Source organism: Agrobacterium leguminum (assembly GCF_015704895.1).
Classification (GTDB): domain Bacteria; phylum Pseudomonadota; class Alphaproteobacteria; order Rhizobiales; family Rhizobiaceae; genus Agrobacterium; species Agrobacterium leguminum.
This window is the reverse complement of sequence record NZ_JADQWB010000002.1, coordinates 169,929-227,599: the sequence shown is the minus strand read 5'-3', so window position 1 is coordinate 227,599 and position 57,671 is coordinate 169,929. Positions and strand designations below refer to the sequence as shown.

At 59.4% G+C, this 57,671-nt stretch carries 46 protein-coding genes, 1 tRNA gene and 1 riboswitch (1 of these 48 only partly in view); of the genes, 32 read left to right on the top strand and 15 right to left on the bottom strand.

Annotated features, from left to right (window positions below; translation table 11 throughout):
- The 6 genes from I3J13_RS04020 to phoB form a co-directional block, all read left to right on the top strand.
- Nucleotides 1-143, top strand: partial view of a substrate-binding domain-containing protein gene (locus tag I3J13_RS04020; protein WP_035265067.1) — the end only. 892 nt of this gene lie to the left of the window's left edge; the window shows 143 of its 1,035 coding nt (coding positions 893-1,035); its start codon lies beyond the left edge, outside the window; it ends in the stop codon at nt 141-143.
- Between the two features lie 263 nt (nt 144-406).
- A complete protein-coding gene (gene pstC, locus I3J13_RS04015; RefSeq protein WP_142778633.1) occupies nt 407-1,891 on the top strand; it encodes a phosphate ABC transporter permease subunit PstC in 1,485 nt (494 codons plus the stop codon).
- Nucleotides 1,888-3,210: a phosphate ABC transporter permease PstA gene (pstA, locus tag I3J13_RS04010; protein WP_035265072.1), complete on the top strand. Its 1,323-nt coding sequence runs from the start codon at nt 1,888-1,890 to the stop codon at nt 3,208-3,210. Before pstC ends, pstA begins: the two co-directional genes overlap by 4 nt.
- 14 nt (nt 3,211-3,224) lie before the next feature.
- Complete coding sequence (gene pstB, locus I3J13_RS04005) at nt 3,225-4,040, top strand: phosphate ABC transporter ATP-binding protein PstB (RefSeq protein ID WP_003519986.1); 816 nt, start codon at nt 3,225-3,227, stop codon at nt 4,038-4,040.
- 96 nt (nt 4,041-4,136) lie between these two features.
- Entirely contained in the window at nt 4,137-4,862 is a 726-nt protein-coding gene (gene phoU, locus I3J13_RS04000) for a phosphate signaling complex protein PhoU (protein WP_003519985.1), read from the top strand.
- 30 nt (nt 4,863-4,892) lie between these two features.
- Nucleotides 4,893-5,576, top strand: coding sequence for a phosphate regulon transcriptional regulator PhoB (phoB, locus tag I3J13_RS03995; RefSeq protein ID WP_003493692.1), 684 nt, complete (start codon nt 4,893-4,895; stop codon nt 5,574-5,576).
- Between the two features lie 381 nt (nt 5,577-5,957).
- On the opposite strand, the gene I3J13_RS03990 is transcribed toward phoB, so the two are convergent.
- Nucleotides 5,958-6,491, bottom strand: a complete 534-nt coding sequence (locus tag I3J13_RS03990) for a GcrA family cell cycle regulator (protein ID WP_196378063.1) — start codon at nt 6,489-6,491, stop codon at nt 5,958-5,960.
- Between the two features lie 431 nt (nt 6,492-6,922).
- On the opposite strand from I3J13_RS03990, the gene I3J13_RS03985 reads away from it, so the two are divergent.
- The 3 genes from I3J13_RS03985 to I3J13_RS03975 all read left to right on the top strand — a co-directional run bounded on the left by I3J13_RS03985 (nt 6,923) and on the right by I3J13_RS03975 (nt 10,329).
- Nucleotides 6,923-8,122, top strand: a complete 1,200-nt coding sequence (locus I3J13_RS03985; RefSeq protein WP_080852715.1) for an aspartate aminotransferase family protein — start codon at nt 6,923-6,925, stop codon at nt 8,120-8,122.
- 57 nt (nt 8,123-8,179) lie between these two features.
- The gene (argF, locus tag I3J13_RS03980) at nt 8,180-9,097 is read left to right on the top strand and encodes an ornithine carbamoyltransferase (RefSeq protein WP_035265076.1); all 918 of its coding nucleotides are present in this window, start codon (nt 8,180-8,182) and stop codon (nt 9,095-9,097) included.
- A 242-nt stretch (nt 9,098-9,339) separates the two neighbouring features.
- Nucleotides 9,340-10,329 carry an Hsp33 family molecular chaperone gene (locus tag I3J13_RS03975; RefSeq protein WP_065654528.1) on the top strand — a complete coding sequence of 330 codons (990 nt, stop codon included), beginning with the start codon at nt 9,340-9,342 and terminating at the stop codon, nt 10,327-10,329.
- 49 nt (nt 10,330-10,378) lie between these two features.
- Here the strand turns inward: I3J13_RS03975 and apaG are convergent, their stop codons facing one another.
- Nucleotides 10,379-10,771, bottom strand: coding sequence for a Co2+/Mg2+ efflux protein ApaG (gene apaG, locus I3J13_RS03970; protein ID WP_003503545.1), 393 nt, complete (start codon nt 10,769-10,771; stop codon nt 10,379-10,381).
- 233 nt (nt 10,772-11,004) lie between these two features.
- Entirely contained in the window at nt 11,005-12,189 is a 1,185-nt protein-coding gene (locus tag I3J13_RS03965; protein WP_035265079.1) for an O-succinylhomoserine sulfhydrylase, read from the bottom strand.
- 43 nt (nt 12,190-12,232) lie between these two features.
- Nucleotides 12,233-12,311: riboswitch (SAM riboswitch) on the bottom strand.
- Nucleotides 12,312-12,384: 73 nt separating this feature from the next.
- On the opposite strand from I3J13_RS03965, the gene I3J13_RS03960 reads away from it, so the two are divergent.
- The 10 genes from I3J13_RS03960 to I3J13_RS03920 all read left to right on the top strand — a co-directional run bounded on the left by I3J13_RS03960 (nt 12,385) and on the right by I3J13_RS03920 (nt 27,437).
- Complete coding sequence (locus I3J13_RS03960) at nt 12,385-13,482, top strand: 2'-deoxycytidine 5'-triphosphate deaminase (protein ID WP_196378062.1); 1,098 nt, start codon at nt 12,385-12,387, stop codon at nt 13,480-13,482.
- A 55-nt stretch (nt 13,483-13,537) separates the two neighbouring features.
- Nucleotides 13,538-13,611 (top strand) — tRNA-Gly (locus I3J13_RS03955).
- 476 nt (nt 13,612-14,087) lie between these two features.
- Nucleotides 14,088-16,007 carry a ShlB/FhaC/HecB family hemolysin secretion/activation protein gene (locus I3J13_RS03950; protein ID WP_196378061.1) on the top strand — a complete coding sequence of 640 codons (1,920 nt, stop codon included), beginning with the start codon at nt 14,088-14,090 and terminating at the stop codon, nt 16,005-16,007.
- 18 nt (nt 16,008-16,025) lie between these two features.
- The gene (locus tag I3J13_RS03945; protein ID WP_196378060.1) at nt 16,026-16,478 is read left to right on the top strand and encodes a hypothetical protein; all 453 of its coding nucleotides are present in this window, start codon (nt 16,026-16,028) and stop codon (nt 16,476-16,478) included.
- Nucleotides 16,479-16,513: 35 nt separating this feature from the next.
- Complete coding sequence (locus I3J13_RS03940) at nt 16,514-23,836, top strand: hemagglutinin repeat-containing protein (RefSeq protein WP_196378059.1); 7,323 nt, start codon at nt 16,514-16,516, stop codon at nt 23,834-23,836.
- Nucleotides 23,837-23,839: 3 nt separating this feature from the next.
- The gene (locus tag I3J13_RS03935) at nt 23,840-24,271 is read left to right on the top strand and encodes an SMI1/KNR4 family protein (RefSeq protein WP_196378058.1); all 432 of its coding nucleotides are present in this window, start codon (nt 23,840-23,842) and stop codon (nt 24,269-24,271) included.
- Between the two features lie 675 nt (nt 24,272-24,946).
- On the top strand, nt 24,947-25,093 hold the full coding sequence (locus tag I3J13_RS25710) for a hypothetical protein (RefSeq protein WP_236000811.1): 147 nt from the start codon (nt 24,947-24,949) through the stop codon (nt 25,091-25,093).
- Complete coding sequence (locus I3J13_RS03930; RefSeq protein ID WP_236000810.1) at nt 25,090-25,323, top strand: hypothetical protein; 234 nt, start codon at nt 25,090-25,092, stop codon at nt 25,321-25,323. Before I3J13_RS25710 ends, I3J13_RS03930 begins: the two co-directional genes overlap by 4 nt.
- A 1,042-nt stretch (nt 25,324-26,365) precedes the next feature.
- A complete protein-coding gene (gene aqpZ / locus I3J13_RS03925) occupies nt 26,366-27,091 on the top strand; it encodes an aquaporin Z (protein WP_035265115.1) in 726 nt (241 codons plus the stop codon).
- A 52-nt stretch (nt 27,092-27,143) separates the two neighbouring features.
- Nucleotides 27,144-27,437, top strand: a complete 294-nt coding sequence (locus I3J13_RS03920; RefSeq protein ID WP_003519942.1) for a hypothetical protein — start codon at nt 27,144-27,146, stop codon at nt 27,435-27,437.
- A 212-nt stretch (nt 27,438-27,649) separates the two neighbouring features.
- On the opposite strand, the gene I3J13_RS03915 is transcribed toward I3J13_RS03920, so the two are convergent.
- On the bottom strand, nt 27,650-29,581 hold the full coding sequence (locus tag I3J13_RS03915; protein WP_196378057.1) for a glycosyltransferase family 2 protein: 1,932 nt from the start codon (nt 29,579-29,581) through the stop codon (nt 27,650-27,652).
- A 170-nt stretch (nt 29,582-29,751) separates the two neighbouring features.
- Between I3J13_RS03915 and I3J13_RS03910 the strand changes: the two genes are divergently transcribed.
- The gene (locus I3J13_RS03910; protein ID WP_137002849.1) at nt 29,752-30,513 is read left to right on the top strand and encodes a transporter substrate-binding domain-containing protein; all 762 of its coding nucleotides are present in this window, start codon (nt 29,752-29,754) and stop codon (nt 30,511-30,513) included.
- 37 nt (nt 30,514-30,550) lie between these two features.
- Here the strand turns inward: I3J13_RS03910 and uppX are convergent, their stop codons facing one another.
- Entirely contained in the window at nt 30,551-31,843 is a 1,293-nt protein-coding gene (gene uppX, locus I3J13_RS03905; protein WP_196378056.1) for a Wzx-type polysaccharide biosynthesis protein UppX, read from the bottom strand.
- 287 nt (nt 31,844-32,130) lie between these two features.
- On the opposite strand from uppX, the gene uppY reads away from it, so the two are divergent.
- Together uppY and I3J13_RS03895 are read left to right on the top strand one after the other, a co-directional pair.
- A complete protein-coding gene (gene uppY, locus I3J13_RS03900) occupies nt 32,131-33,426 on the top strand; it encodes a Wzy-type polysaccharide biosynthesis protein UppY (RefSeq protein ID WP_196378055.1) in 1,296 nt (431 codons plus the stop codon).
- Nucleotides 33,427-33,452: 26 nt separating this feature from the next.
- Complete coding sequence (locus tag I3J13_RS03895; RefSeq protein ID WP_196378054.1) at nt 33,453-34,205, top strand: polysaccharide deacetylase family protein; 753 nt, start codon at nt 33,453-33,455, stop codon at nt 34,203-34,205.
- Nucleotides 34,206-34,259: 54 nt separating this feature from the next.
- Here I3J13_RS03895 and I3J13_RS03890 read toward each other — a convergent pair whose 3' ends face one another.
- Both I3J13_RS03890 and I3J13_RS03885 read right to left on the bottom strand, forming a co-directional pair.
- A complete protein-coding gene (locus tag I3J13_RS03890; protein WP_003519935.1) occupies nt 34,260-34,910 on the bottom strand; it encodes a S24 family peptidase in 651 nt (216 codons plus the stop codon).
- Between the two features lie 112 nt (nt 34,911-35,022).
- Nucleotides 35,023-35,673, bottom strand: a complete 651-nt coding sequence (locus I3J13_RS03885) for a response regulator (protein WP_035265127.1) — start codon at nt 35,671-35,673, stop codon at nt 35,023-35,025.
- A 243-nt stretch (nt 35,674-35,916) separates the two neighbouring features.
- Here I3J13_RS03885 and I3J13_RS03880 point away from each other — a divergent pair, with 243 nt between their 5' ends.
- Together I3J13_RS03880 and I3J13_RS03875 are read left to right on the top strand one after the other, a co-directional pair.
- Entirely contained in the window at nt 35,917-36,270 is a 354-nt protein-coding gene (locus I3J13_RS03880) for a DUF952 domain-containing protein (protein ID WP_059759483.1), read from the top strand.
- Nucleotides 36,270-37,361, top strand: coding sequence for a quinone-dependent dihydroorotate dehydrogenase (locus tag I3J13_RS03875; RefSeq protein WP_196378053.1), 1,092 nt, complete (start codon nt 36,270-36,272; stop codon nt 37,359-37,361). The genes I3J13_RS03880 and I3J13_RS03875 overlap by 1 nt, the downstream gene beginning before the upstream one ends.
- A 190-nt stretch (nt 37,362-37,551) precedes the next feature.
- Here I3J13_RS03875 and I3J13_RS03870 read toward each other — a convergent pair whose 3' ends face one another.
- Nucleotides 37,552-38,049, bottom strand: a complete 498-nt coding sequence (locus I3J13_RS03870; protein WP_003519931.1) for a CAP domain-containing protein — start codon at nt 38,047-38,049, stop codon at nt 37,552-37,554.
- A gap of 1 nt (nt 38,050) precedes the next feature.
- Nucleotides 38,051-38,317 (bottom strand): DUF6460 domain-containing protein, encoded by a 267-nt coding sequence (locus I3J13_RS03865; RefSeq protein WP_003493739.1) that lies wholly within the window; start codon nt 38,315-38,317, stop codon nt 38,051-38,053.
- A 168-nt stretch (nt 38,318-38,485) separates the two neighbouring features.
- On the opposite strand from I3J13_RS03865, the gene I3J13_RS03860 reads away from it, so the two are divergent.
- The 3 genes from I3J13_RS03860 (at nt 38,486) to I3J13_RS03850 (ending at nt 40,888) form a co-directional block, all read left to right on the top strand.
- A complete protein-coding gene (locus tag I3J13_RS03860) occupies nt 38,486-39,427 on the top strand; it encodes a class I SAM-dependent methyltransferase (protein ID WP_196378052.1) in 942 nt (313 codons plus the stop codon).
- 134 nt (nt 39,428-39,561) lie between these two features.
- A complete protein-coding gene (locus I3J13_RS03855) occupies nt 39,562-40,173 on the top strand; it encodes a YitT family protein (RefSeq protein WP_035236585.1) in 612 nt (203 codons plus the stop codon).
- Nucleotides 40,174-40,246: 73 nt separating this feature from the next.
- Nucleotides 40,247-40,888 carry a YitT family protein gene (locus I3J13_RS03850; protein WP_142778644.1) on the top strand — a complete coding sequence of 214 codons (642 nt, stop codon included), beginning with the start codon at nt 40,247-40,249 and terminating at the stop codon, nt 40,886-40,888.
- 26 nt (nt 40,889-40,914) lie between these two features.
- Here I3J13_RS03850 and I3J13_RS03845 read toward each other — a convergent pair whose 3' ends face one another.
- Nucleotides 40,915-41,376, bottom strand: a complete 462-nt coding sequence (locus I3J13_RS03845; protein WP_006698962.1) for a carboxymuconolactone decarboxylase family protein — start codon at nt 41,374-41,376, stop codon at nt 40,915-40,917.
- Nucleotides 41,377-41,472: 96 nt separating this feature from the next.
- Entirely contained in the window at nt 41,473-41,976 is a 504-nt protein-coding gene (locus tag I3J13_RS03840) for an RrF2 family transcriptional regulator (protein ID WP_142778645.1), read from the bottom strand.
- Nucleotides 41,977-42,097: 121 nt separating this feature from the next.
- Between I3J13_RS03840 and I3J13_RS03835 the strand changes: the two genes are divergently transcribed.
- Together I3J13_RS03835 and pdeM are read left to right on the top strand one after the other, a co-directional pair.
- Entirely contained in the window at nt 42,098-44,617 is a 2,520-nt protein-coding gene (locus I3J13_RS03835) for a ligase-associated DNA damage response DEXH box helicase (protein ID WP_196378051.1), read from the top strand.
- Between the two features lie 70 nt (nt 44,618-44,687).
- Complete coding sequence (gene pdeM / locus I3J13_RS03830) at nt 44,688-45,416, top strand: ligase-associated DNA damage response endonuclease PdeM (RefSeq protein ID WP_035227575.1); 729 nt, start codon at nt 44,688-44,690, stop codon at nt 45,414-45,416.
- A gap of 18 nt (nt 45,417-45,434) precedes the next feature.
- Here pdeM and I3J13_RS03825 read toward each other — a convergent pair whose 3' ends face one another.
- The 4 genes from I3J13_RS03825 to podJ all read right to left on the bottom strand — a co-directional run bounded on the left by I3J13_RS03825 (nt 45,435) and on the right by podJ (nt 51,798).
- Nucleotides 45,435-45,872 carry a universal stress protein gene (locus tag I3J13_RS03825; protein WP_196378050.1) on the bottom strand — a complete coding sequence of 146 codons (438 nt, stop codon included), beginning with the start codon at nt 45,870-45,872 and terminating at the stop codon, nt 45,435-45,437.
- A gap of 159 nt (nt 45,873-46,031) precedes the next feature.
- Nucleotides 46,032-46,859: a TIGR02186 family protein gene (locus tag I3J13_RS03820; RefSeq protein ID WP_196378049.1), complete on the bottom strand. Its 828-nt coding sequence runs from the start codon at nt 46,857-46,859 to the stop codon at nt 46,032-46,034.
- Nucleotides 46,856-47,782, bottom strand: a complete 927-nt coding sequence (locus I3J13_RS03815; protein ID WP_003522786.1) for a sulfite exporter TauE/SafE family protein — start codon at nt 47,780-47,782, stop codon at nt 46,856-46,858. Before I3J13_RS03815 ends, I3J13_RS03820 begins: the two co-directional genes overlap by 4 nt.
- 263 nt (nt 47,783-48,045) lie before the next feature.
- Entirely contained in the window at nt 48,046-51,798 is a 3,753-nt protein-coding gene (gene podJ / locus I3J13_RS03810) for a cell division protein PodJ (protein WP_196378048.1), read from the bottom strand.
- Nucleotides 51,799-52,175: 377 nt separating this feature from the next.
- On the opposite strand from podJ, the gene I3J13_RS03805 reads away from it, so the two are divergent.
- From I3J13_RS03805 to I3J13_RS03795, 3 genes are all read left to right on the top strand, one after another.
- A complete protein-coding gene (locus I3J13_RS03805) occupies nt 52,176-53,972 on the top strand; it encodes an acyl-CoA dehydrogenase C-terminal domain-containing protein (RefSeq protein ID WP_059760512.1) in 1,797 nt (598 codons plus the stop codon).
- A 37-nt stretch (nt 53,973-54,009) separates the two neighbouring features.
- A complete protein-coding gene (locus tag I3J13_RS03800) occupies nt 54,010-55,218 on the top strand; it encodes an acetyl-CoA C-acetyltransferase (protein WP_174056039.1) in 1,209 nt (402 codons plus the stop codon).
- 147 nt (nt 55,219-55,365) lie between these two features.
- On the top strand, nt 55,366-57,582 hold the full coding sequence (locus I3J13_RS03795; RefSeq protein ID WP_196378047.1) for a 3-hydroxyacyl-CoA dehydrogenase NAD-binding domain-containing protein: 2,217 nt from the start codon (nt 55,366-55,368) through the stop codon (nt 57,580-57,582).
- Nucleotides 57,583-57,671 lie beyond the last annotated feature (89 nt).

Below are 57,671 nucleotides of genomic sequence, written 5' to 3'. Positions count from 1 at the left end.
GCCTCAAGGAATATGTCGAGTTCTTCGTTTCCGACGAAATGATCGGCCCGGATTCCCCGCTCGCCAACTACGGCCTGGTTGCCGCTCCGGACGCAGAGCGCGAAGAAATCCGCTCGAAGTTCTCGGCCGGCTCCACGATGTAATGAAGAAAGAGGGGTGCGGCTTTGCCGTGCCCCTCATTCGGCTTCGCTTGGGCCGTCGTCCGCGGTTGACAGTTCCTACTCATCGCCATCCACATGATTGTCGATGGATTACAGATGGATAGGATGTATCAACCTTGACGCTTGCCAGACTATGATACAGTCAGGCGGCAGGCATCATGGGATGGTCCAGCGGTCTCGTTTTGATGACTTTTTGATTTGCCCGATATCGCACCGTGCTCTTGAGGCACGCCGAGGGAACTCTAATGAACACATCGATCCTTTTGCTGATACTGGCGCTCATCGGCATCGGCAGCTATCTGCTCGGCAGCCGCCGTGCCGTTGCCCTGTCTGGCGGTCGCCCCTCCAGCATGCATTCCCGTGCCGGTTATCACGGTTCCTACGCGGTCGTCTGGGCGGTTCTGCCCGCGGCGTTCATTCTCTGTGCCTGGCTCATTGTCAGCCCATTGCTAGTCACCTCGGCGGTGCGCGGTAGTTTCCCCGAGGATGTCCGGGCACAATCCGAAGCGCAGCAGAGCCTGACCTACGGTATGGTGACCTCCATCGCCCGTGGCCTCCAGCGGCTGACGCCGGAGGAAACCGCGCAGGTCGAGGCGGACACGGCTACGGTCCGGCCGCTTCTGGCATCGAAGGGTGTTGCAATCGCCGGCGATCCCGAGCGGTTCATGGTCGATGCCGCCCACACGCTCAACAGCATGACCTCCACCAGCCGTATCGCGATGATCGCCGTCGTGCTGCTGGCCGCGCTCGGCGGCGGCGCCTATGCGCTGCGTGCAATCGCGCCGCGTTTCCGGGCGCGCAACCAGGTCGAGAAAGTCATTCTCGCGGCCCTGCTCGTCGCCTCGTCCATCGCCATCCTCACGACCATCGGCATCGTCCTGTCGATGCTGACGGAGGCGATCCAGTTCTTCACCATGGTTCCGGCGCACCAGTTCTTCTTCGGAACGGTCTGGGATCCGCGTTTTGCGGCCGCAGGTGCCACCGACTCCTCCGGCCAGTTCGGCCTGATCCCGCTGCTCGCCGGCACGCTTTATATCGGCCTGGTCGCCATGCTGGTTGCGGTTCCGGTCGGTCTCTTCTCGGCGATCTACATGGCGGAATATGCCTCGCCGCGCTTCCGCTCCATGGCAAAGCCGCTGCTTGAAGTGCTCGCCGGTATTCCCACCATCGTCTACGGCTTCTTCGCGCTCACGACGGTCGGCCCTTTCCTCAGAGACATTTCCACGCAGATCAACGGTCTGGCAACGGGCAACTACGCCAACTTCATCCAGGCGCAGAGCGTCATCACCGCCGGCTTCGTCATGGGCATCATGCTGATCCCCTATGTGTCGTCGCTGTCGGATGACATCATCACCGCCGTGCCGCGCTCGCTGCGTGACGGTTCGCTCGGCCTTGGCGCCACGCGCTCCGAGACGATCAAGAGGGTCATTATTCCGGCCGCTCTCCCCGGTATTGTCGGCGCCGTGCTGATGACGGCTTCGCGCGCCATCGGCGAAACCATGATCGTGGTTCTTGCGGCCGGTGTTGCTGCCCGCCTGCAGCTCAATCCCTTCGAGCCCATGACCACGGTGACGGTCAAGATCGTCAGCCAGCTCACCGGCGACCTTGAATTCACCTCGCCGCAGACGCTGGTTGCCTTTGCACTCGGCATCACGCTTTTCGCCATCACGCTTTGCCTGAATATCTACGCGCTTTACATCGTGCGCAAATACCGGGAGCAATATGAATGACCGACATCGTTTCTCCCGCAGCCGGCGCGAGCGCCGTCAACAAGGCCACGCGCCGTGATATCGGCATCAAGCGCCGCTATGCCGCCGAACGCCGCTTCCGTGCCTACGGCATGGCAGCGATTTCCTTCGGCCTCATCTTCCTCTTTCTGCTGCTTTTCTCGGTGGTTTCCAAGGGTTACACCGCTTTCCAGCAGACGATGATCACCGTTCCGGTCGAGTTCTCCGAACAGATCATCGATCCGAAAAATGAGCGCGCCACCAATCCCACAAAGCTGATGACGGCCAATTATCCCGTCATCGCCCGCGATGCGGTCGCCAAGGTCCTTGGTGTTGCGCCGACGGACCGCGCCGGCCTTCGCGCCGTCAATCTCCTGATTTCCGACAGCGTGCGCACGCAGCTTCGCGACATCGTCGTCGCCGATCCCGCCGTCATCGGTACCACGCGCACCGTCACGCTACTGGCGTCGGGCGATGTCGACAGCGCCTTCAAGGGCCAGGTCGACCTGAAGGCGGATGAAGCCAATCGCCGTATCTCGAACCAGCAGCTCGGTTGGATGAACCAGCTTGCCGAAAGCGGCCAGCTCGGCAAACATTTCAATACCGGCATCTTCGTCAACGGCGCGTCGAGCCGTCCGGAAGCGGCGGGTGTCGGTGTGGCGCTGATCGGCTCCTTCTATATGATGCTGATCGTGCTGGTGCTGTCATTGCCGATCGGCGTCGCGGCCTCCATCTATCTCGAGGAATTCGCCCCGAAGAACCGTCTGACGGATCTTATCGAGGTGAATATCAACAATCTCGCGGCCGTTCCTTCGATTGTCTACGGTCTGCTCGGCCTCTCGGTCTTCATCAACTTCATGGGCTTTCCGCGCTCGGCCTCGCTGGTCGGCGGCCTCGTCCTGACGCTGATGACCCTGCCGACGATCATCATCGCGACGCGCGCTGCCCTGAAAGCCGTGCCGCCGTCTATCCGCGCCGCCGCCCTCGGCCTCGGCGCTTCCAAGATGCAGACGATCTTCCACCATGTGCTGCCGCTCGCCATGCCCGGCATTCTGACCGGCACCATCATCGGTCTCGCCCACGCGCTGGGCGAAACGGCGCCGCTGCTTTTGATCGGCATGGTGGCATTCGTTGCGAATTATCCGACAACGCCGATGGATCCGTCCACGGCCCTGCCGGTGCAGATTTACATGTGGGCGAACGAAGCCGAGCGCGCCTTTGTCGAAAGGACATCCGGCGCTATCATCATCCTGCTTCTGTTCCTCATCGTCATGAATGTTGGCGCAATCCTGTTGCGTCGCCGCTTCGAACGGCGCTGGTAGAGGGAGCTTGAGCAATGAACATGTTGTCGGAAGCAGCAGTTGAAAAGGCGCTGGACAAGAAAATGAATGAAGTCTCATACAAGATGATCGGCAAGGACGTTTCGGTTTATTACGGCGAAAAGCGCGCGCTTTACGACGTGAACCTCAACGTTCGGGAAAATACGGTGACCGCGCTTATCGGTCCGTCCGGCTGCGGCAAATCCACCTTCCTGCGTACCCTGAACCGTATGAACGACACGATCGACGGTTGCCGGGTCACCGGCAAGATCACGCTCGACACCGACGATATCTACGATCAGGCGATTGACGTCGTGGAATTGCGCGCCCGCGTGGGCATGGTGTTCCAGAAGCCGAACCCCTTCCCGAAGTCGATCTACGAAAACATTTCCTATGGCCCGCGCATCCATGGTCTCGCCCGCAACAAGGCGGATATGGACCAGATCGTCGAGCAGAGCCTGCAGAAGGCGGGTCTCTGGAACGAGGTTAAGGATCGTCTGCACGAATCCGGCACCGGTCTTTCCGGCGGTCAGCAGCAGCGTCTGTGCATCGCACGCGCAGTTGCCGTCAGCCCGGAAGTGATCCTGATGGACGAGCCCTGCTCGGCTCTCGACCCTATCGCGACCGCAAAGGTCGAGGAACTGATCCACGAGCTGCGCACCAATTACACCATCGTCATCGTCACGCACTCCATGCAGCAGGCGGCGCGTGTTTCCCAGCGCACGGCCATGTTCCATCTTGGTCATCTTGTCGAGGAAAACGAAACCGACAAGATGTTCACCAATCCGGACGACCAGCGCACGCAGGATTACATCATGGGCCGCTTCGGCTGATCCCGGCCGGCGCTTTATCGAAACCGAACAAGACTGGTGCTTCTGCCGTGCCCGCTTCCGGGTACGCGCATGCAGGCCAAGCCGGAGGACTAGACCATGACACAGACAACGACCCATTCGCACATCGTTTCCGTTTATGACGATGAATTGAAGTTTCTGACTCGCCGCATCGCTGAAATGGGCGGTCTTGCGGAGCAGATGTGCGCCGACGCCGTGCGTGCGCTCGTCAATTCCGATGCCGCGCTCGCCCAGAAGGTCATTTCCGACGATGCGATCCTCGACCACGCCGAGCGCGAGATCGGCGACAAGGCCATCGTCACCATCGCCAAACGCCAGCCGATGGCGGCCGACCTTCGCGAGATCATCGGCACCCTGCGTATCGCCGCTGACCTCGAGCGCGTCGGCGACCTTGGCAAGAACACCGCCAAGCGTGTGATTGCGGTTGCCGGCACCGGCGTGCCGCGCAAGCTTGCCCGTGGCATCGAGCACCTGTCGGAACTGGCGCTGGTGCAGCTCAAGGAAGTGCTGGACGTCTATTCCACGCGTTCCGCCGAGAAGGCCAATGCCATTCGCGAGCGCGACGAAGAAATCGACGCCATGTACACGTCGCTCTTCCGCGAGCTTTTGACCTACATGATGGAAGATCCGCGCAACATCACCACCTGCACGCATCTTCTGTTCTGCGCCAAGAACATCGAGCGTATCGGCGACCACGCCACCAATATCGCCGAGACGATCTATTACATGACCACCGGCAGCCAGCCGGAAGGCGAGCGTCCGAAGGACGACAGTTCCAACACCCTCGGTTCGGTGACCGAGTAACAGACAGGCAGCGGCTTGCGGAGTTAGTATATGGTGCCCAAGATTGCAGTTGTGGAAGACGAGGAAGCGCTGAGCGTCCTGCTTCGTTACAATCTCGAGGCTGAGGGATATGACGTCGACACGATACCCCGTGGAGACGAGGCAGAAATCAGGCTGCAGGAACGTATTCCGGACCTTCTTATCCTGGATTGGATGCTTCCCGGCGTTTCCGGTATCGAACTGTGCCGTCGGCTCAGGATGCGGCCGGAAACCGAGCGCCTGCCCATCATCATGCTGACGGCGCGCGGCGAGGAAAGCGAAAGGGTTCGCGGTCTTGCCACCGGCGCCGACGATTATGTCGTCAAGCCGTTCTCGACACCGGAACTCATGGCCCGCGTCAAGGCGATGCTGCGCCGCGCCCGCCCCGAGGTTTTGTCTTCGGTGCTGAAATGCGGGGATATCGAACTGGATCGCGAGACCCATCGCGTTCACCGCAAGAGCCGCGAAGTGCGCCTCGGCCCGACGGAGTTCCGCCTGCTGGAATTCCTGATGACCTCTCCCGGCCGGGTGTTTTCCCGCTCGCAATTGCTGGATGGCGTCTGGGGTCACGATATCTATGTGGATGAGCGCACCGTCGACGTGCATGTCGGACGTCTGCGCAAGGCGCTCAATTTTTCGCATATGCAGGATGTCATCCGCACCGTGCGCGGCGCCGGATATTCAATGGAAGCCTGAGAAAACCGAAACCTATGGTTTCACCTGGGATAAATTCCCCAAAATCAGAAGGCCCGATACCGGAACGGTGTCGGGCCTTTCGATTTTGAACCTTCCGCAAACGCGTATCCTTGTTCTTTTGAAGGTGACAGACGGTCTGCTGAAAGCCTGATTGCGCGGTGAAACCCTGACAGGAGAAAGGGCGCGGCACGTCGCCGACAAATTCAGAGCATTTGCCGCAAGGGCGCATCGCGGTTTTACATCCGGAGAATGCGCAAGAACAGGGATGGGGAGCGCCTCTTAAACAACGCGGGCTCCGCGTCTGAACCACTTTGGATTCCCCCATAAAAAAACGGGCCCGAAGGCCCGTAGTTTTTGAGTGTCGAATGCGTGCCGCAACACTCAAGCTTTACGACGCTCGCTTACCGGCTGGTAGGCGAGCTTTGCATGGAACTTGCAATAGGGCGAAGATTCCAGCGCTTCACAACCGCAGAAATGGAAATCATCCTTCAGCGGATCGCCGACCGGCCACTTGCAGGTGCGCTCCGTCAGTTCCGTCAGCGTCAGGCGGCGGGAAATCGGTGTAACGACATTTTTGGAGGGAACGTAATCGAGAACTTCGGCGGTCTCGATATCGATCTCCTCGTGCAGCGCGGTTGCCGCGCTCGAACGGTTCAAGGCGCGTGCAGGTGCTGCGCTGACGCGGGTCGCGAAACTCGTCGCGCGCGGGGCAGGGGCAGCGGTGCGCTTGGGCGCGGAACGCGCCGAAGTAACCGGGCCGCCGGCCTTCACGCGTCCCGGCAGGTTGAGGCGATGGACCTTGCCGATGACGGCATTGCGGCTCACGCCGCCCAGCTGTGCTGCTATCTGGCTGGCGCTAAGCCCCTCGGACCACAATTTCTTGAGTTTTTCGACCCGTTCGTCTGTCCAGTTCATGCCGCTTCTCCGCTCGTCGCGTATAATGTCGGCAGAATCCCTCTCCGCCTCGCGGGCGTGCCGCGAGCGTGGTTTCTGCCTGATTTTTGGTGACTAGTTCCGCCGCAATGCAGTCTAGTAATTAGCGATTAACCTAGTGCCACGCAGACTCCGTGGCAAGAGTCGCAGGAATCATCTCGAATCGATTTTCCGGTTTTCCCCAACTTGCTGGCGAGTTGAGTCTGAAAGGCAACACCTTGGGCCTCGTCCGCCGCTACCTACTAGGGCTTGAGAAGCCCGAGAAACGCGGACTTTTGTTGACATCGGCAGGCGAAGTGACAATAGTGCCCCTGCCGCCGCGAGGCGGCATTTTTGATTTTCAGGCAAGGGATAACCCCGAAAGCCTATTGACAACCGTCTGACAGCGCATCCGCGCAAGGAGTGATACAGCCATGGCCGAAGCCGCCGCGCCATTGTTCGATACGTTTGCAAGAGCCCCCCTGCGCTTCGAGCGAGGCGAGGGCGTCTGGCTGTTCACGGAAAGCGGCGAACGATATCTGGATTTTGCGGCCGGCGTCGCGGTCAACTCGCTGGGCCATGCCCATCCGCACCTCGTGGAGGCGATCAAGACCCAGGCCGAGAAGGTCTGGCACGTCTCGAACCTTTATGAAGTGCCGGGCCAGGAAAAGCTTGCAAAGCGCCTGACGGAAGCGACATTCGCAGACAAGGTCTTCTTCACCAATTCCGGCGCGGAAGCGCTGGAATGCGCGATCAAGACCGCGCGCCGTTATCATTATTCCAAGGGGCATCCGGAAAAGTTCCGGATTATCACTTTCGAAGGCGCCTTCCATGGCCGCACGCTGGCGACGATTGCCGCCGGCGGCCAGCAGAAATATCTCGAAGGTTTCGGTCCCAAGGTCGAAGGTTTCGACCAGGTGCCCTTCGGTGACGTCGATGCGCTGAAAGCCGCCATCACGGCCGAGACGGCCGCGCTTCTGATCGAGCCCATTCAGGGTGAGGGCGGCATTCGCGCGCCAGCCAAGGAATTCCTGCAGCTGCTGCGGTCGCTCTGCGACGAGCATGGCATGCTGCTGATTTTCGACGAGGTCCAGACCGGCGTTGGCCGTACGGGCAAGCTCTTTGCCTATGAGCAGACGGGCGTTGCGCCGGATATCATGGCGGTTGCCAAGGGGATCGGCGGCGGTTTCCCGCTCGGTGCCTGCCTTGCGACGGCGGATGCCGCTTCCGGCATGACGGCGGGCGTGCATGGCACCACCTATGGCGGCAACCCGCTGGCCATGGCTGTCGGCAATGCCGTGCTCGATGTCGTCCTCTCCGAGGGCTTTCTGGAAAAGGTGCGTGATGTCGCGCTGGTCTTCCGCCAGGGCCTTGCTTCGCTGAAGGATCGTTATCCTGACGTTATCGAGGAAATCCGTGGCGAAGGCCTGCTTCTCGGCATCAAGGCCAAGGTTCCATCGGGCGAGCTGTTGCAGGCCATGCGCGCCGAGCATCTGCTGGGCGTGCCGGCGGGCGACAACGTCATCCGTCTTCTGCCGCCGCTCGTCACCACGGCGGAAGAGGCCCGCGAGGGTCTGTCACGCGTGGAAGCGGCCGCCGCTTCCCTGACAGCGAAACAGGCAAAAATCGCCTGAGGAAACAATAAAGGGCGGGCCTCTTCCCCGAGGCTCGCGAGCATGGGACAGTTTGAAATGGCTTCACCTAAACATTTTCTCGACCTGTCGGCCGTCAGCTCGCAGGACCTGCGGGCAATTCTCGACGATGCCCGCGCACGCAAGGCCGCCACCAAGGCCGGAACGGCGGAAAAGCCGCTTGCCGGCAAGATGCTGGCAATGATCTTCGAAAAGCCTTCCACCCGCACCCGCGTCTCCTTCGATGTCGGCATGCGCCAGCTCGGCGGCGAGACGCTTTTCCTCTCCGGTACGGAAATGCAGCTCGGTCGTGCCGAAACGATCGGCGATACGGCCAAGGTGCTGTCGCGTTATGTCGACGCCATCATGATCCGCACGACGGATCATTCGCGCCTGCTGGAGCTTGCTGAACACGCGACCGTGCCGGTCATCAACGCCCTGACGGATGACACGCATCCCTGCCAGATCATGGCGGATATCATGACCTTCGAGGAACATCGCGGCCCGGTCAAAGGCAAGACCATTGCCTGGACGGGTGACGGCAATAACGTCCTGCATTCCTTCGTGGAGGGCTCGGCGCGTTTCGGTTACCGCATGACGATGGCCGTGCCGATGGGCTCCGAACCGCATGACAAGTTCCTGAACTGGGCGCGCAACAATGGCGGCGAGATCATGCTGTGCCACGACGCCGACAAGGCCGTTGCGGGTGCTGATTGCGTCGTCACCGATACCTGGGTGTCCATGAACCAGGAACACAAGGCGCGCGGCCACAATATCTTCCAGCCCTATCAGGTGAATGACGCCCTGATGGCCAAGGCGGAAAAAGACGCGCTGTTCATGCATTGCCTGCCGGCCCATCGCGGTGAGGAAGTGACGGATGCCGTGATCGACGGTCCGCAATCCGTCGTCTTCGACGAGGCGGAAAACCGCCTCCACGCGCAGAAGTCCATCATCGCATGGTGCATGGGCGTCATCTGATGAGCAATCGCCCGGCCTGACACGCGTCACGCCGGGTGCTTGAACTTGACCGCATAGATTACCATCTGTGGGACTTCGAAGAGGCTCGTCGGTTTTGCTGGCGGGCCATCATCACGATTTGCACGTTTTTCCCCGGAAGCGGTTTCTCTTCCAGGGTCTCTGTGCGACAAGCGAAAAAAGCACATTTTAAAAGCCGGACTTTTGGACGGTAGCGGCGCCACGGCTGCGCCAGGGAGTATGACATGGCAGATGTAACGGTTGAACTGGACGATCTCGATTTTGCTGGCGACGACAAGGTTGTGCCCTTTCAGGTCGAAGGTCTGGATGTGCGCGGTCGCGCCGTGCAGGTGGGTCCGCTGCTGAATGCCATTCTCGAACGGCACGACTATCCCCCGGCGGTCGCCCGCCTGCTGGCGGAAGCGACCGTTCTGACGGCGCTGATCGGCACGTCGCTCAAGTTTTCCGGCAAGCTGACCGTCCAGACCAAGGGTGACGGCCCGGTCGACCTGCTGGTTGCGGATTTCACCGCGCCGGAAAGCATGCGCGCTTATGCCCGTTTCGATGAGGAGCGGCTGGCGGAGGCGATTGCGGCCGGGGCGACGTCGCCGGAGCAATTGCTCGGCAACGGCATTCTGGCCTTTACAATCGATCAGGGTGCGGGCATGCAGCCTTATCAGGGTATAGTGCCGCTCGATGGCTCCTCGCTGGAAGACATTGCCGGGGTTTATTTCCGCCAGTCGGAACAGCTGCCCACCCGCGTGCGGCTGGGCGTTGCCGAGTTCTTCGACCGTGATGGCGAAGGCAAGCCGCGCCATGGCTGGCGTGCGGGCGGCGTTATAGCGCAGTTCCTGCCGCAGGCGCCTGAGCGGCTGCGTATGCGCGACCTGCATGGCGGCGATGGCGATGAGGGCGGTCACGAGGTGCAGGAAGACGATGCCTGGACCGAAGCGGTAACGCTGCTGAACACCGTGGATACCGACGAGTTGACCGATCCGCAGGTGCCGGTGGAACGCCTTCTCTTCCGGCTTTTCCATGAGAGCGGTGTGCGCATCTATGATCCGCAGGCGGTTTTCGACCGTTGCAGCTGCTCGCGGGACAAGATCAAGGGCGTGCTGTCCGGCTTCACCGCCGAGGAGATCGAGGCGAGCGAGGAAGACGGCGCCATTGCCGTGACCTGCGAGTTCTGCTCCACGACCTATCGCTACGATGTCAGCGAATTTGAGAATGCCTGAATGAAAGCCGCGTCCTGAAGGGCGCGGCTTTTTCATTGCCGGGTGAATGTCAGTTCAGGACCCGCATCAGGCCGGGTGAATCCAGCGAAAAGGCGGGTATGGTGACGTTGAACACCTCGCCATTTTCCGTTTCCATTTCATAATGGCCGAACATCAGGCCGGAAGGTGTGTCCAGCGGGCAGCCGGAGGAATATTCGTAGCTGTCGCCCGGTTTCAGATGCGGCTTCTCACCCACGACGCCCGGCCCATAGACCTCATCCACCTGCCCGTTCTGATCGGTGATGTGCCAATAGCGATTGACGAGGGTAACCGGGATATCGGAATTGTTCGCGATCACGACTTTGTAGCCCCAGACGTAACGATCGTCATCCGGGTCGGATTGTTCCTCGAGATAATACGGATCGACCGTTACCTCGATATCCCTTGTCAGAGCACGATACATACGCGCCACACCTCGATATTATGCCTGCCGCCGCATCCTACACTATAGGCTCTGGCTATCGTCAAGAAAATGAATGACTTGACGGGCAGGAGGCGTCTCCTGTTGCGCTGTTTTCCACCGTTAGGGATAACGGTAAAGGTAAATATTGGTTGCCTGATGCGGTCTTTTCGGACCGGACAGGCGAACCATGGCCCGACACGCGGTCAGGCCATGGCGATTTGCGGATTGAATTTTCAGGCCGAAACGGCCGCCAGACCCTTCGCCAGATCCTCCAGCAGATCGTCGGTATCCTCGATGCCGCAGGAAAGGCGCAGGGTGCCGCCGGAAATGCCGAGTTCGGCACGCGCCTCGTCGGTGAGGTTCTTGTGCGTCGTCGTGCCGGGGTGGGTGATGAGGCTCTTGGCGTCGCCGAGATTGTTGGAAATCTTCACGATCTCAAGCGCGTTCTGCAGCTTGAAGGCCGCTTCCTTGCCGCCCTTCAGTTCGAAAGCCACAAGCGTCGAGCCGCCGGACATCTGCCGCGCGATGATATCGGCCTGCGGGTGATCGGCGCGGCCGGGATAAATGACCTTGGCGACCTTGCCGCTATCGGCGAGAAAATCGGCGATTTTGCCGGCATTGGCCGTCTGCTGTTTGACGCGCAGCGGCAGGGTCTCGATGCCTTTCAGAAGCGTCCAGGCATTGAAAGGCGACATGGCCGGGCCGGTATGGCGGAAATAATCCTGCAGCTCTTCCTCGATCCACTTCTTGTCGGAAAGGATCACGCCGCCAAGGCAGCGGCCCTGGCCGTCAATATGCTTGGTGGCCGAATAGACGACGATATGCGCGCCGAGTTCGAGCGGCTTCTGGAAAAGCGGTGTGGCAAAGACGTTGTCGACAACCACCTTCGCACCGATCTGGTTGGCGAGCTTTGCCACGCCGGCAATATCGATGATTTCAAGCGTCGGATTGGTCGGGCTTTCGAGGAAGAACAGCTTGGTGTTCGGTTGGATCGCCTTTTCCCAGTTGCCGAGATCGCGTCCGTCGATCAGCGTGCATTCGATGCCGTATTTCGGCGCAAGCGTTTCGACCACCCAGCGGCAGGAGCCGAAGAGGGCGCGGGCCGCAACGATATGGTCGCCGGCGCGCAGCTGGCACATGATGGCGGCGGTGACGGCGGCCATGCCGGAGGCAAGTGCGCGGGCGTCTTCGGCGCCTTCCAGCAGGCACATGCGTTTTTCGAACATGTCATTGGTCGGGCTCGCATAGCGGGCGTAGATGAACCCATCCGTTTCACCCTTGAAGCGCGCTTCGGCGGCTTCGGAGTTTTCATAGACGAAACCCTGGGTCAGATAGATCGCTTCCGACGTTTCACCGTAAGGGGAGCGTAGCGTACCGCCGTGAACGAGCTGGGTTGCCGGGCGCCATTTATTGCTCATGTGATCACCTTCAAAACAAAAAAACCGGCCGCAAAAGCAGACCGGTTCCTAGCACCCGGTCTTTTTAGCCACTTGTTTAACGTGGCTGCAAGCCGACCGGCCAAATCACCACGGGATAAGCTTGCCATACTGCCGTTACCGGCTTGCGTCAATGCTTTCCTTTTGGTTTTGTCGCCGTAAAAAGGAATGATGACCATGACGAGAACCACGGGCATTTTGGCGGATGGCGCAATCAAGGCGCTGTTTGCCGGCGGCAAGCTGAAGAGCGAGGCCGATCTAGATGCTGATCAGGTGCAGCCCGCCAGCCTCGATCTCAGGCTCGGCTCGAAGGCCTATCGCGTGCGCGCCAGTTTCATGCCCGGCCCCGGAAACCGCGTCATCGACAAGCTCAATCGTCTCAGCCTGCACGAGATCGACCTTACCCAGGGCGCGGTGCTGGAAACCGGTTGTGTCTATATCGTTCCCTTGATGGAAAGCCTTGCGCTGCCGGCGGACATGTCGGCCTCGGCCAATCCGAAAAGCTCGACCGGCCGTCTCGATATCTTCACCCGCGTCATGACTGACAGCGCGCAGGAATTCGACAAGATACCGGCCGGTTATGCCGGCCCGCTCTATCTGGAAATCAGCCCGCGCACCTTCCCGATCGTGGTGCGACGCGGCTCGCGCCTGTCGCAGATCCGCTTCCGCATCGGCCATTCGCTGCTCAACGAAAGCGAGCTTGTGAAGCTGCACGAGACGGAAACGCTGGTTGCCAGCGACACGCCCAACGTGACCGGTGGCGGCATCGCGCTCTCGATCGACCTCAAGGGTTTCGGCGAAAACGGACTGATCGGTTATCGCGGTAAACATCACACGGCGGTGGTGGATGTCGACAAGAAAGCCCAGCACGACGTTCTCGATTTCTGGGAGCCGCTCTACGCGCGCGGCCGCGCCGAACTGATCCTCGACCCGGATGAATTCTATATTCTCGTCTCGCGCGAAGCCGTCCACGTTCCGCCGCTCTATGCGGCCGAAATGACACCCTTCGATCCATTGGTGGGCGAATTCCGCGTGCATTACGCCGGCTTCTTCGATCCCGGCTTCGGCCATGCGCAGGCGGGTGGCACCGGCAGCCGCGCCGTGCTCGAAGTGCGCAGCCACGAGGTTCCCTTCATCCTCGAACACGGCCAGATCGTCGGCCGGCTGGTTTACGAGCACATGTTGCAGAAACCGGAAGGCCTCTATGGCACCGGCCTCGGCTCCAATTATCAGGCGCAGGGGCTGAAGCTCTCCAAGCATTTTCGAGCCGAATAACGACCCCGGCGGGTGCTTGACACCCGCTGCGAACTATCCGATGTCTTATGCGCGCGCGGGTGTAGCTCAATGGTAGAGCAGCAGCTTCCCAAGCTGAATACGAGGGTTCGATTCCCTTCACCCGCTCCAGCGACTTTTCCAACGAGATTTGGCGTCAACGGGCGTTGGCAACCTGGAAACTCCAGTAGTTTCGTATCCGATCACCGACGAATTTGGAAATCCGCGAGACAAGATTGGATGATCTTGGTCGCCTGACTATGGCTAATCCGAGAAACAATTTTAGTTTGTTCTTAACTTTGGTCCTCATCAAGGTCTTGCGGGGAGATGCGCATTGCGGTAACTTCTAGTTGTTGTTTTACTCGAAGGGCCCAATGGCTAGAAATTGGCGGACCGCGCTTAAAATTCACGGATGAAAAATGATAATCTCACCATCATGTTGGTAAGATTGGGTGTTACGTGATTTTTTAGCTACCACGTTCTTTTGAGTAAATGACTTGTGACTATCGTTTCACAATAAAATATACCACTTTAACGCTTCTTGGATCAGATGATCTGATCTATTAGCCCGGTAGGGATCGACAGCAAGGACAGCTGCAGAATGAAGCATGAGCGGCATTGCCGCGACCAACTTCATTTCAAATGCAGGCCTCCTAAACATGCCCCTCGCTGCTTTCATTACTGGTTTCCGATCGCCACTTCCTCCTGATTTTTGTCTCGCAATTGTGACGGCGGTTCGAGTTTCCGCTTATTCCCCGATCGCTATTCAGGCAGAGCGGGATACCTTGGGTAATTCGAGGGCCGCGCCCAACAGTTCCAAATGGGCCATCACCACCCTGCTTTTGGCGGGACTGCTCGCGGCAGAACCGGCAAGTGCCCAGTCGCCCGCCGATGATTTTTCCCGCCAACAGGATCAGCAACAGCAGTTGCAGCGGCTTGAAAACCTGAAACAGATAACCCCTGATAGCGTCATTGGCCGTGAGGGCGAGGCACCGCGAGGCGACGCGAAGCCCGATGATTTATGCTTCGATATCTCCCGTGTGGAGATCGAAGGTGCGGCGAACCTTTCTGCCGCTACGCTTGGAACACTGACGCGGCCTTTCAACGATCGTTGCGTCGGCGTTGCCGACATCACCTCCCTCCTCAAGGCGATCACCGACATCTATCTAGACAAGGGATTTGTGACGTCACGCGCCTATGTTCCGCCGCAGGATATTGCCGGAACAGGATTGCTGAGATTGGTCGTTGTCGAAGGCACGATCGCGGATATCTACCTCAATGGTCAACCGGCCGAGCAGAACGGTTCATTCGCCACGGCCTTTCCCGGCATGAAAGGAAAGGTTGCCAACATTCGTGATGTTGAGCAGGGGCTGGACCAGATCAACCGTCTGTCGTCCAATAACGCCAAGACTTCGATGTTGCCGGGAAAAACGGATGGTACATCCATTCTCAACGTCGAGAACAAGCCGGGCAAACCCTGGTACGTGAGCATTTCCAATAATAGTCTCGGCCAGCAAAGCACCGGCTACTCACAAAGCAATATTTCCCTGGGTTTCGATGACCTCTTGGGTCTCAATGATCAGTTGGGGCTATCTTATGGGCGTAGCGGCCCGGACTACCCCTGGGATGATGACGGTCGCGGGCGCAGTAACAGTTATTCGGTCAATACAAGTATACCCTATGGCTACTGGACATTTTCGGCGAACGGTTCCTGGTACGAATATGACAGCACTATTCCCGGTAATTTCGGGCCGATCGAAACTTCGGGTGATTCCGGTCAGATTGGATTTGGCATCGATCGCGTTATCCGGCGAGACAAGGACTCGATCACGACGCTCAGGGGCGGCCTCACCTACAAGCAGACCAACAATTTTCTTCTCGGCAACCGGATTGAGGTTGGAAGCCGCCGATACACGATAGGCACTCTGGGCTTGTCGCGTTCACAAAGAATACTGGGTGGCGTCATCGCCCTCGATTTTGCCCTTGATAAGGGTCTCGATCTCTTTGACGCTGCGGAGGCCGGGGAGCCCGGGGCCGGCACGGCCGATCCCCGGTTCCTGAAACTCAACACGACCGTCAGCGCGACGCGGCCGTTCGAGGCAGCTGGCCAGCGGTTCGAGTTAACCACACTCGTCAATGCGCAATATTCGCCAGATAACATGTTTGGCGCAGAGCAGATCGGGCTTGGTGGCTTCAGCAATGTACGTGGTCTGAGAGAAAGCGTCATATTCGGCAATAACGGGTTTTTCAGCCACAACGAATTGGCATGGCGGACAATGCCATGGGAGGGCACAGGTCTGGCGCCCGTTCTGGGCGAGCTACGCCCCTACCTCGGTCTCGATTACGGCCGCGTGTTCTCGCAGGATCGCTTCGACATTCTCGGCGGCTATCTCGCGAGTTGGACCGTTGGTGCAAAACTCGTGGGGGGAAACATCAGCGCCGATTTCGGCTACTCCCAGGCATTTTCCAGCAGCGTCAATAACGGACGCGGAAATCTCATTTTCGCCAGCGTGACGGCACGCTGGTAGGCTTCAAAAGAGAATATTATGATCAACTCTTCTTTTCATACCCCTAAATTATCTCTCGTCTCCGCCCTGGTGGCGACAGCCATTGTCGTTTCCGGTTGCGGCGGCCGGGCGGCACATCCGGTGTCTTCGACCAACCCGGCCGACAGTGCTTTCGACTGCGCCGGCATAAAGCGCGAGTTCGAGGCCAATGAGCGGCAGGTGCTGGCGACGGTGAAAGAACGATCCGACGCGCAGGGTAAAAACGTGATCCTCGGTGCGACAGGTGTTCTTCTGTTCTGGCCGGCCCTTTTTTTCATGGATCCGAAATCGCCGGAAAAACTGGAGATCGACGCCTTGCGTAACCGCAATCAGGTTCTTGCCGAGATTGCCAAAAGCAAAAAATGCCAAGCTCCGCAGTCGAAGCTGGCAGATGTCTACAAGAAACTCGACAGCAAGCCATCCCCGGCCGACACGAGCAGAAAAGACCGCTAAGCCAACTTTCATCGTCTGCCATGAGGCGAACAGCAATGACATCACAGTTCAAGTATCTTTCGCACAAAGCAACCGAAACCGTTCTGTTCGCTCATGCCGGAGCGCTGGTTCGAAAAATCATTGCGACAGTTGTCAGTTGTACGCTCGTGCTTCAGCCGGTGCTCCTCCATGCACAGGATATAACGCCGGAAACTGGAGGGTCCGCCATAAATCGCCCCGGGATAGGGGCTGCCCCGAACGGTGTACCGCTCATCGATATCGTCGGTCCCAACAGCCAGGGCCTGTCGCACAACAAATACGACAATTTCAATGTCGGTACGCCGGGTGTTATCCTCAACAACTTCAATGGTGAGGTCGGTACGTCGAAACTGGGTGGCGTTACGCCTGGCAATCCAAACCTGCAAGGCAAAAGCCCTGCATCGGTCATCCTCAATGAGGTGACCTCGCAGAACCGCAGTTCTCTCGTGGGGCCGACCGAGGTGTTCGGCGGCAGGGCCGATGTCATCATCGCCAATCCGAACGGGATCACCTGCGATGGCTGCGGCTTCATCAACACGCCACGCGCCACGCTGACGACGGGCGTGCCCGACATTGGCGCCGATGGACGTCTCAATGGCTTCACGGTCAACAATGGAGACGTCACGTTTGGTCCGAACGGTGCGAATTTTGCATCTGGAGATGGCACGGTCGATCTATTCGACATCGTGTCGCGTACCATCCAGATCGATGGCACGATTTATGGTGAGGAGCTGCGCCTGACCGCCGGTCAGGGCAAGTTCGACTATACCACTGGCGAGGCAACTCCACTCGCCGCGACCTCGGGAACACCCGAATATGCAATCGATGGTTCAGCACTTGGAGCCATGCAGGCTGGCCGCATCAAGATGGTCGTCACGGAGAAGGGCGCTGGCGTTCGCATGCGCGGCGACATGGCTGCCAACACAGGCGAGCTTTCGCTATCGGCAGACGGCAAGATTTCGATCGGCAATGCGTCCGGCAATAAAGGTGTCAGCGTCTCCTCGAAGGGGAGTGTCTCGACCGGTCGTCTGACCTCGAAAAAATCAGTGCCGGTCAAGGCGGGGAAAGACGTCAACATCGCTTCGATCGGCGCAGAAGAGGCAATCCTAATCAATGGCGGGGCCGGCTTCGTTGATGTCGTCGGCACCCTTGGCGCTGGTAGCGCGATCACTGTCCTGGGAGATGGACGTGTTGCGGTGGCCGACGTCTCCGCTGCAGGACCGGTTTCACTATGGTCGGGGGCAGGGTCCATCGGCATTAGCGGTACAGCCCAGTCCGGCGCGGCGATGTCGATTTCGGCTGCTTCAGGCTCGATTGCAGCGGGCACGCTCCTTTCGAAAGGTGATCTGGCGCTGCTTTCCGGCCTTGATCTTGGGATTTCCGGGCTCGTGCTTGCCGAACAGAATTTGCAGGCTTCGGCTGGTGGCAACATCCGCTATGGCAGCCTGGAAGCCAATGGCAACGTCTCGCTATCTTCAGCCGGCGGTGTAATCAGCCTCGACAAACGCACGGCCGCCGGTGGCGACATCAGGATCAGGCAGCAATATGCCGACCTTTCCAATAACAGGAGCGGACTTGCCACATCGGGGACACTCTACATCGATGCCAATAATATCAATCTAGCCAACAGTGCGCTGACGTTCGGCGGTATCGATCTTACGTCATCCGGAGTGACTGATCTGACGGGGACGCGGCTCAATGCCGTCGCTTCGAACAGCCCATCTCGTTCCGCCCAGGTGCCGGGCGATATTGCGATCGCAGCAGATAGCCTCGTCGCCAACGGTGCCACCAATCTCCTGGCCGCCCGTGACCTGACGCTCACACTCCCCCAGCTTGTCAATGCCGGCCAGCTTGCCGCTGGTAACGATCTGACGTTCAATGTCACCGGCAATCTCACCAACACTGCCACCGGCCTGATTTATGCCGGCAATGACGCGGCGCTTTTCGTGGGTGGCGTGCTTGCCAACGAGCAGGGGGCGATTGTCGCCGGTCATGATCTCACGATTGCGGGAAACGCTCATGGCGGGCGTAATGCGGCCATTGTCAACAGTTCCGGCTTCATCTCAGCCGGTCACAACATGTCGATCATTACTGCAAATCTGCGCAACGAAAGAACAGTTGCACCTACCTACACAACACAGTTCCTCTCTAACGCGCTCGTTTCCGCGTATGACATATATTACGCGAGAGAGTGCGGGGATTGTTCGTCGCCCATCGAATTTTATAACCGGTCATTCGTCATCGGTAGCCCCATCCATCGCGTTTACCGGGACGTCATCGAGGATCGGCTCATATCCTCAGGTAGTCCCACAGCGCTGATCAAGGCGGGCAACACACTTTCCGTCGACACGGTCGATCTTACCAATGCCTATAGTGCAATCGAAGCCGGTGCAGGCATGACGCTGAATGGCTCCGGCACGCTGACCAATCTCGGGTTGCAATTGCAGCGCACGACTTCGCTGAACTGCAACCAGAACGGCGGCTGCCAGTATTACCCGGATGTCATTTACGAATGGACGGAAACGAAAACGACCGGCGACACAGGTGGCCATGAAGGTTCATGGCAGATCGCCATGCCAGGCCCCAGCCCATTCGGAACGCGGGATACGTCAAAGGATATCGGGCCGGGACGGACCGTGGAAAGCGTCGAGGCGATCGGTGGCGTTACCACGACGATCCGCTCTGGCGGAACACTTGGTATCACCGGTTTTGCCGCCGTCAACAATACTGCTTCGGCCGGAACAATCGCCGACCATGCCGCCGTTGCTACACCTCAGCCTTCTAGCGATCCGACGGCGTTGCTGGCCGGCGTAACAGCGAGCGGAGCGCTATTCACGCTTGGCGCTGTTGCCACCCCACAGTCCGGCGGATTTGGTGGCACCGTTCCCGGCCAAACATTCCTCTATGAGACCCGTGCCGCCTTCCTCGATGTCTCGAAATTCTACGGTTCCGGCTATTTCCTTGGCCGCATCGGTTACCAGCCGGATCGTCAGATCCAGTTCCTTGGCGATGCCTATTTCGAGAACCAATATATTGAGCAGCAGCTCAGACTGGCGACAGGCTCCGGTTTTACCGGACAGGATTCGATTACCCAGATAAAGCAGCTGCTTGATAACGGAGCCGCCTATCTGGGAGCGAACCAGCGCCAGTTCGGCGAACCGCTGACGGCTGAAGAGATTGCCAGCCTCACCGAATCCGTCGTTGTTTATGAGTGGCAGACGGTTAACGGCACGAGCGTTCTTGCGCCGGTGCTGCATCTTGCCGCTGACGACAGGGAAAGATTGAACTCCGCTGGCGCGCTGATCGCGGGCAATCAGGTAACGATCGACACTGGCCTGCTTGCAACATCGGGGATGATCGCATCGACTGGCGATCTTACCGTTTCCGGTTCATCGATTGCGGCAATCGGCGGCGCCTTCAGCGCAGGCGGCAATGCTTCAATCAAGGGCGACGAGGGTATTCTGCTCGCCAACGCAAAGGTGACGGCGGGCGGCAATCTCGGCCTGACTTCGAACGGAGACATCAATATCTCCGTTACCGAAAGGTCAACAACCAGCACCTTGCGTGACAAGCGCAGCACGACGACGGTTGTGAGAACCACAAGTCAGGGTTCCGAGATCACCGCGGGCGGATCGGTCACCGCCAATGCGGGTGGCAGCCTCAACGTCATCGGCAGCACGATTGCCGCCGATGGGACTGTGGGTCTGAAAGCGACCGGTGACGTAACAATTGCCGAAGCTGTCGACACCACCACTATCGATTACACCTACAAGAAAAAGGGTGGCCTGTTCGGCGGCAAGAAACAGACGACGAGCCACACGGAAGCCGAGACTGCAGTCGGATCATCGGTTAGCGGTGGGAAGGGCGTGTCCATTACCTCGGGTGGTGATACCGTCGTCTCCGCCTCGAAGGTGATGGCGGGCGATGAGACCAACAAAGCCGATATCAACGTCAGCGCAGGGGGCGATCTGCTGATCGCGTCGGGCAAGAATACGGCGGAGTTCGAGCAGAGTTCCTCCAGCAAGGGCTTCCTCTCGAAAAAAAGCTCGACGCAATACAACTATGATGAAGCCACAGTCGGCTCCGAGCTTTCCGCGTCCGGTAACGTCAAGCTGGATTCTGCTGGCAACACCGTCATAGCGGGCTCAACCATAACGGCCGGGGATGCGATCAGCGTCACGGGCGACAGCGTCGCCATCATCGGGGCCGAGGAACAGCACGCGCTGGAGAGCAGCAGCAAAAAGTCCGGCCTGTTCGCCGGTTCCGGCGGCGGCTTCCTCTCGCTATGGGGCAAGGAACAGAAAGAAAAAAGCCAGTCGTCCACCCTCAACGTCGGCTCTGCGCTGACTGCTGGGACCGACGTAACCCTCGCGGCACGCGAAAACGACGTCAATGTCATCGGCTCGTCCATCATGGCGGGGCGTGACATCGCGCTGGAGGCTGCCCGTGATGTCAATATCACGCCAGGAGCGGAAAGTGCTGCATCGGCGGAGAAGGAAAAACGCTCGGGTTTCGGTATCAGCGTCTCATCCGGCGGTGGTGGCTTCTCGGTGGGTCTCGGAGTACAGAAGACCAAAGACAGCAAGGAGCAGCAGGCCAACACGAACGCGGTCTCCGTTCTCACTGCCGGTCGTGATCTCCTTGTTTCCGCAGGAAACAACGTCAATCTGCAGGCGGCAACCGCCTCCGCCGGGCGTGACGTCGACCTCTTTGCCGGGAATGACATCAACCTCCTCTCGGCCAACGACCGCACCAATTATCAGGAGATGCACGAGAAAACCTTTGCCGGTGTTACGGTTTCCGTGTCCAGCCAGGTTGGTAAGGCCGCCCAGAGCATCATGAACTCGGCTGAACGGCTGTCGGACGGCGGTGGGGTCGACGCCATCACAAATACGGCCATTGCCGGGCTTGGCTTCTATCAGGCCTACAAGGATTTGCAGGGCGTATCGTCGAACCTTTCCGCGGGCAACGGTCTGTCCTTCAACGTGGGTATCAATGCAGGCGTCAGCCACCAGGAGAACAGCACTTCTTCCTCGTTCTCCACGCCTGTCGTTACCGATATCCGTGCCGGCCGCTCGATCACCATCGAGGCAGAAAACGGCAATATCACTAGCGAGGGAGCACAGATCCTCGCCGGCTACGGGAAAGACGGCCTGCCGGTCGTCTCGTCCGATGCGCTGACCGGTGACGTCTTCCTGTCTGCCGAGAATGGCGACATCAATCTCAACGCCGCCACCGGCACGTTCGATGCGGCAAGTTCGAACAAATCCTGGAGCGTAGGCGTAGGCGTCAACTTCGGATGCAGTACCACGGGCGGCTGCCAGCAGACCGGCGTCGGTGTCAACGGTTCTTACGGCAAGGGTGGTTCCACCACCTCCGCAACCAGCCATACGAACACGCATGTCAACGGCACTGGCGATGTGACCATTGTCACCAATGATCTGGCGTTGAAGGGTGCGACCGTCGCTGGCAACTCGGTCACCGCCGATGTTAAAAACCTGACGATCGAAAGCCAGGTGGATACGGCCGCAGCAAAGGCAGACCAGCTCAATGTGTCTGGCCAGATCGGCTTTGGAAACACTGGCGTCTCCGGCTCCGGGCAGAAGGCCAAAGGTGATGCGATTATTGTCACCGAACAATCCGGCATCCATGCCGGAACGGGTGGCATCGATCTCAACATTGGGCAGCACACCTCGCTTGTCGGCGGCGCGATTACCAGTGAGGCTGGCGCGGGACGCAACAACCTCTCCACTGGCACCCTTGACGCCACCGATGTGGATACGCATTCAAGCTGGAAAGCCGAAACCTATGGCGGCTCGATCGGTACTGGCGGCCTCTCCATCGCACCGCCGGTCAAGGCTGGCGAGAGCGAGACCGGCAAGGCCTATTCGGCCATCGGCGGCAACATCCCGATCACCATTACAGATCCGGCCAACCAGACGCAGGATGTTGGTACAATCCGCCGCGATACCGCCAATACCAACATCGCGCTACCCGGTCTGCCGGATCTCGAACATATCCTGCGTCAGCAATACAGAACGCAGGCCGATCTTCAGGAAGCCCAGAAGACAGCGGCAGGGCTCGTCGGCGATATTGCCAGTGGACTCTACAAGCAGGCCCTCGAACGTAAAGACGATGCGGCCGCCGAGCTCTGGAAAGAAGGCGGCATGGGCCGCGTGCTGCTGCACACCATAGCAGGAGGCATTCTTGGTGGCGTCAATGGTTGGGAGGGAGCGCTCAACGGCGCACTCGGCTCCGCGGCCTCGGCATCCTTAACCCCCGCCATTGCGAATCTCGTCAACGGAATGCTGAAGGACAGCAACCTGTCTGATCAGGACAAACAGGCGCTCGCAGCAGCGATCGGCTCAAGCTTCAGTGGGCTGGTCGGCGCCATCGGTGGCGGTGAAGGCGGCTCGTATGGCGGAGTGCAATATCAGTACAATTATCTCACCCACAAGGAGCGAGAGGAGTTTGCTCGAACGCTGGCCGCTTGTGATGCTTCAGGTGACGCCAATTCACCAGCCTGCAAACATAAGGAAGAGCTTCAAACTCTCTCGCTTAATCGTGACAAGAAGCTGGAAGACTGCGTCGGCAATTCATCCGCGGACTGCATTAAGGCACGCACCGATCTGCGGATTGCGGCTGCGGAGTATCTAGACGCAGCCCTCACAGGAAAGGGTGAGGCGGATGAATTGTCGCTCCTCGACCGGCACATGGTGTTCCTGGCTGCGTGGAAATATGCTGACAGCAGTGATGCTCAAAACGGTCAGGATTTCGCTGATGTGGAATCGTCGCTTAAGAGTGAGGCCGCCAAGGCGCTTCTCACAGGGTCGAAAGAACAGATCGCCAGCATCATTCGCGATCCGATCATACTCGGCGCCATCGCCTTTGGTGGAACTGGAAATGGTAAAACCATTCTTGGCGAAAGCACCGGCATCGCTAAATCCGTAAAAATAATTGCCACAGACAGGGATGTCTCGGCTTACTTTCAAAGTAATAGGCAATTTTGGACAAGCGAACCCATCAATCTTAACGGAAATAGAGTATATCAGCGCAACGATTTGATAGATCCAACATTTATCGATCCTAAATCTGGGAGAACAAATCTGGAGCTAATGCAATCTGGTCGCGCGCCCATAGGACCAGACGGAAATCCAATCAATCTGCATCATATGACACAAATGCAAGACGGCCCTATCGCGGAAATGACCCAAACCTTTCATAAGACAAATTCGAAGGTTATTCATGTCAATACTAATGAAATTCCATCTGGCATCAACCGTACCCAATTTAATTCCTGGCGGCGGACGTATTGGATAAACCGAGCAAACGATTTCTAGGAGATGTATCTGGTGACTGAACATATTGACGCGATTATTAGTGAAGTGAATCGACTGGATGATCCGCGAAAACGTAAAACTCCGCTTCCAGATGATGCTCTAATAGCGAGATACGAAGCCGCCACGGGTTTCGAATTCTCGGAAGACTATAAAAAATTTCTCAAGAGCATATCTAACGCTTTCATCGGCTACCTGTCGCCACTTACTCTAAATGAAGAGATGGGTGGCGTTTATGGAGAATTGAGATCGGCTATTGAACAAGGCCGCAGCGCTGGCCTACCCCACGATTGGCTTCCAATATGTGAAGACAACGGTGACTATTACTGCATCGCGCCCGATGGCAAAATACATTTCTGGGACCACAACGGTCCAACGACTGAGACTTGGCCCAACCTCGCAACGTGGGCAAACGATGTCTGGTTGGGTGGTGCGTAAGAATTTCGGCTATGCAATACGAGCCACCGTCGAGACAATTTGAGCCGCCCCGTGAACTGCCCCCATTTCGACCGGACAGTCGGCATAAGCAGAAAGGCTCAAGCACAGGCTTGAGGACAGGCTTATGTCTAACGAGTATCGACACGTTGAATTGCTGACGGGTGATGTTCGCCGCAGGTCAGTGTTAGCTAATCATGAAGATAGAATGCCCTCGCTGCCACCAAGACTGGGTGAAGAAGGTCCACATAGGAGCGGCCCATAGAACAGTATATTTGTGCTATGAATGCGAAGCGACATGGTTTTGTGATGATTCTATTGAGTACGCCACTTTTGTAGATCTATCAAATTATCTCACGCGGCTTGGCTTGAGCGACTCTGGTGACGTCTATGAAACATTTATTGATGACGAGGAGTGGTTAGGCTCGCCGAAGTAGGGAGCTCTGCGATGTGACTAAGTGATCTTACTTCATAAAATGCGCGGCCAATTAGGCGTGGGTTTGCACCGGATAATCGGATTGGGCCTCCAATCGAACGCGCTGCGTTCAGCCCAATGGCGTAAGTCAGCATGTTAGCCTGCGGCGATTTACTTGCGACCCCTTTAAACGGCGTGCGGCAGTCTGAGGGAAATGCACTTATCCGTGCTGGGCTGTTCACGGCCAAAGGGAGGCCTGTCAAGTGAAGTACAAATCGCCGGAAAACAGAACGGAAAAACAAGTTATTGAGATTTTGTCGCGTATTGACAACGATCCAGAAGAAAGAATATCGGCAGTTTTGTCTGCTATTTACTATGGAAAAACGATAAATTTTCAGGGGATATTTTGATAGAAGAGTTTAAAAAGGCGAAATATGGTGAGAAACTATGGTTAAAAAATACTTTTGAAACATTCTATGGAATGTGTCGAACAAGTTATCGTATTGATGATAGTATTACGGTTTTGAAGGAATTTGAGAAGCAGAATCCAGAACATAGTTTGGATATTAAATCCACTATCGAAGCGCTTGTTGAGTACAAATTCATATTTAATGGCGATCATAACGAAGGGCGATTTTGATGAAGGTTGGGGTAAGTCATCCGATTCATTGTAGAAGACATCGATATAATTAATGAAGATGTTGAAACCATTCTCCTCCATTATTGTCGGATCTCTGTTCCTGACTGGATGCACCGCATTGAATAAGACATCATCGGCGATTAACGACGCGAATAGCGGTGTCGCCACTGCGATGCTGTCACCATACCGAAAGCTTGACTCCCAATGGCGAGGCAGGACGCTCGCAGACTTTCGGAGCAGGTTCGGGGCACCGACAGGCGAGGAAAAGGATGGGCACCGTGTGTGGTCTCGTACCATTGTCGCGCATATTCCGGGACAATACGTTGAGACTGCAGACTACATGCTAAATATGACGATTAGGCGCCGGGAGTTCGTTCCGGCGCACGATGCGCAGAAAAGTTGCGAGATCGCCGTCAAGGTGCAAGCAGGACGGATAACAGCGATTCATGTGCGGCGCGATATCGGCATCCCCACAGATGGCAATCGCCTGTTTTCAGGCATGGAATCGACGTGCCAGCGGATATTTGGTCTATGACCTTCTATTCCATCTGTCGTTGGCGCGGTTATTCTCTGGGTGATCCAACGTGCATGTAGTCATCATCTCTGGGAATTTGGAGTATTTGGCCACTGCATTCGAGAGCGATCGACTGAAGCAGCTATAGCGGACGGTCCCGTTCCTTGACTGGACAGGCTTCTGACGAGATGGCGGTCAAAGCGCCGATATCCCAAGATTCTTCGCGCGTCCGATACCGTTGCGTTGCCGCACTTAATGAATCGCCATTTCATCTTCTCCACCATGCCAACGACCGGTAGAATAATAGCCTTATCCATTTCGCCTTGGTGGATCGTGGGTCAAGGACGGCAACGTGCGCGCTACGCAATGCTGAGATGTCACGGTCGAGGCGATCGAGCCGCGTGCAGATCAGTTCATGCCTGCGTCGGGTCTTCGGGCGGCTATCGTATGAGAGTAGTACACAATTTAGCTTGACTACGATTAAATTGCACGTAATAGTTGATGCAGTCGTAACATAGGGGAAGTGTTATGAGTCGCAAACTTCTTTCGGAATTTCTGGGAACCTTTTGGCTCGTGTTCGGAGGGTGCGGCAGTGCGGTTTTTGCCGCCGGCTTTCCTGAACTCGGCATCGGTTTCCTTGGTGTCGCTTTCGCTTTTGGTCTGACGGTTCTGACCATGGCCTATGCGGTTGGCGGCATTTCGGGCGGTCATTTCAATCCGGCCGTTTCAGTCGGCCTCACCGTTGCCGGTAAGTTCCCGGCGGCGAACCTCGTGCCCTACATTGTGGCGCAGGTTCTGGGGGCGATCGTCGCGGCTGCGGCGCTTTATGTCATCTTCACCGGCAAGGCGGGAGCTGACATTGGCGGTTTTGCCGCCAATGGTTATGGTGAACATTCGCCGGGCGGATATTCTCTCGTATCGGCGCTGCTGATCGAAGTCATCCTGACGGCGTTTTTCCTGATCGTCATTCTGGGCTCAACGCATGGCAGGGTTCCTGCCGGCTTCGCGCCGATCGCCATCGGTCTTGCCCTTACCCTTATTCATCTGATTTCCATTCCAGTCACCAACACATCCGTCAATCCGGCCCGCTCCACGGGACAGGCATTGTTCGTTGGCGGATGGGCGCTGCAGCAGCTCTGGCTGTTCTGGCTCGCTCCGATCCTCGGCGGCGCCATCGGGGCCGTGATCTGGAAAATCTTCGGCGAGGAAGAGAAGGCCGGCCATGCCGGTTCGGTTCAACCTGCGCAGACATGAATAAGAGGCTTTGTTTCCTCGAATGGTCGGGGAAACGACTGAGGAGGATGACATGGATCTTGCTTCGATATTGGCCCAGATCGTCGGCGGTGCGGTAGGCGGCACGGCAGGCGGAAAGATAGTGAAGGACTCCGATCTTGGTTCGCTCGGTAATCTGATTGCCGGCGCCATCGGCGGTCTCGGCGGCGGAACCGTGCTCGGTTCGCTGCTCGGCGCGGCGGGAGATGCGGCAGCCGGCGGCGTTGATATCGGCGCTCTCGCCGGCCAGCTTGTTGGCGGCGGTGTCGGCGGTCTGATCGTGCAGATCATCGTCGGCCTGATCAAGAACAAGCTCGTTACCAAGTAGAGCGGTTCGGTCGCCTTCAGGATGAAATGACGGACCTTGCCGAAGGAGGAGCTTCGTTCGGCAAGGCACTGGCTCCTGTTATCGATGACGGCGGTAGTGGAAAGTGTGAAGTGGCTTTGCTGGCAGCAGCAATGTGACTGAAGCCATGAGCCGCTGCCGCGGCTGGTCGAAAGAAGTATCATGACCGTTTTGGCTCTGCCGAAGATGCCGGATCATGAGGTATTTTTGGCGACCGGCGCGTGTGGCGTCTTGTTCCATGCGAAGGGTTTGGTTTTGAGTTCCACCACGGCCCGCCAGGCCGCGATGGACAGCATCAGCCAATATGCGGGCATTGCCAGCCACCGCCTTCCGACATGCCTTCTTTCATAGGCGATCATTCTGCTGCGACCCATCAGCACGAAGATCGTGTAGCTTCCGACGATATTCAGCACATCGATAAAAAACAGAAGACCCTGCCAGGTGAGTAGCAGGTCCGCGCCATTTTCCCGGAGGGCGATGGTCATGAATGCGAGCGAAACGAAGAGCAGGGGGTGCGCCAGCGACGACAGAAGCATGCCGCCGATCAGCAGTTGAAAGACCACATAGGCAAACCATCCCATGTCACGCGCGGTCGCAAAGGGGGCGCGAGTCATCACCAGCCAGCTTTGCAGCCAGCCCTTGTACCAGCGTGTTCGCTGGTTCAGCCACACGGATAGCGAGGTCGGCGCATCCTCCAGCGTCTGTCGCCGGATAACGCCGCAACGATAGCCCAGCCGATGCAGCCGGAGGCCAAGATCGGCATCTTCCGTTACATTATAGGGGTCCCAGGCGCCGGCCTTCCGCAGCACGGCGGTCCGGAAATGATTGGAGGTGCCGCCAAGCGGCAACGGTAAGCCATGTGCGGCAAGGGCAGGTAACATGCAGCGGAAGAGGCCGGAATATTCCAGTGCGAAACAGGCGCTGAGCCAGGAGGAAGAGGCATTGCTGATGATAAGCGGCGCCTGCAGGCAGGCCACCTCGTCCGGCTCGTTGCGGAAGGTGGCATAGGCTTCGCGCAATTGCTGCGGATGGGGCCGGTCTTCGGCATCATAGACGACAACAAATGCGCCGCGCGCGCCGGAAAGCGCGTACGTGAGGGCTTTGGGTTTGGTGCGCGGCAGGGAAGGCGGCACCCTGACGACCTCCATATGCGGGCCGGGATTCATCCGCTGGATCGCCTCGATCGTCGCACCGTCGTCCGCCTCGCAGACAAGCTTGATGTCCAGCCGGGATTTGGGCCAGTCCAGACGTTCCAATGCGCCGATGAGCTGCGCGACGACGGCCTCCTCCCGGTAAAGCGCCACCAGAACGGTATAGACAGGCAATTCGTTTTCCTGCCGAAGAGGCAAGGTGGTGTCCTTTTCCAAGGGTAGATGGACGAGCGCGAACAGCCTGAAAAGCAGGGTCAAAAGGTAAAGCATCGTCAGGGTGACATGGAGATACGAAAATGCCGCTTCCGTGTAAAACAGCAGCGACAAAATGAGCAGGGTAAGGAGAACGCCGCTGCAAAAACCCTGCTGGCCATGCAGCGTGATCCTGGCGGAATGGTGCGGCGCCGTGTTGAAAAGCCGCTGTTGGGTTTCTGCCGAGCGGCGGGCCTCGCCCGCTTTCCAGATTGCGCTGCGCATGGCCTGCGGGGTTGTGACGGCAAAGTCGTCGAGAAGACGCGGACGCTGATCCAGCATGTTTTTCAGCGACGCCATCCGCGCCAGTTCCGGCACGATCAGCAGCGTTGGCGTGCCGTTCAGCGGTGTCAGCCGCAGGAGCCTCGGCTCGGAGAGCTGAGTGTCCAGCTTATTCAAATCCGTCACCCGGTCCGGGCCGATTTCCGGGAGAAATGGCAACCGCAGGAATCTGGCGAAGGCACCGAAATAGGCATCCGTCGTGACGAGACCGCTTGCCAGCAATTCGTCCTCCAAAGTCGAGCCATTTTCCAGAGCCCGTTTTTCGAATGTCTCGATATAAGGCCTGCCCAATCCCAGCGAAGAGAGAAAGCGGACCTGTCCGGCCTGGTCCTGTTCGAAAACGGTTGAGAGTGGATTTTCATTGAGATGGGAAAATGCAATTTTTCGTGTCGCCGGCGTCGTACGAAACGAATCTCGTGTATATTGCCTAGAATAATCCATGCATTGCCGCCGCCGTCATGGTAACGCCCCACTTCCTGTCACGGATAGTATAGATGAGAATGACGAATGTAACGCGGAATATAAGTCTCGCATTTACTTTAGTTTTCGCTTTACAATTTACTGGTTTTTTTAGCGATGTACGTGCGGAGGGCCTGTCGGACGGGAACCGGATGCCGGTGCTGTTCGATGCGCAGGAGCGGTTTCCGGGCGGCGATCTTTCTTCCGTTCCCCGCATCAGATTTCTGATGTCGGTCGATTTCCCGCCCTTCAATTTTACCGATCAGGAAGGCCGGCTTGCGGGTTTCCATGTCGATCTGGTGCGTGAAATCTGCGCTCAGTTGAAGGTCGAAAGCAAATGCCAGGTGCAGGCGCTGCCGTTTGACGAGCTGGAGGCTGCTCTGGAAATGGGCGAGGGCGAAGCGGTGATTTCCGGCCTCGCCACCACCGCCGACCTGCGCAAGAGTTTTACCTTCTCGCGACCCTATCTCTTGATGCCCGCTCGTCTTGCGGTGAACAAGGCGGCGAAATTCACCGGCTCCGGTGCCGATGCGCTTTCGGGAAAGAAGGTGGGTGTGGTTGCCGGCTCGCGGCACGAACAGATGCTGAAGGCGTTCTTTCCAAAGGCCGCGGCCGAGGGCTTCGATGGCTACGAACCGATGTATGAGGCGCTGAAGAAAGGCAAGGTGGACGCCATCTTCGCCGACGGTCTGCGCCTGCCTTTCTGGGTTTCAGGAAGCGCGTCTGAGGGCTGCTGCGCACTCTTCGGCGGTCCCTATATGTCCGACAGGTTTCTCGGTGAAGGCCTGTCCATCATGACCGTCGATCCCGACAACGTGCTTGTCCCGGCTTTCGATCAGGCGCTGGCGGCCCTTTCCCGCAACGGCCGGCTGGAAGAGATCTACCGGCGTTATTTCCCTTATGGGCTCTATTAGGGCGAGCCGGCCACCAGATCGGTTCCTACGCCAGCTCCTATTTGGCTGGCGCGAAAACCTCTTCATTGCGGCGCAGGCGCAGCAGCGCGATCCATACGGCGGCGGCGATGGCGGTTTCCACCATGAAATAGCTGCCGATCGTTCCCGAAATGCTGAATGACCAGGTGAAGAAAGCGACGACGACGGAGCCGATGAGGTTGCCGCTGTTCCAGATCTTCGCGCGAATATCCTGCCGCCCGGATGCGCCGAGCGCCTCGAGCGCGGTGGCGGCAACGGCCATGGGCAGAACCGCCCAGCAAAGCACGCGGGTGATGATGGGCAGCGAAACATATTCATCGCCGAACAAAAGCGGCAAGAAGGGCGCGATGATGAAAATGACGAGCGCGCTGCCGGTCGCGATGAAAAGTGCGGCCTTCAGCACGTTATAGGCGCGCTCTATGGTTTTGGTGATGCCCTGCAGGGCGGCGGAAGCCGAACCCGGATAGATCAGCCGGTTGAGGGCCTCGACGGAGAGATAGGAACTGTCGAGAATGCGCCGGGCGATGGAATAGCTGCCCAGCACCTCGGCGCTGGCAATGGCGCCGAGAACGAGAATATCGGCATTGCCGCGCACGGCCTTGAACAGGAACTGGGTGGAAAACAGGACGCCGATGCGGATTTCCTCACGCACGATGCGGAACACCGGGCTGCCGAGTCTCGCTATTGCCTTGACCGAGATCATGGCCGCAATGGTGTGGGCGGCAAGGTTCCACAGCGCCCAGGCCTCTACGGTTTCCACCTTGAAGATGAGGCAGGCGACCACCGCGGCAATGGTGCGGGCGACGGCAAACATCACTTCCAGCTTGTTGGCGGAGGCGAAGTCGGAATGGGCGATGAAGCTCTGCGTGGAAAGCGAGATGACTTTCAGGAGGACGAGGTTCGTGAACAGGATCAGGAAGGTGGTGATCAGCGTGTGCAGCAATGTTTCCGAGGTCGGGAAAAATACCGGGATTGTCACCATGCCGATGATCGTCAGAACCACGCCTGTCGCGGCGCTCAAAAGATAGCTGTGGCCGAGCATGACGGGAAACATGCTGCGATCCTGCGCGACACGGCGGATCAGCGATTCCTGCGAACCGATGCCGCAGATCTGGACGCCAAGATTGGTGACAGCCGTGATGGAGGCGTAAAGCGCGAATTGTTCGACACCGAGATGGCGGGCAAGCAGCGCGAAGGTCAGAAGCTGGGCGGCGCTGGACATGAGGAGCGCTCCGCCGGATGCCATGTAGGTCAATCCCAGTCTGACTAGATGGCCGAGCCGCGGCGTATTGAACGACACCTCATTCTCCATGTTTTCCGGCATTGCCGGGCGAATTCAAAAATGACTGCGCTGCTTTTTAAAATCTGGCGAACTGAAAAAGCCGCAACCGGCCAATAAAGTGAAAGTCCGCGACCCGAATGAATGGCAGTTTATCCTGTCTTATCCCTCTTGAGGTAAGAGAGGGTTAAAGCAATTGCATAATAATGATGATAATGACTGTTTATGGTTATTTGGACATGGCCCTGTTTCAGAAGGGTTTCGTTGTTCGTCACAAGGCAGGCCAATGATCCGACTATCCATTCTCGATGCAGGCGACCATGCCGCGTTTGGCTGATACGCAGCCCGTCTCTGCGCAAGGCAGCGCCATATCCCTTGCCGGCAGCCGGCGCGACGCGCTTTTTTTCGTCGCCACCATGCTCTATATCTGGATTTCCGTCGCGCCTTTCGAAAATCTCGCAGCACCGCCCGTGCCGCACGCCGCCGCAAACCAGCTGACCGGCCTCGTGATCGCATTGATCCTCGGCGTTTTTGCGCTGCGCCACCGGCTGACGGGGCTTCTGCTGCGGCCGCGGCTACCCATTCTGCTGCTGTTCTTCTGGCTGGCGATATGCTCGGTGGTTGGAACCCAGCCCGGCACGTCGCTGCAACGTCTGATCTTCACGGCGCTCCTGTGCTTCATCACCAGCGTCCTTGTCGTCATGCCGCGCGACCGGCGGCAGTTCGACCGGATGATGGCCATCTTCGCCATCATTCTCTTGGCGCTGTGTTATCTGGGGGTGATCTTCCTCAGCTCGCGCTCGATCCATCAGCCCTATGATCTCGATGAAAAAGCGCTGGCGGGTGACTGGCGCGGTATCTTCAATCACAAGAATGCCGCCGCTCCGGCGATGATCATTCTCTTCATGATAGGGCTTTACCTGCGCAACGCCTGGTCGACGCTGGGCGGCCTCGCCATCACGCTGCTGGCAGGGTTCTTCCTGTGGAAGACCAACGGAAAAACCGCAGCCATGCTGTTGCCCGTCACCGTGGCGCTGATTTGGATCATGGAGAGGCATGCTCACCGCACTCTGCTGATGATCGGCGGCCTTCTGGCCTTCATCAACATATCTGCGGTCGGCTCGACCTATTTTCCAAGCATACAGAATTTTGTCGAAGGCCTGGGCATCGATTCCACCTTCACCGGGCGGACGGACATATGGCGGCTATCCTTCGACACTTTCGCGCAATCGCCGATCTTCGGTCAGGGGTTCCAGGCATTCTGGGCGAGCGACCGACTTCTGTCGCAGGCCGATATTGCCGGCACCTGGGCGGTCACAGCCTTCCATGCCCATAATGGCTATATTGAAAGCCTGTTGAATGGCGGCCTGCCGGCCTTCATTCTCACCGTCATCTGGCTGGTCATCATACCCGCGAATGATTTCCGCACAGCGGTGGATAAGGGCACGGATCCGGGCCTGACCCGACTTTTTGCAAGAATTTGGGTGTATGCGTTACTTTCTTCGTGTTTAGAGAGTAATTTCTTTACCGGAACCGGGCCTATCTGGTCTTCTCTTCTAATCGCAATCTATTGTTTGAGGCATCAGGCTTACGACATACTCGAAGAGGGACAGTAATTTGCAGACAGGCCGGGGGGCTTTGTATGACGCAAAAAATCGGGACTTTTACAGACCGGATCAATAACCGGCTGGTGCGCTATTTGCCGGGACCGGCGGTGCGGATCGAGACGTCCGAACCGATCGTGTCCTTCACATTCGATGATGTGCCGGCAAGCGCCTGGACGGCGGGTGCGCGCATTCTGGAAAACGAGGGCGTTTGCGGCACGTTTTACATCGCCGGCGTGTTTATCGACCAAGACGATGAACAGCAGCAGATGATTTCCGCGAAAGGCTGCGGGGAACTGGCGGCGGCCGGCCATGAGCTTGCCTGCCACACCTTTTCCCATCGCAAACTCTCGAGCTTTTCCAGACGGGGGCTGGAGGAGGATCTCGATCGCAATGACCGCGTGCTCGGCTCATTCGATGCAAGCCGCCACGGGCGCAATTTCTCCGTTCCCTTCGGCATGGCCTCACCGGTCATGCAGCCGCTGCTGCGACGCCGGTTCAGGACGGCGCGCGGCATCATGCCAGGGATTAACCGGGGCAGTGTCGACCCGCATAATCTTGCCGCGGTCGAGTTGCGTTCGGATCAAAACTACCTCGACGCCGCCGATGGCTGGCTGGAGGATGTTCTGCAAAAAGGCGGCTGGCTCATCATCTTCACTCATGATGTTTCGCAGACGCCGAGCTTTTACGGTTGTCCGGAAGGCAGATTTCAGGGTCTCGTCCGCAGGGCGGTGTCGGGTGGCGCGAAGATCATGACGGTCGATGCCGCCGCAAGGACACTCGGTCTTTAAAGGAATATTCTCAGCGCGTGCCCGGTCGATACCGCGAAAAAACGCAGTTGCGGGTTATTGGCTGGCCCAGATGATGCGGGCGATCCATTCCACATCGGCCATGTCGAAGCTGCGGTTCGGATGTTCCGGGTTGAGCGAAAGAAGCTCGATGTTTTTGGGGCTTTGCCGCGCCAGCACCTTGGCCATCACTTCGCCGTCGCGGCTTTTCAGCACCACGCGGTCGCCGCGCCGCACCTGTGCGCCGGGTTCCACGATGAGGATGTCGCCGTCGCGGTAGAGCGGCATCATGCTCTCGCCCTGCACCTCCAGCGCATAGACACCCTGCCTGCGCTCGGGAGAGGAGGGGAATTCCACCACATCCCAGCCCTGACCCGCCGGAAAGCCGCCATCGTCGAAAAAGCCGCCGGAGCCCGCCTGCGCGAAACCGAGCAGGGGAATGGCGTTGTCGGCGCCGGAAGGCTGCATGGTCTGCGCCCTGCCGAAAGCATAACCGAAAAACTGGTCGACGCTTGCCCCCGTCGCCTCCAGCACCTTGGAGACGGATTCCGTCGAAGGCCAGCGTTTGCGGCCATCCGGCCCGAAACGCTTCGATTTATTGAACGAGGTGGGATCGAGGCCGGCGCGCTTCGCCAATGCCGAAGGCGTTAGCTGGTGGCGTTCGGCAAGCGTATCGATGGCGCTCCAGATCGTCTCGTGTGACAGCATGATAGAAAGCCCGCAAGTGGAGCCGATAGCGGAAAAGCTCCTGTCGTTTACTGACCGGAATCTAGACCATATCCGGTCAGGAGTAAAGCAAGGAAAGGAATAAAATCCTTTTCTACGCCACCATGGCCGATGTATTTATCTTGGCGAGCTGGATCACCGCCTGGGTGCGGCTGTCGACCTTGAGCTTCAGCAGGATCGCGGAGACATGCGCCTTGATGGTGGCTTCGGAAACATTGAGCTCATAGGCGATCTGCTTGTTCAGCAGCCCTTCGGCCAGCATGCCCAGAACCCGGCTTTGCTGCGGCGTCAGCGTTCTGAGCCTGCCGATGAGATCGGCCACGTCAGGATCCTGTTCCTTGTCGCCCTGATGGCCCGCCGGTATCCAGACATCGCCTTCCAGAACCGCACGGATGCCGTCCCTGATATCGTCGATACCCGAGGATTTGGAAATGAAACCGGAAGCACCGAGTTCGATGGAGCGGCGCACGGTGGTCGCATCGTCCGTTGCCGAAACGATGACGATCGGCAGGCTGGAGAATTCCGCCCGGAGCGCCATCAGGCCCGAAAATCCGCTGACACCCGGCATGGCGAGGTCGAGAAGCATGAGATCGGCGTCGTTGCGCGCTGCGGCTGCACTGCGGGCGGCCTCGAAATCCCCTGCTTCAATAATGCTCTGTTGCCCGTCGAGGCCGGATACGGCCTGTTTCAGGGCGCCGCGAAAAAGCGGGTGGTCATCTGCTATGATAATGACAAGTTCCGACATTCTGGCCCCCTCCCAAGGGCGTTATGCGGTTCTTTTTCTGGTACTGGCTCACTCCCATTTGCCGGTGGTCGAAACACGTCCGGCTCCTCCGCGAAAGGTTGCGCCAATCGGTCCCGCATTACAAGGAAAAGCTTGTGGACAGGCGGTCTTTCAGGCTCTCCGCAATAAAAATGCCGTGGAAACTGTGGACAATCTTCGAGCTTTGCGGCAAATCCCGCTGAGTGGAAAGCCTTGGAGAGCCCTATGCAGGAAACGCCCGCGATCATCTATAAAATCGTGCCGGAGACGTTATGGAGCGCGGCAAAGGCGAAGGGCGTCTTCGAAGGTGCGGCCATCGACCTGACCGACGGCTTCATTCATTTTTCAACGGCAAAACAGGCGGCAGAGACCGCCGCACGGCATTTTTCCGGTCAGGTCGATCTGCTTCTGATCGCGGTCGACGGCGCGGCGCTCGGCGACAAGCTGGTTTATGAACCCTCCAGAGGCGGCGATCTTTTCCCGCATCTTTATGCGCCTCTTCCCTTGACCGCCGTGCTTTGGGAAACGCCGCTTTCGCTCGGTCACGACGGCCAGCACCAGTTTCCGGAGATTTTGTGATGAGCGGATTATTTTCCTCGATCGGCCGCAAGGGTCTGTTTCTGGTCGATCCGGAAAAGGCGCATGGCCTGTCCATTGCGGCGCTGAAAAGCGGCTTCCTGCCCACCTGCATGGTGCCGCACGATCCGCTTCTGCAGCAGACCGTGGCTGGCCTCGTTTTCCCCAATCCGCTCGGCATGGCGGCGGGTTACGACAAGAATGCGGAAGTGCCGGGGCCGCTTCTGCGGCTCGGTTTCGGCTTTACCGAAATCGGCACCGTCACGCCCAAGGCGCAATCCGGCAATCCCAGGCCGCGTATCTTCCGTCTGGTCGAAGACGAAGGTGTCATCAATCGCCTCGGCTTCAACAATGAAGGCCATGCCGCTGCGCTGGAACGTCTGAAGCAGGCAAAGCTGCGCGGCATCGTCGGTGTCAATATCGGCGCCAACAAGGATAGCGAAGACCGCATCGCCGACTATGTACAGGGCATCGAGGCGTTTTATTCGGTCGCATCCTATTTCACCGTCAATATTTCCTCGCCCAACACGCCCGGCCTGCGCGATCTTCAGGCGCGCGAAAGCCTTGCCGCGCTTCTCGCCGCCGTGCTGGAGCGCCGGAAAGTGGAAGCCGAACGCTTCGGCAAACGCATCCCGATCTTCCTCAAGATCGCGCCCGATCTGACCGAAGAGGGGCTGGACGACGTTGCCGAAGAGGCGCTCGCCCATGATCTCGATGGCCTGATCGTTTCGAACACCACGCTTTCCCGCGAAGGCCTGAGGCCGGGCCCGCACAAGGGCGAGGCAGGCGGTCTCTCTGGCAAGCCGCTCTTCGAGCTTTCCACCACGGCTCTCGCCAAGATGCGCCGCCGCGTCGGCGGCAACCTGCCGATCATCGGCGTCGGCGGTGTGTCATCCGCAGAGACCGCTTTGGAAAAGGTGAGGGCAGGGGCCGATCTCGTGCAGCTCTATTCCTGCATGGTCTATGAAGGCCCCGGCCTGCCCTCGGCCATCGTCAAGGGCCTGTCGAAGCTGGTCGCCCGCGAGGGCGTACAGTCCATTCGCGACCTGCGCGACAGCGCGGTGGACCGCTGGGCGGATCGCAAGCTCGGCTGAGCGTAGACCTTGGGCGGTCGGCAGCGCGTCCTCAGGGGCTCTCCTTCCTCATCCCTGTGCTTGTCACAGGGATCCAGCCAGCCCAAGTCCTTGGGCTGAGAAGAGTCCTCTCGCCGCGCAGACGCGCGTCGGCTGGATTCCTGTGACAAGCACAGGAATGAGGGAAGATGGTGGTTCCCGCCGCTTTACCTCAGGCGCAGAGCACCATCGCCCAATAGGGCCGGTTGCGGCTGGCCGCGTCATAGGCGACCGCGACGCCGAGGCCGTTATAGGGCCCGAGCATGTTTTCGAGGTGATGTTGTGAGCCGATCCAGGCCTTCACCACCCGCTCGACGCTGTCCTGCCCGGCGGCCACGTTTTCCGCTGCCGGAAGCGGCACATTGCCGTCTTTCATGCGGATCAGGAAACTGTCGGTCAGGCCGATCAGATGCGCCATCTTCTGCGCCTTGACCATGCGGCCGGCCTGATAGGCGGCAGCACCGCTTGCCGCGCCATTGATGGCAAGCGGCGAAAGCCCCTTGGAGCGGCGCAGATCGTTGACCATGGGAAGCGCCGCCGCCGTCTCGTCGCGGGTGCCGGAGGGCATGCCCTTGTTGGTGGGCATGGAAACGCAGGCGGAAAGAACGGAGCCGGCGGAAAGCAGCACGAAGCCGCGCCGTGAAAGCGTTTGAAACGTGGAGTGGGTCATGTCAGCGGCGGTAGCTCAGGAGGCGCAGGATGATGAAAACCGGAATGACGATCGTTGCCCCGAGGATCAGATAGTCGCCGATTGCGCCCAGCGCATGGAAGCCGCTGCGCCAGAGATCGACCACGAAATCGCGCGCGCCGTAGATGATGTTCCATGGCGTCAATCCGAAGATCGCCATCAGAAAGCCGACGAGCAATGAAACCACCAGCAGCTTCACCACGGTACGGGCCACCGTGTCACCCAGCATTTTGTTGACCTCACCGGCCATCAGCACGTCTCCTGTTTTGTCCTGACATATGAAGCACGACGCTTCGATGCAAGTTTCGGCGCACTATATCGCGTCAAATTCGCCAATTCCACGAGGCCGCCATGAAATAGGACTTGAGTTTTTTTATGGCTTGATAAATGACAGCCGACATCTTCTCAGGAATCTTGAATGGCCCCAAACCAGTTTTCTTCCGGTGACGTCATTGCCGACCGCCGGGCGGACTATGCCCGCATGCTGGCGGAGAGCGGTGACTTTCCCGCTGCCGCCGAACTCATGGAACAGGCTTTGGAGCTTGCGCCGCGGTGGACAGCGGGCTGGTTTCGCTTCGGGGAATATCACGAAAAAGCGGGCGAAACGGAAAAAGCCGTGGCGGCCTACGGGAAAGTCGCCGAGCTGGACACCGAAGGACTGTTTGCAGCCGAGCTGAAACTCGCGGTTCTCGGCGCCGCCGAAACGCCTGAGCAACCGCCGAGCCGCTATGTGGAAGGGCTCTTCGACGATTATGCCGACCGTTTCGAAACCTCGCTTGTGGAAAAGCTGGATTACAGCGTGCCGCAAAAGCTGGCGGAACTGATCGGCAAGGCGGCGGGAAGCGGCGTGTTCGACACCATTGTCGATATTGGCTGCGGCACCGGTCTCCTTGGCGTTGAAATCCGCACCTTCGCAAACCGGCTGGAAGGTTTCGATATTTCCCAGAACATGCTGGCCAAGGCGGAGGAAAAGGGGCTTTACGATCATCTAGACCAGGCCGATCTTTCGCTGGAGCCGGAGGCCTCGGGGCTCTTCACCCCCGCGCTCGCGCAGCACCGCGCCGGCCTTGTGGCCGCCGCCGATGTGATGATGTATCTCGGCAGTCTCGAAACCGTCATGCCGCTCGTTTCCGCCCTGCTTGCGCCTTCAGGCTTTTTTGCCTTTTCGGTGGAGGATGCGGGGGAGGAAGACGGTTTCGTGCTGCGGGAATCCCTTCGTTACGCCCATTCGAAGAGCTACGTGAGCGAGCTTCTTGAGCGGACGGGCTTTTCCCTCATCGAAATTCGCAAAACCACCATTCGCAAGGATGCCGGAAAACCCCTTTCCGGCATTCTTTTTCTTGCCCGTGCCAAAGCCTGAACATTCCGTTTCTTGCCATTTTTGCGATAGGTCAGGCTTCCTTACGTATCCATCTTGCTCAGATGTTTTTTGCAGTGCAAAATATGCCTGAAGCTGAGGAAAAAAGCGTGAGCAGAACGAGAAGCGTTTACGGCATGTGGAGTTCCGATCCGGCCAAACATGCGCCGGTGGAAGACGTGCAGGGCATCGTCACCGGTGCCATCGTGTCGGCGCTCGGCTTTTATCTTCTGAACAAGGTCGGCCTTCTGACCGGCGGCACCGCCGGCGTCGCCTTCCTGCTTCATTATGCCTTCGGTATCAGCTTCGGCCTCCTGTTCTTCCTCGTCAATCTGCCGTTTTATTACCTGTCCTTCCGACGCCTCGGTCTTGCCTTCTCCTTCAAGACCTTCATCGCCATCGGCCTCGTTTCGGTGCTGACGGAAGTGGAAGCGCGCTGGATGGTGATCGACAGCATCAACCCGCTCTGGGCGGCGCTGCTTGGCGGCCTGTTGCTGGGTTACGGCTTGCTGGCGCTTTATCGTCACCGCGCCAGCCTCGGCGGTATCGGCATTCTCGCCATCTATATTCAGGATCGCTTCGGCATCCGCGCTGGTCTCATCCAGCTGGCCTTCGATGCCTTCGTGATGCTCTGCGCCTTCCTCGTCATCGATCCGGCCACGGTTGTCTATTCGATTGTCGGCGCTTTCGTGCTCAACATGTTTCTCGCCATCAATCACCGCTCGGACAGATACATCGTTGTGCGTTGAGCGAAGCACGCTTGAAATCCATCGCGCTTTTGCGCAATAGCTCGACAAAGGCCGGAAAATCAGGGGAACAGGCATGGTCGATACGACTGCACGCAAGCGCTTGAATATCTGGGCTTCCGCGCCCGATCGTCATTCGCTGCTGGAGGATGCCCAGGGCGTTCTGGCTGGCAGCATGCTCGTCTCGCTCGGTGTGACGCTGCTTTCCGCCGCGGGCTTGCTCACCGGTGGCACCGTCGGCCTTGCCTTTCTGGCGCATTATTCCACCGGCTTCAGCTTCGGCGCGGTGTTCTTCCTCGTCAATCTGCCGTTTTATTATCTCGCCTTCCGTCGCCTCGGCCTTGCCTTCACGGTCAAGACCTTCTGCGCCATCGCCATGACGGCGCTGCTGTCGGAATATATGCCTGGGTTTTTTGCCTTTCAGAGCATCAACCCGGTTGCCGCTGCACTTTTCGGCGGGCTGACGGTTGCGGCCGGCATGCTGGCGCTATTTCGCCACCGCACCAGCCTCGGCGGTTTCGGCATATTGGCGCTTTATCTGCAGGATCGTTTCGGCTGGCGCGCGGGCCTCGTGCAGCTCGCCTTCGACGGCATGGTGCTGGCCTGCTCGTTCTTCGTGGCCACACCTTTCGTCATCATCTGCTCCATCCTCGGCGCGCTGGTCATGAACCTCACGCTCGCCATCAATCACAGAAACGACCGCTACATCGCCATGTAGCGGCCGCCCATTTTGGGTTTAAGAGGTCACGCCGCCTTCGCAGCCGCATCCACCGGATGCTGCGACCGGAAGCCGACGGCGATGCGGTTCCAGGTGTTGATCGCGCCGATGGCGACGGTGATCTTCACGATCTCCTCATCGGAAAAATGCGCCTTCAGCGTCTCGAAGGCGTCATCCGGGGCGCCGGTTTCGGCAATCTTCGTCACCGCGTCCACCCAGCCGAGCAGCGCCCTTTCCTGCTGGGTATAAACGGGGGATTCCCGCCACACGCTCATCAGGTTGATCCATTGTTCGGAAAGCCCGTCATGGCGGCTCTCCTTCACATGCATGTCCACACAGAAGGCGCAGCCGTTGATGATCGAGGCACGCAGCTTGATGAGGTGAACGAAGCGGCGCTCCAGCCCGCTGCCCTGGACATAATTCTCCAGAGCCATGACGGCCTTGAAGGCTTCGGGCGATGCTTTGGCATAATTAATACGGGTTTTCATGGGTCTCTCCATTGGTTGGGCTGTTTGAAGTCATGCGTCATCGGTCCGGAAAGCTGTCGGGCTGACCGGCATCGGGTTGGTTAAGATGTGGCTGTATCAGCGCGTTGCTGTTTTGCGCTCGTTCAGCTCCAGAAAGGCGCAGCCGCGCGCGGCAATCCCGCCATCGTCATTGGCGGCGAGATCGTCCAGAATGTCGGCGATGGTGGTTTTGGCGAGTTCGGCCCGATAGGCCTTCTCCGCTTTCAGCATCGCGGCATTGATGCCGCAGGGCTTGGTGAAATAACGCCCCGGCAAGGGGTTCGGCCCGCGCTGGCGGATTTCGGCGCAGCGGAAGGCAGGCTGTGGGCCTTCGACGGCCAGCACGATATCGAGCAGGGTGATCCTGTCGGTCGCCCGGGCCAGACGGTAACCTCCCTTCGGCCCCGGCACGGTGGCGACTATTCCGGCATTGGACAGCGACTGGAGATGCTTCAGCAGATAGCTGGTGGAAACGCCGTGAAATTCCGCCAGCGCCGCTGCCGACAGCACGCCGCCTTCGGAAAGCCCCGCCAGCATGCCTACGCTGTGAATGGCCTGTTCCACGCCGTCGCCGAGTTTCATCCGACTTGTCCCTGTGCGGTTCGTTTCAATATCGTGGATAAAATTTATCCGCGATTATGCTTTCTGTCAAGCGGCCCCGTTCCTCCCTTCTTTTTTGCAGGTTTTTCACTACCTTGAAGACGTGAAACACACCGAGTCTCCCATTTCCGGCACGCATGTCGGCGCTTTGCCCCTTCCATTCCAGAAATGGTTTGCCGAAAAAGGGTGGTCTCCGCGCGCGCATCAATTGGAGCTGATGGCGCGCACACGCGGCGGCGAGAACATGCTGCTGATCGCGCCGACAGGCGCTGGCAAGACGCTGGGCGGCTTCATGGCCTCGCTCACCGCTCTGGCGGAGCGCGGCAAGGTGCCGCCGGGCTCTGGCTTCGTCGGCGTGCACACGCTCTATATCTCGCCGCTCAAGGCGTTGGCGGTGGATATCGAACGCAACCTCACCAGACCCGTCTCTGAAATGGGCCTGCCGATCTCCATCGAGACCCGCACCGGCGATACGCCGCAGGGCAAACGCCAGCGCCAGAAGGTGAAGCCGCCGGATATTCTGCTGACGACGCCGGAACAGGTCTCGCTGTTGCTCGCCAACAAGGAGGCCGAGCGCTTTTTCCGTGACCTGAAATATGTGGTGCTCGACGAGCTGCATTCGCTCGTCACCTCCAAACGCGGCCATCTGCTGGCACTGGCGCTCGCCCGGGTGCGCCGGCACGCTCCGAACGTGCGCTTCATCGGCCTCTCGGCCACAGTGGCGGAGCCGATGGATTTGTGCCGTTATCTCGCGCCGCAGGGGCAGGACGAGCCGCCCGCCGGCCTCATCACCGTCGAAGGCGGGGCAAAGCCGGACATCTCCATCCTGAGCACGGAAGAGCGCATCCCATGGTCCGGCCATTCGGCACGTTACGCCATGAAGGATTTGTACGCCGCGCTGAAGGACCATCAGACGACGCTGATCTTCGTCAACACGCGCTCGCAGGCGGAGCTGATCTTCCAGGAACTCTGGACCATCAATGACGACAATCTGCCGATTGCGCTGCATCACGGCTCGCTGGATGCCGGCCAGCGCCGCAGGGTGGAAGCGGCCATGGCGGAAAACAAATTGCGCGCCGTCGTCGCCACCTCCACGCTCGATCTCGGCATAGACTGGGGCGATGTCGACCTCGTCGTGCATGTCGGCGCGCCGAAGGGCGCAAGCCGTCTTGCCCAGCGCATCGGCCGCGCCAATCACCGTATGGACGAGCCGTCAAAGGCGATCCTCGTTCCCGCCAACCGTTTCGAGGTGATGGAGTGCCGCGCCGCACTGGATGCGAACTACATCGGCGCGCAGGATACGCCGCCGATTGCCGAGGGCGCGCTCGATGTTCTCGCCCAGCACATACTCGGCATGGCCTGCGCCGAGCCCTTCGATGCGGATGATCTCTATCGCGAAGTAACCAGCGCCTCGCCCTATGCCGATCTGCCGCGCGCCACCTTCGACCGGGTGGTGGATTTCACCGCCACCGGCGGTTACGCGCTGCGCACCTATGAGCGTTACGCCCGCATCCGCCAGATGAAGGACGGCCGCTGGCGCGTCTCCAATCCGGCGGTCGCGCAGCAATATCGCCTGAACCTCGGTACCATCGTCGAGGCGGCGGAACTGAATGTCCGTATGGTCAAGCGTAATGCCAAGGGCACGGTCGGGCGCGGCGGCATGTCGCTCGGCAAGGTCGAGGAATATTTCCTCGAACAGCTGGTGCAGGGCGATACCTTCCTCTTCGCCGGCAAGGTGCTGCGCTTCGAGGGTATCAGGGAGAATGAATGCCTGGTCTCACAGGCCTTCTCCATGGACCCGAAGATACCCTCCTATGCCGGCGGCAAGTTTCCGCTCTCCACCTATCTCGCCGATCAGGTGCGCTCCATGTTGGCAGACCCGGCGCGCTGGCATGCCCTGCCGGATCAGGTGCGCGACTGGCTGGCGATCCAGAAGGAAAAGTCGATCATTCCCAAGCGCGACGAGCTGCTGGTGGAGACCTTCCCCTTCCGCAAGCGCTTCTTCATGGTCATGTATCCCTTCGAGGGACGCTTGGCACACCAGACGCTCGGCATGCTTTTGACGCGACGGCTGGAACGCGCGGGCGCCAAGCCGATGGGTTTCGTCGCCACTGATTATTCGCTCGCCATCTGGGCTATGGAGGACATCGGCAGGCGGCTGAAATCCCGCCGCCTGTCGCTTGCCGACCTGCTGGACGAGGACATGCTGGGCGACGATCTGGAGGCGTGGCTGGACGAATCCTTCATGCTGAAGCGTACCTTCCGCAATTGCGCCGTCATTTCCGGGCTGATCGAGCGCCGCCATCCCGGCAAGGAAAAGACCGGCAGACAGGTCACGGTCTCCGCCGATCTTATTTATGACGTTCTTCGCAGCCATGAGCCGGACCATATCCTGCTCGAAGCGACGCGGCGCGATGCGGCGGCGGGGCTTTTGGACATTGGCCGTCTTGGCGATATGCTGAAGCGAATCAAGGGCCACACGACCCACCGCGCGCTAGAGCATGTCTCGCCGCTTGCCGTTCCGGTCATGCTGGAAATCGGCCGCGAGACGGTGGCGGGCGAGGCGATGGACGATGTGCTGGCCGAGGCCGCCGACGAATTGATCGCGGAAGCGATGTCCTAGGAGCCGGCGGACAGATGCAAACGACTTTCGGGCCATCCGATATGCGGACCCGGTGAAGGAACAACGAGAAGTGCTGAGCCGTCTCACATTGAGCGACAGGTTTTCAAACGGTTTCGAATGCCTCGGCAGCGAAACCGCCGTTAACGGTGTCGCGGCCTGGTGCGATCCGCTCGGCGGGCTTTACCTACCTGACCTGTCGCTGCTCGTGGTGTCCGACCTGCATCTGGAAAAAGGGGCGGCCTTCGCCCGGCGCGGGCGCATGCTGCCACCTTATGACACCATCGCCACCCTCAAAATCCTGTCCTCCCTCGTCAGCCGCTACGACCCGAAGATCGTCGTCAGCCTCGGCGACAATTTCCACGACCGCGTGGGGTCCGAGCATCTGCCGCCCATGCTGCGTGAAATCATCCGCGAGATGGCTCACGGCCGGGAATGGATATGGATCAACGGCAATCACGATCCTGATGGTACGGTCGATCTGCCGGGATCTTCGGTGGATGAGATGTTTTATGGCAATCTCGTTTTCCGCCATGAGCCGAAACCGGGTGATGCCGCCGGCGAAATCGCCGGCCACCTGCATCCTTCCGCCACGGTTCGCCGTCGCGAAAAGACGGTTCGGCGGCCCTGTTTCGCCACCGATGGTTCACGGCTTCTGATGCCGGCTTTCGGGGTCATGAGCGGCGGGCTGGATCTGCGGCACAAGGCCATGCGCGGTCTCTTCGATCACGCCGCCCTCGTCGCGCATCTGATGGGGCGGGAGCGCATCTATTCGGTGCGGTTTGCCAATCTGCTCGGCTGAGCATGGTGTTGCAGCCGCCTATTGCCGGTAGACCAGCACCGGTATCTTCGAATTCTTCAGCACCTTGGCCGTAATGCTGCCGAGCAGCATCTCGATGAAACTCCTGCGCCGGTGCGACGCCATGGCGATGAGGTCGCAGCCGGTTCTGTCGGCTATCTCGATGATAGCCTCATCCGGCCGCCCCGCTCGCGCCAGTAGGGCTTCGCAATCGAGCCCCATGGATTCGGCGTGCGCCTGCGTGTCTCTCAGAAGATGCTCCGCCTCCTCGCAACGGTGAAATTCCTCTTCAGCAATGGCGGCAATGTCCTCGACATCGCTGGCAATCACGTGAAAGGGTTCCGATACCGTCACGACGGTCACCTTTGCGCCTGCCTCCCTGGCGAGAGCGAACCCTTGGTCGATTGCGATCTGCGCCAGCGGCGAGCCATCGGTGGGAATGAGAATGTGCTTGAACATGACATTTCTCCTTTTCATCCCGGTCACAACCGCACTTACCGCCATGATCTGCGTGCGTGGTTGTAACGCCTTGAATTTTACCGCAAACCGTTGAAGGAAGCGAATGCTATCTTAGGAGGAAAGGGCGGCAGACAGTCTCTTTTCCCGGAGGAAAAAGGCTCAGTCCTTGCGGAAGATGATGCTCGCACCCCAGCCGGTCACGACGGCGAGCAGAACGCAAAGAGCGCCATAGGCAAGCGGCGTCTGATGGGCGGCGTCGGTGATCGCCTGTTCCATGCCCGTCTTGACGACGCGCAGTTTCAGTTCGCGCTGGGCGATGAATTTGCCGCTCTTGAAGAGATAGGCGCGGGCGGTGTGCACGCCGTTCGGCACGTTGGCGGGCAGGCGAAGCGTCGCCCAGAACAGGCCGGTGCGTTCCAGCCTCACGCCGGTCGTGTCGTTGCGATAAATGCCGCTTGAAAGCTTGAGCCGACGGTAGGCTTCCTGAAAATCGAAGACATTGTCAGGCACGCCGGAAAAGACTGCGCTTTTGAGCGACAGATGATCGACACCCAGCCCCATGGCCCGCAAGGTACCGGGCGATGCAATGGCGCTGATGTCGCGGGTGCTGGCCATGGAATAGGATTCCGGCAGCGGCGTGAAGGTAATGGCGCTAGTATTGATCCAGATGCCGGCCACACGTTCTTTCTTGCGCACGGTCATGTAGTCGCTCGGTCCTTCGAGCGTCACGACAATATCATATTGCCCGATGGCAAGCAGCAGCTGGTCGGTATTGTTTAGCGCGCCGAAGAGCGTGAAATCCGCCCCACGAAAATCGGAAGCGATGGGGATTTCCGTTGTCGATGCGCCGATTTCGATGTTTTCCAGCAGTGACCGCTGCTGCGGACCGGGCGGCAGGGCAAGCGGAGGTGTCTGCGCCGAGGCAATGCCGCCAAAGGCAAGGCATGAGAGAAGAAAAAACGCGGCGTGTAAAATAGGGCGGGTCAATAACCTAACCCCCCGACGGCAACCGAAAACAGGTCTTCCGGGCGCACCACCAGCGATACGGCAAGGCGAAGCGCAACAGCGAGAACGAGAAGCGCCAGCAGGGCGCGCAGCTGTTCGCCGCGCAGTTTCTGGCCGACGCGCACGCCATATTGCGCGCCGATGACGCCCGCCACCATCAGGATGAAGGCCAGCACCACATCGACGGAATAGTTGGTCGCCGCCTGAACCACGGTCGTATAGGCGGTTACGAAAATGATCTGGAAAAGCGAGGTGCCGACAACCACGCTGGTGGGGATGCGTAAGAGATAGATCATCGCCGGTACCATGATGAAGCCGCCGCCCACACCCATGATCGAGGTGAGGATGCCGATGCCGAAACCCAGCGTGACGATGGGAATGATGCTGAGATAGATCTTCGATTTCTTGAACCGCATTTTCAGCGGCAGGCGGTGCACCCAGTTGTGGTGGCCCGGCCGGCGCAGCGTCACGGTTTCGTTGCGAGCGGCGCGGCGAAGCGCCGAAATGCTTTCCTTCAGCATCAGCCCGCCGACGGTGCCGAGCAGGATGACATAGAGCAGCGAGACGATAAGATCGAGCTGGCCGATGCTGCGCAGGAAGGAGAATATCCACACGCCGACCGTCGCCCCCACCAGACCGCCCACAAGCAGCACGCTGCCGAGCTTGACGTCGAGCGTACCGCGTCGGAAATGCGTGATCGAGCCTGACACGGAAGAGGCGACAACCTGGTTTGCACCCGTCGCCACGGCCACCACAGGCGGAATATTGTAGAAAATCAGAAGCGGGGTAATCAGAAAACCGCCGCCCACGCCGAACATGCCGGAAAGAAAACCGACGGCCGCGCCCATGCCGAGAATGATGAAAATATTCACCGACAGTTCTGCGATCGGCAGATAGACAGTCACGGCTCGGACCTCGGGCAAATGGTTCCGGGCGGCAGGGCTTGTCCGGGTGAGGAGGCCGCGCCGCGATTTACACTTTCTGTCTGAAAAGACCGGGCATGCCCGGCCTTCATCCGTCATGCCCGCGAGGGCCTGACCTGTCAACATTCAACGGTAAATACGTTGATAATTTGGAAAGATAGCGGCCGTGTGTCGGCAGCCGGCCACATTCCTGCGCCGGACTGAGCGAAAGCGGCCAAGGGGCCGCTTCGTCGGTTCTCGAATGTTTATTTGTTGCGGGCGAGAAGCGCGGTCACCAGCTCGTTGGTAATGCGACCGTCCGGCGTCTGGCCCACGGACTTCTGGAAGTCCTTGATGGCCGTCACGGTGTTCTTGCCGAGCTTGCCGTCAGGCTGGCCGGCATCGAAGCCGTTCTTGTTCAGGATCGCCTGAATGTTGCGGATCGCCTTTTCCATGTCCACGGAGGCGGTTTTCACGCCTTCCTTGCCGGCCCATTCCTCGGGCGGGTTGACGCTGTTGGCATCTTCCGAAAGCGGCTTGACCTTCCAGGCGTCCACCTTGGCCTTGGCGCTCTGAAGCTGCTGCGGGTTCAAGGCCCCTGCCACTTCGTCGCGCTTCTGGGCGGCGTCGGCGTCACCATCCCTGGCGGCGATGGCGAACCACTTGTAGGATTCCTCGATGTCCTGCTTCACGCCGCTGCCGCGCGCATAGAGAATGGCGAGGTTGAACTGGCTGTCACGAACGCCGAGGTCGGAAGCCTTGACGAACCATTGCGCGGCGGCGGCGAAATCCGGCTGACCGGCCGCATCGGAAGCGAGCAGGACGGCGAGATTGTGCATGGCGCCCGCATTGCCCTGTTCCGCGGCCAGCGTGTAATAGCGCTTGGCTTCGGGAAGGTTGCGTTCGACGCCGTTCGCCTTCTCGTAGAGATTGGCGAGACGATATTGCGCGGGTGCAAGGCCGCGATCAGCGGCGAGCTTGTACCATTTTGCCGCCTCAGTGCGGTCGGCGGCAACGCCGCGGCCATCGGTGTAGCGCGCTGCGATCTCGAACAGCGCCTGTGTGTCGCCCCTGGCGGCAGCTTCGGCAAGCGATGCCGGCTCGATGCCGGCGGGAACGGTGATGGCGTCCTGGGCGGGAGCAGCCGTGGCTGTGACCTGCGCCGGAGCCGACGGTTCGTTCTGCGCAACGGTGCCGGAATTTGCCGCATCCACGGCAGGAACGTCGGCAACCGGCGGCTCGTCAGGCAGCGGTGCGCCGCCGACGGTGCGAGGATCGATGGTGTTTTCCGCCGGTGCGGTGTTTTCGATGCTGTCGGCGGATGCGGCCTGTTCCGGATCGATAGCGAGATCGGACGGAATGGTCACGGCCTTGTCGCCCGCTTCGGGAAGCGCGGAGACCGGGCCATTGTCCTGCTTCTGCTCGATGACCGGAGCCGGGGCTTCCGCGCCGCCGATCAGCGTCTTGACGAGCGGCATGGCCATCATCGCCAGAAGAATGGCGCCGATGCCGAGCAGCAGCGGGCGGCGATAGCGCGAGAGCCCCGATGCCTCGGCCTTGCGGCCCTTCTTGCCGGTGTCGAGCTTCTCCGGCGATGTTTCCATGGCGGCGGCCTGCGCCGCACGACGGGCGGCGGCAATGAAATCCGTCCGTCCTTCGGCGTCTGCGGCCTTGCCGCTGGCGGCCACCTGGCTGGCGCGCACGCGCTCGAGGATTTTCTTGATATCGGGCGCACCCGAACCCGGCTCCAGAAGTTCGTTCTCCTGACCCGCCGGCAGAACGTCGATCGGATCGAGCGACGGGGCGGGCTCGACCTGCGTGCGGGCGGAGGAGGAGGCCGATACGGGTTCTTCTGCGGCTTTGACGGTCTTTGCAGTACCCGTCTTGAAACGCTTCGTCAGGCCGGCAAGCAGGCTCTTTTTTTCCGCCTTCGCGGGCTTCGCCGCAGCGGGAGGCACGATGGCATCCCCATCTTTCCCGTCGGCGTCGAGAATGGCCTGTTCTTCGGCGATATAACCCTCTTCCGGGAAGATGGCGGCCGGCATGGGCACATCTTCGTGTGCGGGGGCCGCCACAGGCTTCGCGACGTTGCGGGGCGCGGCCTCTTCGCGGTAGGCGGGAGCATTGTCGAGGTTATCAAGCCGGCCGGCGATCTGCACCAGCGTCTCATGCAGCGCTTCGAATGTGCGGTGCGTGCGCTCTTCGGTGTTGCGGCTCAAGGCTTCGAGATTGCGCAGATCGGTCGCAAGATCGGTCAGCATGGTCATGTCGGCAAGGTTTGCGCCGGCCGAGAGATTGTTGCGGGTATAGGCGTCGAGAACGGCCTCGGCCGCCTGCCGGGCTGCCTCGATGATATATTCGTCGTTGGATGCCATATAGTCTTCGATGGCCGCCATGCGGGCATCGAGTTCAGGCGGCATGCCCGCGGCCTGCATCTGCACCGGCTGGCTGATCAGCGTCGAGAGATGGGCGATCTGGTTTTCGAGGCTTGCCAGTGCGTGGCTGTCGGCGGGCGCGGCATGGGCGGTCTCGTCGAGACGGGCGGCAATATTGCCAAGCCGCTCTTCCAGACGCGAGAAGGCGCTTTCGCTGAGGCCCGATGCCGGCTGCGGCTGGCTGTAGCGATAATCGAGGTCCTCGATGCGGCGCGAGAGCGTATCGAGCCGCTCTGCCAGACCGTCATTGACGGCGCCGTGATCCAGCGCGTCGATCTTGCGGGAAATGTCGCTGAGGAAAGACGTCAGCTCCGCCTGTTGCGAGGGGCGCTGCGACCGTTCCAGAAGCAGGGAAAGCTGGTCCAGCCGCTCATGCAACTGCGCGGCGTCGCGGGCGGTGCTGAGTTCGTCGATCTTGCCGGCCAGCGCTTCAAGGCGGGCGGTCAGGTCCAGCGCCGGTTCAGGTTTTGCGGCGGCAAGGCGGTTGATGTCGCCAAGCTGTTCGGCAAGGCCGTTCAGCCGGGTTTCCAGACGCTGCGCCAGCGCATTGTCCGTTGCCTGGGCATTGGCGCGCGTGCCGGTTGCGGCAATGGCGCGGCTGATTTCGTCCAGCCGCTGGTCGAGACCGGAAAACTGTTCGGTAAAGGCCGCTTCGTTCGGCTGCATGTGCTTGCCGAGCTGCTCCACGGCGCTGGCAATCGCGATCAGCTTGTCTTCGAGCACGCGCACGGCCGGATTGTTGCTCATGCCGCCGAGCTGGGTCTTGATGTCATCGAGACGATAAGCGAGCGAAACGATCTCATCCTGCAACGCGCCGGCGTCGAAACCGCGCAGCGTGTCTTCCACATTGTTCCAGCGGCTTTCGATCCGGTGCACGCTGTCTTCGCGTGCAAGCTGGTCGATCGTCAGGCGCAGGTCCTCGAATTCGTTGCGCAGCCCGTAGGCATCCGGAGACGCCAGATTGCCAAGCTGGTCGATGCTGCCGGCCAGCCGTGCGATATCGTCGCGCAGATCGCCGATGAACTGCTGGTCTTCCGCCACCGCGCGAATATTGCGGATTTCGGTGCGCAGTCCCTGCGCTTCGCGGGCAACGCCCTCGGCAATGTCGTGCTTCAGCTCATGCCGCAGATTGACGAGCGCCTGGGCGATTTCCTGCAGGGCCGCGTCATTGCGCTGCGGTTCCTGATAGGGCGGGATGGAACGCGCGCGCGGTGCGGGAGCGGCGGCGGCCTGCTGTGCGTCCCTCGGCCGGTATTCCGGTGCAAGCGGTCTGGTAATCGTCCGTTCCGGGCGGGCGACGGGTTCCTGCGGGCGCTGGAAGCTCGCCTCGAGGAGGCGCTGGCGCTGGCGAATTTCATTGACGGGATCGAGCTGCGGCGGGGTAACACTGGTGCGCGGTTCGCGCGACGCGGCATAAGCCTCGCTTTTCGCTTCGGGCTGAGCGCTCGCGGCCCGGGGGTCGCGCGGGAACTTCTGGCTCATCAGCCCTTCGATACGGGCTTCAAGGCCTTCAATGGTGCGATTGAGCGCATCAAGAGACGATCTGTCGCTTGGCTGTTGGGTTTTCGATCGCAATCCGTTCATCTTTTCGCTCGCTTCGCTTCCGCCCGCCGTGCCCGGTTATCTGTCGCGACGTTGCCTGCCTGGGCACGCCGTCGCCGCAACATGCAGCAATCCTAGAGCCGGTATTCGCCCCCGTTGAGGAAAATGCGCCGGAGTACGAAGCAGTTACCTCTGTCGGGAGAATTCACGAAACGTGGTAAAGAAGTGGTTAACTATGGTCGGAATTTTTTAACTTTTGCGGCAGGCGGCAGCCCTGCGCCGGGCAGGACGTCCATTTCGCGAAAAAGGAGAAGGGATATTCCGCTGAAATTTATTTGACGTTTACGCGCACGTCAAATATTGTCATCCCATATCGGCCGGATTATCGCCGGCGCCCACGATGCGGAGGAACATCGGTAATGCCTGTTTACAAGGCCCCAGTTAAAGACACGCTTTTTATCCTGAACGACGTTCTCGGCCTGGAGCGGTATAACAACCTGCCCGGCTTCGAGGATGCAACCCCTGACATGATCGAAGCCATTACCGGTGAAGCCGCAAAGCTTGCCGAAGAGCGGCTTTTCCCGCTCAACCTTTCCGGCGACCAACAGGGTTGCAAGCGCGCCGATGACGGTTCGGTTTCCGTGCCGGATGGTTTCAAGGATGCCTATGACGCCTATTGCGAGGGCGGCTGGATCGGTCTTGCCGTTCCGCCGGAATTCGGCGGGCAGGGGTTGCCCTATACGCTGCACGCCGCCATCGGCGAATATATGTCGTCGGCCAACCTGTCGCTGATGATGTATCCCGGCCTGACGCAGGGTGCGATTGCCGCCATTCTGGTGCATGGCACGCAGGAGCAGAAGGACACCTACCTGCCGAAGATGGTGGAAGGCACATGGTCCGGCACCATGAACCTCACCGAACCCCATTGCGGCACCGATCTCGGCATGCTGCGCACCAAGGCTGTGCCGCAGGCTGATGGCAGCTACAAAATTTCCGGCCAGAAGATCTTCATCTCCGCCGGCGAACATTCCATGACGAACAATATCGTCCATCTGGTGATCGCCCGCATCGAAGGCGCGCCGGAAGGCACCAAGGGCATTTCGCTCTTCATCGTACCGAAATTCCTCGTGAAGGAAGACGGCACGCCGGGCGAGCGCAACGGCGTCACCTGCGGTGCCATCGAACACAAGATGGGCATTCACGGCAACGCCACCTGCGTCATGAACTACGATGACGCGACCGGTTATCTTCTGGGCGCTGAGAACAAGGGCCTTTCGGCCATGTTCGTGATGATGAACGAAGCCCGCCTGGGCGTCGGCCTTCAGGGTCTTTCGGTCGGTGAGATCGCCTATCAGAACGCGGTTGAATATGCCCGTGAGCGCATTCAGGGCCGCTCGCTTTCCGGTGCGAAATTCCCCGACAGGAAGGCCGACCCGATCATCGTGCATCCCGATATCCGCCGCACGCTGATGACCATCAAGGCCTATAACGAGGCCGGCCGCGCCTTCCTTCTGTGGACCGCGCTGCAATCCGACATCGCCCACCGCGCTGCCGATGAAAAGCAGCGCCAGGCGGCGGACGACCTGCTTGGCCTTGTCACGCCGATCCTCAAGGGTGTCCTGACCGACAAGGGCTTCGACCATGCGGTGATGGCGCAGCAGGTCTTCGGCGGTCACGGCTACATCGAGGAACATGGCATGAGCCAATATGTCCGCGATGCGCGTATCACCATGATCTATGAGGGCGCCAACGGCATTCAGGCGCTCGATCTGGTTGGCCGCAAGCTCGGCATGAATGGCGGCCGCGCCGTCATGGCGCTGTTCAAGGAAATCGGCGATTTCTGCGAGGAAAACCGTGCCGATGAAAAACTCAGCCTTTACACCAAGGGCTTGAAGAAGGGCTTGAATGACCTGCAGGCCGCAACCATGTGGTTCATGCAGAACGCCATGGCGAAACCCGACAATGCCGGTGCCGGCTCGACGGACTATATGCATCTCTTCGGCATCGTGGTGCTGGGTTATATGCAGGCGCGCATGGCGAAAGCCGCCAGCGAAGCGCTTGCAGCAGGCAGCGCTTCGGACGAGGATTACCTCAAGACCAAGCTTGTCACGGCGAAGTTTTACATGGAGCGCATCATGCCGGAAACGGCGCTGCGCAAGGCCCGCATCGAAACCGGCGCGGACACCATGATGGAACTGGCTGCGGAAGCATTCTGAGAAATCTGGCGTTTACGAGCGCCACAGGGAGAGAGTTATGACTGACGTATTTATCTACGACCATGTCCGCACCCCGCGCGGACGCGGCAAGAAGGATGGCAGCCTGCATGAGGTGCCCTCCGTTCGCCTTGCCGCCAAGACGCTGGAAGCCATCCGCGACCGCAACGGGCTGGACACTTCTGCCGTCGATGACATCATCATGGGCTGTGTCGATCCCGTCATGGATGCCGGTGCGGTGATCCCGAAGGCCGCCGCTTTCGAGGCCGGTTATTCGAACAGGGCGCCAGGCATGCAAATCTCACGCTTCTGCGCCTCGGGTCTCGATGCCATCAATTTCGCGGCCGGCAAGGTCAAAGCGGGATCTGACGACATCGTCATCGCCGGCGGCGTCGAAAGCATGTCGCGCGTCGGCATGGGCATGTCGGGCGGCGCCTGGTACATGGACCCTTCGGTCAACTTCCCGGCCTTCTTCATGCCGCAGGGCGTGTCGGCCGATCTCATCGCCACAAAGTATGGTTTCTCTCGTGACGATGTCGACGCCTATGCCGTCGAAAGCCAGAAGCGCGCGGCGCATGCCTGGGAAAAAGGCTATTTCAACAAGTCGGTTATTCCGGTGAAGGACTCAAACGGCCTGACGATCCTCGACCGTGACGAGCACATGCGCCCCGGCACGGACATGCAGGCGCTCGCCTCGCTCAACCCGTCCTTCCAGATGCCGGGTGAAATGGGCGGCTTCGAAGCCGTCGGCATCATGGCGCATCCGGAAGTGGAGCGGATCAATTACGTCCATCACGCCGGCAATTCGTCCGGCATCGTTGATGGCGCTGCGGCGGTGCTGGTTGGCTCGAAGGCGGGCGGCGAGGCGATGGGCATTAAGCCCCGCGCCCGCATCAAGGCTTTCGCCAATATCGGCTCCGATCCGGCGCTGATGCTGACCGGCCCGGTGGATGTGACCGAAAAGCTCCTGAAAAAGACCGGAATGTCGCTTGCCGATATCGACCTTTTCGAACTCAACGAGGCCTTCGCCGCCGTCGTGCTGCGTTACATGCAGGCCTTCGACATCGATCATGATCGGATGAACGTCAATGGCGGCGCCATCGCCATGGGCCATCCGCTCGGTGCAACCGGCGCGATGATCCTCGGCACGGTGCTGGATGAGCTGGAGCGGCGCGATCTGAACACCGCGCTCGTCACGCTCTGCATCGGCGCTGGCATGGGCACGGCGACGGTTATCGAGCGGGTTTGAGAGGCTTCGGCTGATACCGCAACGGTTCCTCCGTCATCCTCGGGCTTGACCCGAGGATCTATCCCCGGTGCTTGGATCCTCGGGTCAAGCCCGAGGATGACGGAGAAAGCGAAGCGGCCATTAAGATTCAGGGAAGAGGAATCCCAAATGAGCACTTATACCAATTTCACCATCGAGACGGACGCAGACGGCATCGCCCTCGTCACCTGGGACATGCCGGAAAAATCCATGAACGTCTTCACGTCAGAGGTGATGGACGAGCTGAACGCCATTGTGGACGCGACCGTCGCCGATAGCGCCGTCAAGGGCGTCGTCTTCACCTCCGGCAAGAGCACCTTTTCCGGCGGCGCCGATCTTTCGATGATCAAGTCGATGTTCTCCTTCTACAATGATGAGAAGACGAAGAACCCGGATCAGGCGGCGGCAAAGCTGTTCGAACTGGTTGGCCGCATGACGGGCCTGTTCCGCAAGATCGAGACCAACGGCAAGCCCTGGGTTTCCGCCATCAACGGCACCTGCATGGGCGGCGCGTTTGAGCTGTCGCTTGCCTGCCACGGCCGGGTCGCCTCCAGCGCCAAGAACCTCAAGATCGCCCTGCCGGAAGTCAAGGTCGGCATCTTCCCCGGCGCCGGCGGCACCCAGCGTGTGCCGCGCCTGACGGATGCGCAATCGGCATTGCAGATGATGACCACCGGCCAATCGCTGACCGGCGCGCGCGCCAAGGCCATGGGGCTGGTGCATCAGGTGGTGGAGCCGGATCAGCTGGTCGCAACCGCAAAGCAGATGATCAAGGACGGCCTGAAGCCGGTTGCGCCCTGGGATGAAAAGGGCTTCAAGGCCCCTGGCGGCGGCATCTGGACGCCTGCCGCAGCCCAGCTCTGGCCTGCCGCGCCGGCAATCCTGCGCCGCGAAAGCGCCGGCAATTATCCGGCCGCACTCGCCATCCTCAAATGCGTCTATGAGGGCCTGCAATTGCCCTTCGATACGGCGCTCAAGGTGGAGCAGCGTTATTTCACCGAAATCCTTCGCTCGAAGGAAGCCTTCGGCATGATCCGCTCGCTGTTCATTTCCATGCAGGAACTGGGCAAGGGCGCGCGCCGCCCGGCCGGCCAGCCGAAGACCGAGTTCAAGAAGGTCGGCGTTGTCGGCGCGGGCTTCATGGGCGCTGCCGTCGCTTATGTCACGGCTGCCGCCGGCATCCCCGTTGTGCTGGTGGATCGCGATCAGGAAGCCGCCGACAAGGGCAAGGGCCATTGCGAGGAAAGCGTCAAGGCCGCCATCGGCAAGGGCAGGCTGACGCAGGATGAGGCCAAGGCCCTGCTCGACCTCGTCACCCCGACGGCGGATTACAAGGCGCTCTCCGATGCCGATCTCGTCATCGAGGCCGTCTTCGAAGACCGCGACGTGAAGAAGGCCGTCATCGAGGCCGTGGAAGCCGTCTTGCCGCAGGGCGCGATCTTCGCCTCCAACACCTCCACTTTGCCGATCACCGGACTTGCGAAGAACTCGAAGCGCCCGACAGATTTCATCGGCATCCACTTCTTCTCGCCGGTCGAGAAGATGATGCTGACGGAAGTGATCCTCGGTAAGGAAACCGGCGACAAGGCGCTCGCCGTCGCGCTGGACTATGTGGCGAAGATCAGGAAGACCCCGATTGTGGTCAACGATACACGCGGCTTCTTCGTCAATCGCTGCGTGCTGCGCTACATGGCGGAAAGCTACGATATGCTGATCGAAGGCGTGCCGCCCGCCATGATCGAAAATGCCGCGAAATTCGCCGGCATGCCGGTCGGCCCGCTGGCGCTGAACGATGAGGTGGCCATCGATCTTTCCTACAAGATCCTGAAAGCCACCGTCGCTGATCTCGGCGAAAAGGCCGTCGATCCGCGCCATATGGAACTGGTGAAGAAGCTGGTGGAAGGCGAGGGCCGTTTTGGCCGCAAGAACGCCAAGGGCTTTTACGACTATCCGCCGAAGCCCGCCAAAAAATCCCTCTGGCCCGGCCTGAAGGACCTTTATCCGCAGCAGAAGCCTGAAGCGGTGGATATGGAGGTGCTGAAACAGCGCTTCCTCGTCACCGTGGCGCTGGAAGCCGCCCGCACGGTGGAAGAAGGCATCGTCACTGATCCGCGTGAGGCGGATGTCGGCTCTATCCTCGGTTTCGGTTTCGCGCCCTATACCGGCGGCGCGCTGTCCTACATTGACGGCATGGGCGTGAAGAACTTCGTGGCACTCGCCGAGAAGCTCAGCGAGACCTACGGCCCGCGCTTCAAGCCGACGCCGCTGCTGAAGGACATGGCCGCCAAGGGCGAGACCTTTTACGGTCGCTTCGATCCCTATGCCAGCGCCGCCAAGGCGGCCTGAGGCTTCAAGTGAGACATTGAACAGGCCCTTCGGGGCCTGTTTTATTATGCCTGTCTCCCCGCTTTCCGTGCATCCTTTGCCGGGCTGAG

What these genes read in the sequence shown, in the direction of transcription:
- pstC (WP_142778633.1), top strand. Translation starts at nt 407, where the DNA reads ATGAACACATCGATCCTTTTGCTGATACTGGCGCTCATCGGCATCGGC.
- pstA (WP_035265072.1), top strand. Translation starts at nt 1,888, where the DNA reads ATGACCGACATCGTTTCTCCCGCAGCCGGCGCGAGCGCCGTCAACAAG.
- pstB (WP_003519986.1), top strand. Translation starts at nt 3,225, where the DNA reads ATGAACATGTTGTCGGAAGCAGCAGTTGAAAAGGCGCTGGACAAGAAA.
- phoU (WP_003519985.1), top strand. Translation starts at nt 4,137, where the DNA reads ATGACACAGACAACGACCCATTCGCACATCGTTTCCGTTTATGACGAT.
- phoB (WP_003493692.1), top strand. Translation starts at nt 4,893, where the DNA reads ATGGTGCCCAAGATTGCAGTTGTGGAAGACGAGGAAGCGCTGAGCGTC.
- I3J13_RS03990 (WP_196378063.1), bottom strand. Translation starts at nt 6,491, where the DNA reads ATGAACTGGACAGACGAACGGGTCGAAAAACTCAAGAAATTGTGGTCC.
- I3J13_RS03985 (WP_080852715.1), top strand. Translation starts at nt 6,923, where the DNA reads ATGGCCGAAGCCGCCGCGCCATTGTTCGATACGTTTGCAAGAGCCCCC.
- argF (WP_035265076.1), top strand. Translation starts at nt 8,180, where the DNA reads ATGGCTTCACCTAAACATTTTCTCGACCTGTCGGCCGTCAGCTCGCAG.
- I3J13_RS03975 (WP_065654528.1), top strand. Translation starts at nt 9,340, where the DNA reads ATGGCAGATGTAACGGTTGAACTGGACGATCTCGATTTTGCTGGCGAC.
- apaG (WP_003503545.1), bottom strand. Translation starts at nt 10,771, where the DNA reads ATGTATCGTGCTCTGACAAGGGATATCGAGGTAACGGTCGATCCGTAT.
- I3J13_RS03965 (WP_035265079.1), bottom strand. Translation starts at nt 12,189, where the DNA reads ATGAGCAATAAATGGCGCCCGGCAACCCAGCTCGTTCACGGCGGTACG.
- I3J13_RS03960 (WP_196378062.1), top strand. Translation starts at nt 12,385, where the DNA reads ATGACGAGAACCACGGGCATTTTGGCGGATGGCGCAATCAAGGCGCTG.
- I3J13_RS03950 (WP_196378061.1), top strand. Translation starts at nt 14,088, where the DNA reads ATGAGCGGCATTGCCGCGACCAACTTCATTTCAAATGCAGGCCTCCTA.
- I3J13_RS03945 (WP_196378060.1), top strand. Translation starts at nt 16,026, where the DNA reads ATGATCAACTCTTCTTTTCATACCCCTAAATTATCTCTCGTCTCCGCC.
- I3J13_RS03940 (WP_196378059.1), top strand. Translation starts at nt 16,514, where the DNA reads ATGACATCACAGTTCAAGTATCTTTCGCACAAAGCAACCGAAACCGTT.
- I3J13_RS03935 (WP_196378058.1), top strand. Translation starts at nt 23,840, where the DNA reads ATGTATCTGGTGACTGAACATATTGACGCGATTATTAGTGAAGTGAAT.
- aqpZ (WP_035265115.1), top strand. Translation starts at nt 26,366, where the DNA reads ATGAGTCGCAAACTTCTTTCGGAATTTCTGGGAACCTTTTGGCTCGTG.
- I3J13_RS03920 (WP_003519942.1), top strand. Translation starts at nt 27,144, where the DNA reads ATGGATCTTGCTTCGATATTGGCCCAGATCGTCGGCGGTGCGGTAGGC.
- I3J13_RS03915 (WP_196378057.1), bottom strand. Translation starts at nt 29,581, where the DNA reads ATGGATTATTCTAGGCAATATACACGAGATTCGTTTCGTACGACGCCG.
- I3J13_RS03910 (WP_137002849.1), top strand. Translation starts at nt 29,752, where the DNA reads ATGCCGGTGCTGTTCGATGCGCAGGAGCGGTTTCCGGGCGGCGATCTT.
- uppX (WP_196378056.1), bottom strand. Translation starts at nt 31,843, where the DNA reads ATGGAGAATGAGGTGTCGTTCAATACGCCGCGGCTCGGCCATCTAGTC.
- uppY (WP_196378055.1), top strand. Translation starts at nt 32,131, where the DNA reads ATGCCGCGTTTGGCTGATACGCAGCCCGTCTCTGCGCAAGGCAGCGCC.
- I3J13_RS03895 (WP_196378054.1), top strand. Translation starts at nt 33,453, where the DNA reads ATGACGCAAAAAATCGGGACTTTTACAGACCGGATCAATAACCGGCTG.
- I3J13_RS03890 (WP_003519935.1), bottom strand. Translation starts at nt 34,910, where the DNA reads ATGCTGTCACACGAGACGATCTGGAGCGCCATCGATACGCTTGCCGAA.
- I3J13_RS03885 (WP_035265127.1), bottom strand. Translation starts at nt 35,673, where the DNA reads ATGTCGGAACTTGTCATTATCATAGCAGATGACCACCCGCTTTTTCGC.
- I3J13_RS03880 (WP_059759483.1), top strand. Translation starts at nt 35,917, where the DNA reads ATGCAGGAAACGCCCGCGATCATCTATAAAATCGTGCCGGAGACGTTA.
- I3J13_RS03875 (WP_196378053.1), top strand. Translation starts at nt 36,270, where the DNA reads ATGAGCGGATTATTTTCCTCGATCGGCCGCAAGGGTCTGTTTCTGGTC.
- I3J13_RS03870 (WP_003519931.1), bottom strand. Translation starts at nt 38,049, where the DNA reads ATGACCCACTCCACGTTTCAAACGCTTTCACGGCGCGGCTTCGTGCTG.
- I3J13_RS03865 (WP_003493739.1), bottom strand. Translation starts at nt 38,317, where the DNA reads ATGGCCGGTGAGGTCAACAAAATGCTGGGTGACACGGTGGCCCGTACC.
- I3J13_RS03860 (WP_196378052.1), top strand. Translation starts at nt 38,486, where the DNA reads ATGGCCCCAAACCAGTTTTCTTCCGGTGACGTCATTGCCGACCGCCGG.
- I3J13_RS03855 (WP_035236585.1), top strand. Translation starts at nt 39,562, where the DNA reads ATGTGGAGTTCCGATCCGGCCAAACATGCGCCGGTGGAAGACGTGCAG.
- I3J13_RS03850 (WP_142778644.1), top strand. Translation starts at nt 40,247, where the DNA reads ATGGTCGATACGACTGCACGCAAGCGCTTGAATATCTGGGCTTCCGCG.
- I3J13_RS03845 (WP_006698962.1), bottom strand. Translation starts at nt 41,376, where the DNA reads ATGAAAACCCGTATTAATTATGCCAAAGCATCGCCCGAAGCCTTCAAG.
- I3J13_RS03840 (WP_142778645.1), bottom strand. Translation starts at nt 41,976, where the DNA reads ATGAAACTCGGCGACGGCGTGGAACAGGCCATTCACAGCGTAGGCATG.
- I3J13_RS03825 (WP_196378050.1), bottom strand. Translation starts at nt 45,872, where the DNA reads ATGTTCAAGCACATTCTCATTCCCACCGATGGCTCGCCGCTGGCGCAG.
- podJ (WP_196378048.1), bottom strand. Translation starts at nt 51,798, where the DNA reads ATGAACGGATTGCGATCGAAAACCCAACAGCCAAGCGACAGATCGTCT.
- I3J13_RS03805 (WP_059760512.1), top strand. Translation starts at nt 52,176, where the DNA reads ATGCCTGTTTACAAGGCCCCAGTTAAAGACACGCTTTTTATCCTGAAC.
- I3J13_RS03800 (WP_174056039.1), top strand. Translation starts at nt 54,010, where the DNA reads ATGACTGACGTATTTATCTACGACCATGTCCGCACCCCGCGCGGACGC.
- I3J13_RS03795 (WP_196378047.1), top strand. Translation starts at nt 55,366, where the DNA reads ATGAGCACTTATACCAATTTCACCATCGAGACGGACGCAGACGGCATC.